The sequence below is a fragment of the Herbaspirillum aquaticum genome (assembly GCF_002213425.1).
GTDB lineage: Bacteria > Pseudomonadota > Gammaproteobacteria > Burkholderiales > Burkholderiaceae_D > Herbaspirillum > Herbaspirillum aquaticum.
Genome location: NZ_NJGV01000020.1, coordinates 1 through 56252, shown reverse-complemented (window position 1 = coordinate 56252; position 56252 = coordinate 1). Strand labels below are relative to the sequence as shown.

Annotated in this window: 54 protein-coding genes and 1 pseudogene (1 of these 55 running past the window's edge); 27 read left to right on the top strand and 28 right to left on the bottom strand. The window is 62.9% G+C overall.

Features of this window, described 5'->3' with window-relative positions:
- A protein-coding gene (locus CEJ45_RS18200) for a DUF1852 domain-containing protein (RefSeq protein ID WP_088756443.1) crosses the window boundary here: on the top strand, positions 1-774 show its 3' portion. The gene continues 210 nt to the left of window position 1, outside the view; only the last 774 of its 984 coding nucleotides appear in the window; the start codon falls outside the window, past its left edge; the stop codon is at positions 772-774.
- 25 nt (positions 775-799) lie between these two features.
- The gene (locus CEJ45_RS18195) at positions 800-1828 is read left to right on the top strand and encodes a methionine synthase (protein WP_088756515.1); all 1029 of its coding nucleotides are present in this window, start codon (positions 800-802) and stop codon (positions 1826-1828) included.
- Between the two features lie 139 nt (positions 1829-1967).
- Here the strand turns inward: CEJ45_RS18195 and CEJ45_RS18190 are convergent, their stop codons facing one another.
- The gene (locus tag CEJ45_RS18190) at positions 1968-2867 is read right to left on the bottom strand and encodes a formylglycine-generating enzyme family protein (RefSeq protein ID WP_420913309.1); all 900 of its coding nucleotides are present in this window, start codon (positions 2865-2867) and stop codon (positions 1968-1970) included.
- Positions 2868-3432: 565 nt separating this feature from the next.
- Here CEJ45_RS18190 and CEJ45_RS18185 point away from each other — a divergent pair.
- The 4 genes from CEJ45_RS18185 to tcuC all read left to right on the top strand — a co-directional run bounded on the left by CEJ45_RS18185 (position 3433) and on the right by tcuC (position 8399).
- Positions 3433-4359, top strand: coding sequence for a LysR family transcriptional regulator (locus CEJ45_RS18185; RefSeq protein WP_088756441.1), 927 nt, complete (start codon positions 3433-3435; stop codon positions 4357-4359).
- Positions 4360-4435: 76 nt separating this feature from the next.
- The gene (gene tcuA, locus CEJ45_RS18180; protein WP_088756440.1) at positions 4436-5839 is read left to right on the top strand and encodes an FAD-dependent tricarballylate dehydrogenase TcuA; all 1404 of its coding nucleotides are present in this window, start codon (positions 4436-4438) and stop codon (positions 5837-5839) included.
- On the top strand, positions 5826-6998 hold the full coding sequence (gene tcuB / locus CEJ45_RS18175; RefSeq protein WP_088756439.1) for a tricarballylate utilization 4Fe-4S protein TcuB: 1173 nt from the start codon (positions 5826-5828) through the stop codon (positions 6996-6998). The genes tcuA and tcuB overlap by 14 nt, the downstream gene beginning before the upstream one ends.
- A gap of 90 nt (positions 6999-7088) precedes the next feature.
- Positions 7089-8399, top strand: coding sequence for an MFS transporter (gene tcuC / locus CEJ45_RS18170; RefSeq protein WP_088756438.1), 1311 nt, complete (start codon positions 7089-7091; stop codon positions 8397-8399).
- A gap of 253 nt (positions 8400-8652) precedes the next feature.
- Here tcuC and CEJ45_RS18165 read toward each other — a convergent pair whose 3' ends face one another.
- Together CEJ45_RS18165 and CEJ45_RS18160 are read right to left on the bottom strand one after the other, a co-directional pair.
- Positions 8653-9855, bottom strand: a complete 1203-nt coding sequence (locus CEJ45_RS18165; RefSeq protein ID WP_088756514.1) for an ammonium transporter — start codon at positions 9853-9855, stop codon at positions 8653-8655.
- Between the two features lie 232 nt (positions 9856-10087).
- Entirely contained in the window at positions 10088-10882 is a 795-nt protein-coding gene (locus CEJ45_RS18160; protein WP_088756437.1) for an alpha/beta fold hydrolase, read from the bottom strand.
- Between the two features lie 111 nt (positions 10883-10993).
- On the opposite strand from CEJ45_RS18160, the gene CEJ45_RS18155 reads away from it, so the two are divergent.
- On the top strand, positions 10994-11899 hold the full coding sequence (locus CEJ45_RS18155) for a LysR family transcriptional regulator (RefSeq protein WP_088756436.1): 906 nt from the start codon (positions 10994-10996) through the stop codon (positions 11897-11899).
- Between the two features lie 302 nt (positions 11900-12201).
- Here CEJ45_RS18155 and CEJ45_RS18150 read toward each other — a convergent pair whose 3' ends face one another.
- Positions 12202-13104, bottom strand: a complete 903-nt coding sequence (locus CEJ45_RS18150) for an AraC family transcriptional regulator (RefSeq protein ID WP_088756435.1) — start codon at positions 13102-13104, stop codon at positions 12202-12204.
- 206 nt (positions 13105-13310) lie between these two features.
- Here CEJ45_RS18150 and CEJ45_RS18145 point away from each other — a divergent pair, with 206 nt between their 5' ends.
- Both CEJ45_RS18145 and CEJ45_RS18140 read left to right on the top strand, forming a co-directional pair.
- Positions 13311-14141 (top strand): oxidoreductase, encoded by an 831-nt coding sequence (locus tag CEJ45_RS18145; protein ID WP_088756434.1) that lies wholly within the window; start codon positions 13311-13313, stop codon positions 14139-14141.
- Positions 14142-14388: 247 nt separating this feature from the next.
- Positions 14389-16008: an alkaline phosphatase D family protein gene (locus CEJ45_RS18140; protein ID WP_088756433.1), complete on the top strand. Its 1620-nt coding sequence runs from the start codon at positions 14389-14391 to the stop codon at positions 16006-16008.
- A gap of 36 nt (positions 16009-16044) precedes the next feature.
- Here the strand turns inward: CEJ45_RS18140 and CEJ45_RS18135 are convergent, their stop codons facing one another.
- The 15 genes from CEJ45_RS18135 to leuS form a co-directional block, all read right to left on the bottom strand.
- The gene (locus CEJ45_RS18135) at positions 16045-16839 is read right to left on the bottom strand and encodes an IclR family transcriptional regulator (RefSeq protein ID WP_088756432.1); all 795 of its coding nucleotides are present in this window, start codon (positions 16837-16839) and stop codon (positions 16045-16047) included.
- A gap of 193 nt (positions 16840-17032) precedes the next feature.
- Positions 17033-17758 (bottom strand): SDR family NAD(P)-dependent oxidoreductase, encoded by a 726-nt coding sequence (locus CEJ45_RS18130; protein ID WP_088756431.1) that lies wholly within the window; start codon positions 17756-17758, stop codon positions 17033-17035.
- A 95-nt stretch (positions 17759-17853) separates the two neighbouring features.
- On the bottom strand, positions 17854-19143 hold the full coding sequence (locus tag CEJ45_RS18125; protein WP_088756430.1) for an MFS transporter: 1290 nt from the start codon (positions 19141-19143) through the stop codon (positions 17854-17856).
- A 239-nt stretch (positions 19144-19382) separates the two neighbouring features.
- Positions 19383-20117: an SDR family NAD(P)-dependent oxidoreductase gene (locus CEJ45_RS18120; protein ID WP_088756429.1), complete on the bottom strand. Its 735-nt coding sequence runs from the start codon at positions 20115-20117 to the stop codon at positions 19383-19385.
- An 11-nt stretch (positions 20118-20128) separates the two neighbouring features.
- Positions 20129-20665: a 2,4'-dihydroxyacetophenone dioxygenase family protein gene (locus tag CEJ45_RS18115; RefSeq protein ID WP_088756428.1), complete on the bottom strand. Its 537-nt coding sequence runs from the start codon at positions 20663-20665 to the stop codon at positions 20129-20131.
- 341 nt (positions 20666-21006) lie between these two features.
- Positions 21007-21918, bottom strand: coding sequence for a LysR family transcriptional regulator (locus tag CEJ45_RS18110; protein ID WP_088756427.1), 912 nt, complete (start codon positions 21916-21918; stop codon positions 21007-21009).
- Between the two features lie 53 nt (positions 21919-21971).
- On the bottom strand, positions 21972-22817 hold the full coding sequence (locus CEJ45_RS18105) for a dioxygenase family protein (protein ID WP_088756426.1): 846 nt from the start codon (positions 22815-22817) through the stop codon (positions 21972-21974).
- An 84-nt stretch (positions 22818-22901) separates the two neighbouring features.
- Positions 22902-23318, bottom strand: a complete 417-nt coding sequence (locus tag CEJ45_RS18100) for a DoxX family protein (RefSeq protein ID WP_088756425.1) — start codon at positions 23316-23318, stop codon at positions 22902-22904.
- A gap of 175 nt (positions 23319-23493) precedes the next feature.
- Positions 23494-24750 (bottom strand): THUMP domain-containing class I SAM-dependent RNA methyltransferase, encoded by a 1257-nt coding sequence (locus CEJ45_RS18095; RefSeq protein ID WP_088756424.1) that lies wholly within the window; start codon positions 24748-24750, stop codon positions 23494-23496.
- Positions 24751-24831: 81 nt separating this feature from the next.
- Positions 24832-25455, bottom strand: coding sequence for a 2-hydroxychromene-2-carboxylate isomerase (locus CEJ45_RS18090; protein ID WP_088756423.1), 624 nt, complete (start codon positions 25453-25455; stop codon positions 24832-24834).
- Positions 25456-25521: 66 nt separating this feature from the next.
- On the bottom strand, positions 25522-25947 hold the full coding sequence (locus CEJ45_RS18085) for a CopD family protein (RefSeq protein WP_088756422.1): 426 nt from the start codon (positions 25945-25947) through the stop codon (positions 25522-25524).
- 49 nt (positions 25948-25996) lie between these two features.
- Positions 25997-27265, bottom strand: a complete 1269-nt coding sequence (locus CEJ45_RS18080; RefSeq protein WP_088756421.1) for a glutamate-5-semialdehyde dehydrogenase — start codon at positions 27263-27265, stop codon at positions 25997-25999.
- An 86-nt stretch (positions 27266-27351) separates the two neighbouring features.
- Positions 27352-28371 carry a DNA polymerase III subunit delta gene (gene holA, locus CEJ45_RS18075; protein WP_088756420.1) on the bottom strand — a complete coding sequence of 340 codons (1020 nt, stop codon included), beginning with the start codon at positions 28369-28371 and terminating at the stop codon, positions 27352-27354.
- A 17-nt stretch (positions 28372-28388) separates the two neighbouring features.
- Positions 28389-28934 carry an LPS-assembly lipoprotein LptE gene (locus CEJ45_RS18070; RefSeq protein WP_088756419.1) on the bottom strand — a complete coding sequence of 182 codons (546 nt, stop codon included), beginning with the start codon at positions 28932-28934 and terminating at the stop codon, positions 28389-28391.
- Positions 28935-28962: 28 nt separating this feature from the next.
- Entirely contained in the window at positions 28963-31611 is a 2649-nt protein-coding gene (gene leuS, locus CEJ45_RS18065) for a leucine--tRNA ligase (protein WP_039789529.1), read from the bottom strand.
- 284 nt (positions 31612-31895) lie between these two features.
- Between leuS and CEJ45_RS24830 the strand changes: the two genes are divergently transcribed.
- The 7 genes from CEJ45_RS24830 to CEJ45_RS18035 all read left to right on the top strand — a co-directional run bounded on the left by CEJ45_RS24830 (position 31896) and on the right by CEJ45_RS18035 (position 37913).
- A complete protein-coding gene (locus CEJ45_RS24830; RefSeq protein ID WP_158214928.1) occupies positions 31896-32051 on the top strand; it encodes a hypothetical protein in 156 nt (51 codons plus the stop codon).
- Between the two features lie 93 nt (positions 32052-32144).
- Positions 32145-33230 (top strand): LacI family DNA-binding transcriptional regulator, encoded by a 1086-nt coding sequence (locus tag CEJ45_RS18060; protein ID WP_088756418.1) that lies wholly within the window; start codon positions 32145-32147, stop codon positions 33228-33230.
- 62 nt (positions 33231-33292) lie between these two features.
- Positions 33293-34300 carry an ABC transporter substrate-binding protein gene (locus CEJ45_RS18055; protein ID WP_088756417.1) on the top strand — a complete coding sequence of 336 codons (1008 nt, stop codon included), beginning with the start codon at positions 33293-33295 and terminating at the stop codon, positions 34298-34300.
- Positions 34301-34321: 21 nt separating this feature from the next.
- On the top strand, positions 34322-35191 hold the full coding sequence (locus CEJ45_RS18050) for an ABC transporter permease (RefSeq protein WP_088756416.1): 870 nt from the start codon (positions 34322-34324) through the stop codon (positions 35189-35191).
- Between the two features lie 9 nt (positions 35192-35200).
- Positions 35201-36004 (top strand): ABC transporter permease, encoded by an 804-nt coding sequence (locus CEJ45_RS18045; protein ID WP_088756415.1) that lies wholly within the window; start codon positions 35201-35203, stop codon positions 36002-36004.
- Entirely contained in the window at positions 36001-37095 is a 1095-nt protein-coding gene (locus CEJ45_RS18040) for an ABC transporter ATP-binding protein (RefSeq protein WP_088756414.1), read from the top strand. Before CEJ45_RS18045 ends, CEJ45_RS18040 begins: the two co-directional genes overlap by 4 nt.
- The gene (locus CEJ45_RS18035) at positions 37092-37913 is read left to right on the top strand and encodes a phosphodiesterase (RefSeq protein WP_088756413.1); all 822 of its coding nucleotides are present in this window, start codon (positions 37092-37094) and stop codon (positions 37911-37913) included. The genes CEJ45_RS18040 and CEJ45_RS18035 overlap by 4 nt, the downstream gene beginning before the upstream one ends.
- Before the next feature lie 106 nt (positions 37914-38019).
- On the opposite strand, the gene CEJ45_RS18030 is transcribed toward CEJ45_RS18035, so the two are convergent.
- The 5 genes from CEJ45_RS18030 to CEJ45_RS18010 form a co-directional block, all read right to left on the bottom strand.
- Positions 38020-38346 carry a barstar family protein gene (locus CEJ45_RS18030; RefSeq protein WP_088756412.1) on the bottom strand — a complete coding sequence of 109 codons (327 nt, stop codon included), beginning with the start codon at positions 38344-38346 and terminating at the stop codon, positions 38020-38022.
- Positions 38347-38358: 12 nt separating this feature from the next.
- On the bottom strand, positions 38359-38802 hold the full coding sequence (locus CEJ45_RS18025; protein ID WP_088756411.1) for an ExbD/TolR family protein: 444 nt from the start codon (positions 38800-38802) through the stop codon (positions 38359-38361).
- Positions 38803-38835: 33 nt separating this feature from the next.
- Positions 38836-39531 carry a MotA/TolQ/ExbB proton channel family protein gene (locus CEJ45_RS18020; RefSeq protein ID WP_034341031.1) on the bottom strand — a complete coding sequence of 232 codons (696 nt, stop codon included), beginning with the start codon at positions 39529-39531 and terminating at the stop codon, positions 38836-38838.
- A gap of 157 nt (positions 39532-39688) precedes the next feature.
- A complete protein-coding gene (gene dapB, locus CEJ45_RS18015) occupies positions 39689-40495 on the bottom strand; it encodes a 4-hydroxy-tetrahydrodipicolinate reductase (protein WP_088756410.1) in 807 nt (268 codons plus the stop codon).
- A gap of 45 nt (positions 40496-40540) precedes the next feature.
- Positions 40541-41089: an outer membrane protein assembly factor BamE gene (locus tag CEJ45_RS18010; RefSeq protein ID WP_088756409.1), complete on the bottom strand. Its 549-nt coding sequence runs from the start codon at positions 41087-41089 to the stop codon at positions 40541-40543.
- A 213-nt stretch (positions 41090-41302) separates the two neighbouring features.
- Here CEJ45_RS18010 and fur point away from each other — a divergent pair, with 213 nt between their 5' ends.
- Positions 41303-41728, top strand: a complete 426-nt coding sequence (fur, locus tag CEJ45_RS18005) for a ferric iron uptake transcriptional regulator (protein WP_034341048.1) — start codon at positions 41303-41305, stop codon at positions 41726-41728.
- A gap of 119 nt (positions 41729-41847) precedes the next feature.
- On the opposite strand, the gene hrcA is transcribed toward fur, so the two are convergent.
- Positions 41848-42876, bottom strand: a complete 1029-nt coding sequence (gene hrcA / locus CEJ45_RS18000) for a heat-inducible transcriptional repressor HrcA (protein WP_088756408.1) — start codon at positions 42874-42876, stop codon at positions 41848-41850.
- A gap of 71 nt (positions 42877-42947) precedes the next feature.
- Positions 42948-43676 (bottom strand): HAD family hydrolase, encoded by a 729-nt coding sequence (locus tag CEJ45_RS17995; protein ID WP_088756407.1) that lies wholly within the window; start codon positions 43674-43676, stop codon positions 42948-42950.
- A gap of 36 nt (positions 43677-43712) precedes the next feature.
- On the opposite strand from CEJ45_RS17995, the gene CEJ45_RS17990 reads away from it, so the two are divergent.
- The 6 genes from CEJ45_RS17990 to dnaJ all read left to right on the top strand — a co-directional run bounded on the left by CEJ45_RS17990 (position 43713) and on the right by dnaJ (position 52159).
- Positions 43713-44630 carry an NAD kinase gene (locus tag CEJ45_RS17990; RefSeq protein WP_039785185.1) on the top strand — a complete coding sequence of 306 codons (918 nt, stop codon included), beginning with the start codon at positions 43713-43715 and terminating at the stop codon, positions 44628-44630.
- Positions 44631-44709: 79 nt separating this feature from the next.
- On the top strand, positions 44710-46356 hold the full coding sequence (gene recN, locus CEJ45_RS17985) for a DNA repair protein RecN (RefSeq protein WP_088756406.1): 1647 nt from the start codon (positions 44710-44712) through the stop codon (positions 46354-46356).
- A gap of 44 nt (positions 46357-46400) precedes the next feature.
- A complete protein-coding gene (gene hemH, locus CEJ45_RS17980; protein ID WP_088756405.1) occupies positions 46401-47510 on the top strand; it encodes a ferrochelatase in 1110 nt (369 codons plus the stop codon).
- Positions 47511-48110: 600 nt separating this feature from the next.
- Positions 48111-48683, top strand: coding sequence for a nucleotide exchange factor GrpE (grpE, locus tag CEJ45_RS17975; protein WP_088756404.1), 573 nt, complete (start codon positions 48111-48113; stop codon positions 48681-48683).
- A gap of 155 nt (positions 48684-48838) precedes the next feature.
- Complete coding sequence (gene dnaK, locus CEJ45_RS17970) at positions 48839-50779, top strand: molecular chaperone DnaK (protein WP_088756403.1); 1941 nt, start codon at positions 48839-48841, stop codon at positions 50777-50779.
- Between the two features lie 252 nt (positions 50780-51031).
- Complete coding sequence (dnaJ, locus tag CEJ45_RS17965; RefSeq protein ID WP_088756402.1) at positions 51032-52159, top strand: molecular chaperone DnaJ; 1128 nt, start codon at positions 51032-51034, stop codon at positions 52157-52159.
- A 98-nt stretch (positions 52160-52257) separates the two neighbouring features.
- On the opposite strand, the gene panB is transcribed toward dnaJ, so the two are convergent.
- Both panB and CEJ45_RS17955 read right to left on the bottom strand, forming a co-directional pair.
- Positions 52258-53085: a 3-methyl-2-oxobutanoate hydroxymethyltransferase gene (panB, locus tag CEJ45_RS17960; RefSeq protein WP_088756401.1), complete on the bottom strand. Its 828-nt coding sequence runs from the start codon at positions 53083-53085 to the stop codon at positions 52258-52260.
- Positions 53086-53092: 7 nt separating this feature from the next.
- Positions 53093-53734, bottom strand: a complete 642-nt coding sequence (locus CEJ45_RS17955) for a deoxynucleoside kinase (RefSeq protein ID WP_088756400.1) — start codon at positions 53732-53734, stop codon at positions 53093-53095.
- A 405-nt stretch (positions 53735-54139) separates the two neighbouring features.
- On the opposite strand from CEJ45_RS17955, the gene CEJ45_RS17950 reads away from it, so the two are divergent.
- From CEJ45_RS17950 to CEJ45_RS17935, 4 genes and pseudogenes are all read left to right on the top strand, one after another.
- On the top strand, positions 54140-55246 hold the full coding sequence (locus CEJ45_RS17950) for a chemotaxis protein (RefSeq protein WP_088756399.1): 1107 nt from the start codon (positions 54140-54142) through the stop codon (positions 55244-55246).
- Between the two features lie 17 nt (positions 55247-55263).
- Positions 55264-55632, top strand: coding sequence for a response regulator (locus CEJ45_RS17945; protein WP_088756398.1), 369 nt, complete (start codon positions 55264-55266; stop codon positions 55630-55632).
- A gap of 39 nt (positions 55633-55671) precedes the next feature.
- The gene (locus tag CEJ45_RS17940; protein WP_088756397.1) at positions 55672-55986 is read left to right on the top strand and encodes an STAS domain-containing protein; all 315 of its coding nucleotides are present in this window, start codon (positions 55672-55674) and stop codon (positions 55984-55986) included.
- Positions 55983-56159, top strand: a pseudogene (locus CEJ45_RS17935) (Hpt domain-containing protein); the annotation flags it as partial. The gene CEJ45_RS17940 and the pseudogene CEJ45_RS17935, both read left to right, overlap by 4 nt.
- Positions 56160-56252 lie beyond the last annotated feature (93 nt).

Here is a 56252-nt window from a genome sequence, read left to right as displayed (position 1 = left end):
GAGCTGGACATCGTCTCTGTGGAAATGGGGATCGCCGGACAGGATACGGCTCATGCGCTGCCGCTCATCGAAGTGCTCAAGACCAACATCGTCGATCACCACACGGGTGAGCGCATCGAGGGTATCGTCGGCAACAATTTTTCGTCGTATGTGCGCGATTACGATTTCAGCGTGGTGCTGCTGGAACATACCAAGCAGCAGTCCGGCTTCAGCGTCCCCGATCATTTCGGCGAGCTGCATGGCAATCTGTTCAAGCGCTTCGTCGCCTCACCCGCCTACCGCGAGCACTTCAGCAAGCCGCCCGTGATCTGCCTGAGCGTGGCCAGCAGCAAGACCTATCACCGCACCGGCAATGTCCATCCGGTGCTGGGTGTGGAGTATCTCCAGAATGAAAGCTCGCTCACCGATGCCTACTTCGCCAAGATGGGGCTGGCGGTGCGCTACTTCATGCCGCCTGACAGCGCCGCGCCGCTGGCCTTCTATTTCAGTGGCGACCTCCTGCGCGACTACACGAACCTGGAGCTGATCAGCACCATCAGCACGATGGAGACCTTCCAGAAAATCTATCGTCCGGAGATCTACAACGCCAATTCCGCTGCCGGCAAGACTTACCAGCCCAGCCTGCAGAACGAAGACTATTCCATGACGCGCATCGTCTATGACCGCGAGGAGCGCAGCCGCCTGGCGGTCCAGCAGGGGCGCTTCGCCGAAGAACATTTCATCAAGCCGTACCGCGCCGTGCTCGAACAGTGGTCGGCTGCTTGTGCCCGTTGATTTTTCCTCCACCAGGTTCTCCATCGTGAAAAAACTTTTGCCCACCTCCACCGCCGGCAGCCTGCCGAAACCCGCCTGGCTGGCCGAGCCCGAAAAACTCTGGTCGCCCTGGAAGCTGCAAGGCGAAGAACTGCTCGATGCCAAGCGCGATGCGTTGCGCTTGTCGTTGCAGGAGCAGCAGCATGCCGGCATCGATATCGTCAGTGATGGCGAGCAGACGCGCCAGCATTTCGTGACCACATTCATCGAGCATCTCGACGGTGTGGATTTTGCCAAGCGCGAGACAGTGCGCATCCGCAATCGCTATGACGCCAGCGTACCCACGGTAGTGGGTGCGGTGTCGCGCCAGAAGCCGGTGTTCGTCGAGGATGCGCGCTTTTTGCGCAGCCAGACTGACCAGCCGATCAAGTGGGCGCTGCCCGGCCCCATGACCATGATCGACACGCTCTATGACAGCCACTACAAGAGCCGCGAGAAACTGGCCTGGGAGTTTGCCGTGATCCTCAACCAGGAGGCGCGCGAGCTGGAAGCGGCGGGCGTGGACATCATCCAGTTCGATGAGCCGGCCTTCAATGTCTTCTTCGATGAAGTCAACGACTGGGGTGTGGCCACGCTTGAGCGCGCCATCGAGGGACTCAAGTGCGAGACCGCCGTGCACATCTGCTATGGCTACGGCATCAAGGCCAACACCGACTGGAAGAAGACGCTGGGTTCCGAGTGGCGCCAGTATGAGGAGACGTTCCCGAAGCTGCAGGCATCCAATATCGACATCGTCTCCCTGGAATGCCACAACGCGCGCGTGCCCATGGACCTGATCGAACTCATTCGCGGCAAGAAGGTCATGGTCGGTGCCATCGACGTGGCCAATCACGCCATCGAGACGCCCGAGGAAGTGGCGGCGACCTTGCGCCGGGCCTTGCAGTTCGTGGCGGCGGACAAGCTCTATCCGAGTACCAATTGCGGGATGGCGCCGCTGCCGCGTGATGTGGCGCGGGGCAAGCTCCATGCCTTGAGTGCGGGGGCGGAGATGGTGCGGCGTGAGTTGCAGGTATAGTTGCAACGTGAACCTTACCTGATGAAAGGAAAATGACCACCGGAAACGGTGGTCATTTTTCTTTGGATCGCGTGTCTTGCTGCGCCGTGTTCTGCGCCGTATCAAGCGGAAAAGAGCCTGCAAGGAGCGTACGCGTCTTTCAGCGGGAGGGAGTCACATCCCGCACCAGCCTGATCCCGACCAAGGTATAGCGCGTAGTGGGGGTATTCCAGTTCCGGAATGCACACCGCGCATACAAGGCCCACGTATGCCACGAGCCCCCGCGCCGTACTTTGGTCTGACCGCTTGCCGGCCCCTGCGGGTCTGCCAATGGCGAGCGTGCGTAGGTGTCTTCTCCATACCAGTCTGCAGTCCACTCCCAGGCATTGCCGACCATATCATGCACCCCGAAGGCGTTCGGCGGGAAACTGTCGACCGGGGAGGTGAAGGCGAAACCATCATGGCCCTTGAGCGCATGGCCCGCCAGGCGCGGCCAGTAGGGTGCTGCATCGGCATCGAAGGTATTGGCAATGAAGCTGAGGCCCTCGGGATCATCGCCATTGGGATAGCGTGTGGTACTGCCTGCGCGGCAGGCGTATTCCCATTCGGCTTCCGTCGGCAGACGGTAGTGTGCCTTTTCCTTTTCACTCAGCCATGCGGCCAGGGCTTGTGCGTCGTTCCAGGTGACGTTGAGCACCGGATGATCGTCGCCCTGGGGAAAGCCTGGAGTCTTCCAGCTGTATTGCGGGTTGCGCCCTTCGAAGGCGTCCTTGCGCTCGGTCTTCTCAGGGTCATAGCCGGGGTTGTAGCCATAGCCTCCCGTCTGGTCGCGGATGGATTCGGGAACATAGCCGGACTGCGCCACGAATCTGGCAAACTGGCCAACGGTGACCAGGTGCTTGCCGAGATAAAACGGACGGGTGATGCGCACCTTGTGGCGCGGCCGCTCGTCGTCGAGATCGCGCAGGCGGCGCTCTTCATAATCCGGATAGGCTTGTTTGAGCGACGCGAGGGATTCATCGGTGCCCATCAGGAATTCTCCCGCCGGGATCAGGACCAGTTGCATGCCGATGGCGTTTTCCATCGTCGCGGGTAGTGGCGGTCTTTCCTCGGCGCACGCGCATTGCACGGTCGCGCTAAACAATATCGCCAGCAAGCTGATGGTGCCGTGTTTCAAGTCATCCCCCTGATGTCGGCTGCTGCTTCCCTGTTGACGTTGCAACGAGGAGTTCAATTCGTTGCCGCCTGCGCCAGATCCCCCTGGATGGCAATCGATTCTATCGCAAACGACAGAAGGGGCTTGCTGGCCTCGTGCAGCATGAGGACGGGCTTTGATATTGAATAATTACCTCTGCAATCATGGGAGGATGGCGGGCCGGGCTGTGAATGGTTCCGCGAATTGAAAAAATAGGTCAAAGTCTCCAGGTGTCAGTGACAAGCTTGTTGGATTGTATTCGCGGGTTCTCTAGCAGGAGGCATCAAGCGCTATTTCTTAAGCGTCCGGCGTGGCTATGCTCCTCGAGCAGAGATCGCGTACGGCCTTGGAATAGGAAACGCGCGATGCCTTGCATCGGGCGGCTGCGTTGCTGTAAAACCTGTCAACCTATTTCAGGACTGGATGCAACATGGAATTAAGACAACTCCGCTATTTCATACGGGTCGTTGAGTTGGGAAGCATGGGCCGAGCTGCAGCGGACCTGGGGGTAGTCACTTCTGCACTCAGTCAGCAAATCAGCCGGCTGGAGGGCGAACTCTCTACCCGTCTGTTGCGACGTACGACGACCGGCGTTGTCGCGACCGACGCAGGTTTGGCATTCTGGCACCAGGCACAACTGGCGCTGCGGCATGTCGACGAGGCAAGCCGGGCCGCGCAGAACGCGCGCATGTCCGGGCATGTCAGTGTCGGCTTTGCGCCAACCACGGCATCGGTGTTGGCGCTGGCCTTCATGAGCAGCTTGCGTGCCCGCTACCCTGACATCCGTTTGCACCTTGTCGAAAGCCTGTCGGGTAACTTGGCCGCCATGCTCAATGCGCGGCAACTGGATCTCGCCATTCTGTTCGAGACAAACGCAGGCAAGCGCCTGACTGCCACGCCTCTTTTGCACGAGCGCCTCTTTCTGGTCGGTTCCCATCAGCTCGCTGGCATGCCCAAGGTCAACAAGATCCATCTCAAGGATATCGGCACGTTGCCGCTGGTGATGCCTAGCGGGACCCATGGGTTGCGGGCGGTTGTGACAAAGGCCTTCACGCAGGCCAAGTGCGAGCCCAACATCGTCGCCGAGATTGATGGCTTGGCGACCCTCATGGACGTTGTCCGGACGGGGCTGGCAGCGACGATTCAGCCCGGCGCCGCGGCCTCACGTCTCCACGGATCCGAAGTTCGGCTCGTACAGGTGGCCGACAAGGGAGTGCGTCGGACCAATTTGCTGGCCAGCCTGCCAGAGGATGAATTGTCGCCGGCTGCATTGGCTACCCGCATCGTGCTGAGGGACGTCGTGCGCGAACTATTGACCGGGTCCCATTGGTTGGGAGCAAGTCTTCACGAATCATGAACGCGGCTTGTCGGGCTGACGACTACCGAAGCTGATACGGTCCACCTAGAATCGCCTCTTGAAACGGAGGCAAGCGATGGTAGACGTACTGGTTGTTGGAGGCGGCAATGCGGCACTGTGTGCGGCGCTCATGGCCCGGGAAGCAGGCGCATCCGTCTTGCTGCTTGAGGCATCGCCACGTGAATGGCGTGGTGGAAATTCTCAGCACACGCGCAACCTGCGCTGTATGCATGACGCGCCACAGGACGTGTTGGTCGACGCCTATCCCGAAGAGGAATACTGGCAGGATCTGCTCAAAGTCACCGGCGGAATCACCAATGAAAAATTGGCACGCATCGCCATCGTGGCATCGTCAAACTGCCGCGACTGGATGCGCCGGCATGGCGTGCATTTCCAGCCACCACTGTCTGGTGCGCTGCATGTAGCCCGTACCAACGCCTTTTTCATGGGCGGAGGCAAAGCCCTGGTGAATGCCTACTTCCGTAGCGCAGAAAGACTGGGCGTACAGATCCGCTACGATACACCGGTGGTGTCCGTCGAACTCGATGGCGACCGCTTTGCTGCCGTGCGCACTGCCAAGGGTGAACGAATCACCGCAAAAAGCTGCGTGCTGGCGGCAGGCGGCTTCGAATCCAATCGCGCATGGTTGCGCGAAGCCTGGGGCCAGAACGCCCGTGGCGAATGGCCCTCCGACAATTTCCTGATTCGCGGCACGCGCTTCAACGAAGGCGTGCTGCTCAAATACATGATCAATGCCGGAGCCGATGCGATCGGCGACCCGACACAAGCCCATATGGTGGCAATCGACGCACGCGCGCCGCTCTATGACGGCGGCATTTGCACGCGGATCGATTGCGTCTCGCTTGGCGTGGTCGTCAATCGTGACGGTGAACGCTTCTATGACGAAGGGGAGGACTTCTGGCCCAAGCGCTACGCCATTTGGGGGCGCCTGGTGGCGCAGCAGCCAGGTCAGATCAGCTACTCCATCATCGACCAGACAGCCATTGGCCGCTTCATGCCGCCGGTCTTTCCTGGCACCACAGCCAACACGCTTCCCGAATTGGCACAGAAGCTCGGACTGCCCGAGCAGGCCTTCATCAAGACAGTGGACGACTACAATGCCGCCTGCCGTCCTGGCCACTTTGACCACACTGCGCTCGATGACTGCCGCACTGAAGGTCTCACTCCCCCAAAAACGCACTGGGCGCGCCCCATCAGCACGGCGCCGTTTTATGGCTATGCCCTCAAACCTGGTGTCACCTTCACTTACCTGGGCTTGAAGGTCAATGAGCATGCCGCCGTGCATTTCGGCGGCCGACCCAGTCCCAATCTGTTCGTGGCCGGGGAAATGATGGCGGGCAATGTGCTTGGCAAGGGATACACCGCCGGCGTTGGCATGGCCATCGGTACGGCCTTCGGACGCATCGCTGGCACGCAGGCGGCCGCTGCCGCAAAGAGAGTTGAACATGCAACAGCTTGAAGCCCTGACCCGACAAGCCTGCGAGCAGGCCTCAGGGGGGTATGCCGTGATCCCGATCCTGAGCGCGAAGGAGGCCGAGGTCGAGCGCCAGATGAAGATCTGCAATTCCTGCCGCTACTGTGAAGGCTTCTGCGCGGTGTTCCCGGCAATGACGAGGCGGCTGGAATTTGGCAAGGCTGACATCAATTACCTTGCCAATCTCTGTCATAACTGTGGTGCCTGTTTGCATGCGTGTCAGTACGCACCGCCGCATGAATTCGCCGTCAATGTACCGCAGGCCATGGCCAAGGTGCGCGTTGAGACCTATGCCGATTATGCCTGGCCGCCTGCTCTTGGGGCGCTATACAAGCGTAACGGACTGTTCCTCGCGCTCGCGTTGGTCGCAGGGTTGACACTGTTCCTGATGCTTGCCGCCTGGTTGCAGGGCTCGCTGTTGCGCGCACCTTCCGGCGCCAATTTCTATTCCATTTTTCCGCACAAGCTGATGGCAGGTTTGTTCGCGCCAATCTTCTTGCTTGCACTACTGAGTCTGAGCCTGGGTGTGCGGCGTTTTTGGAAGGACATCTCACCGGGAGCCGCCACGGCGGAGGCTGTGGGAGACGCCGCAGACAAGGTGCTGAGACTGAAATTCCTGGACGGCGGACATGGGGAAGGGTGCAACAACGCCAATGACAGTTTTACGTTGGCGCGGCGCCGCTTTCACCATTTCACGTTTTACGGTTTCCTGCTGTGCCTGGCGGCTACCAGCGTGGCGACGTTGTACCACTATCTGTTCGGCTGGGAAGCACCCTACGGCTTCACCAGTTTGCCCAAGCTGTTGGGCATCTCAGGTGGCGTTTCTCTGCTGATCGGCACTACCGGTTTGTTTGCTTTGAATTTGCGCCGCCACCCGTTGCAGGGGGATACAGCGCAGCGCCCCATGGACCGTGGTTTCATCGCCTTGCTGTTCCTTACGGCAGCGAGCGGCCTGATGCTGATGCTCTCGCGCGGAACCCCCGCACTGCCGCTGACCTTGTGTGTGCACCTGGGCGCTGTCATGGCGCTGTTCGTCACCTTGCCCTATGGGAAGTTCGCCCATGGCATTTTCAGAAGCGCTGCTCTTCTCAAGTGGGCAATCGAGAAGCGCCAACCGAATTCATTAAAACTAAGCGACGACTAAATGCCTGACACGGCCAGTTTGCGTGATGCGTCAGCTCTGCTCATGAAAAGACCCGTGACATAACTTATAAAATATTTGGAGGCAAATACAATGACAATAAAAGACACCAATAGGGATGGCGCAGGTTCTCGACCCTCGTCAAAAATCGGCGCCGTACTGCGTGTCACCAGTGGAAACTTTCTGGAGCAATTCGACTTCTTCCTTTTTGGCTTCTACGCAAACTATATCTCCAGGATTTTCTTCCCAAGCGATAACGAATTCGCGTCCCTGATGCTGACTTTCGCGGTGTTCGGTGCCGGTTTCTTGATGCGGCCGCTGGGTGCGATCATATTGGGTGCTTACATCGACAAGGTAGGCCGCCGCAAAGGCTTGATTGTCACGCTCTCGATCATGGCGAGCGGTACGGTGCTCATTGCGCTGGTGCCGGGATACGCATCAATCGGTTTGTTCGCACCGTTGCTGGTGCTGATCGGCCGCTTGCTTCAAGGCTTCTCGGCCGGGGCGGAACTGGGTGGCGTATCGGTCTACCTGGCGGAGATTGCCACCCCTGGCCGCAAGGGCTTCTATACTGCCTGGCAATCGGCTAGCCAACAGGTCGCCATCGTGATGGCGGCTGCGCTGGGATTCGGCTTGAACCACTGGCTGTCTCCAGGGGAGGTGACGGCATGGGGGTGGCGTATCCCGTTCCTGATCGGCTGCGCGATCATTCCCGTTATCTTCATGTTGCGCAACACCCTGGAGGAGACCGGCGAGTTCCAGGCGCGTCGTCACCATCCTGATATCCAGGAGGTGTTTCATTCGATGGTCAAGAATTGGCGTACGGTGCTCACAGGGATGCTCTTTGTCGCGATGACGACCACCACTTTCTACCTGATCACCGTCTACACACCAACCTTTGGTCGCAGCGTGCTGCACTTGGGCGCGGGCGACAGTTTGTTGGTGACGCTTCTCGTGGGATTGTCCAATTTCGTCTGGCTGCCGATTGGCGGTGCACTATCCGACCGCATTGGCCGCAAACCTATTCTGGTCGGCATTTCCTTGCTTGCGCTGCTGACAGCTTATCCCGCGATGTCGTGGTTGGTGGCCAACCCCAGCTTTGGACACCTGCTTGCGGTGTTGCTGCTGTTCTCTTTCTATTTCGGGATGTATAACGGTGCCATGGTCGTAGCGCTGACGGAGGTCATGCCTGTGAACGTCAGAGTGGTAGGCTTCTCACTCGCCTTCAGCCTGGCAACCGCCGTCTTTGGGGGATTTACACCCGCCATTTCCACGTATCTGATCGATGTGACGTCCAATAAAGCGTCGCCCGGACTTTGGATGAGTTTCGCTGCGCTATGTGGGCTCACCGCTACTTTGATCTTCTGTCGACGCGGTGGAGCAGTGAGTCGCGTTGTGCAGTGAAACTCAGGCGCGACGCTTGGCCTCAATGGAAAAGATGTCCGCAATGCGCTGGCGGTGAGCGCTTCTGCCGCCGATTGCGGACATCGCTACGATTACTGTTCGATATTGAGAAGGCCACCGCAATGGTGGCCTTTTCATTGGCGCTGACGCTGTTGCCACTGTGCTTTTGATACGCCATCGATGAGTCCGACTGGCTTTCATCGGGTCGACAGGCCTTATTTCGGAAATGCAGACTCCATTCTTGTTGATCGGCTCACCAGCTGGTCTCCCTCTCCGCCGTAGAGGAAATCTTGTGAATGGCCAGGTCGGCCCCTTCAAACTCCTGCTCCGGATCCAGCCGTATCCCCACCGCCTTCTTCAGCAAGCCATAGATGATCCATCCGCCCGCTGCTGCAATGGCGATCCCCATGAGGCTGCCGATGAGCTGCGACATGAACGACACGCCACCGCGTCCGCCCAGCGCCTGCAAGCCAAAGATACCCGCCGCCAGTCCGCCCCACAGGCCGCACAGGCCGTGCAGCGGCCACACGCCCAGCACATCGTCGATCTTCCACTTGTTCTGGGTGCGGGTGAACATCCACACGAAGATCGCCCCCGCAATGCCGCCGGTGACCAGCGCGCCCAGCGGATGCATCAGGTCCGAGCCCGCGCACACCGCCACCAGGCCGGCCAGCGGGCCGTTGTAGGCGAAGCCGGGATCGTTGCGGCCCATCAGCAGCGCCACCAGCGTGCCGCCGGCCATGGCCATGAGCGAATTCATGGCGACCAGGCCATTCATCTTGTCCAGGGTCTGCGCGCTCATCACATTGAAGCCGAACCAGCCCACCGTCAGGATCCACGCGCCCAAGGCCAGGAAAGGAATGTTGGACGGCGGATGCGCCGCCACCGCGCCTTCCTTGCTGTAGCGGCCACGGCGTGCACCCAGCAGCAGGACCGCCGGCAGCGCAATCCAGCCACCCACGGCGTGGACCACGATGGAACCGGCGAAATCATGGAACTCTGCACCGAAGGTGGTCGCCAGCCAGGCCTGCACGCCCAGGTGCTGGTTCCACGCGATGCCCTCGAAGAAGGGATAGACCAGGCCCACCAGCACGGCCGTGGCGATCAACTGCGGATTGAATTTGGAACGCTCGGCGATGCCGCCGGAGATGATGGCCGGGATGGCTGCCGCAAAGGTCAGCAGGAAGAAGAACTTCACCAGCTCGAAACCGCTGCGCTCGGCCAGCGTCTCGGCGCCGGCAAAGAAGCTCACCCCATAGGCCACGTAATAGCCGATGAAGAAGTAGACGATGGTCGATACCGCAAAGTCAGCCAGGATCTTCACCAGGGCATTGACCTGGTTCTTCTTGCGCACCGTCCCCAGTTCCAGGAAGGCAAAGCCGGCATGCATGGCCAGGATCATGATCGCCCCCAGCAGGATGAAGAGGGCGTCTGCGCCGTTTTTGTGATCGTCCACCAGAAAATCTCCCAAAAAGTGTGCAAGGAAATGCGTGAAAGCCACGACTAAAGCAATTTCCGTTCCATTTTGGTGAGAAATGCGCAGTGCATTGATTTGAAAAGACTTTTTCGGTGCGTCAGCTATGCGTCAGGCACCGACACGCACGAACTCCGTGCATGTCGGTGCCGGTCGGTTGTAGTCGGCTGCATTTTGGTGCGTGGGCAGTAAAGCCTTGCCTGCCCAGCGTCGCTTATTGCCGAGTCGCCTTGGGCAGTGCGTCAATGAAACCCTCAATGAGCTGCGCCACCGCCTCCGGATCTTCCAGCGGTGACAAGTGGCCCACGCCAGGAAGGACGCGGAGGGCGGCCTGGGGAATGCGCGGCAAAAGCTCTGCCTGCAGCGTCGCGATCCTGTCGACCTGATCCTGCTCGCCCGAGATGACCAGCGTGGGGACTTCGATGGCAGCGACATCGGCCGTGATGTCCTCCGCCATCGCCACGTTGGGCCAGGCGAGCTTGGCCTGGGGTGCAGCCTGCAGGCTGTCCTCGATGACCTGTGCGCGGCGCGCGGCCGTGAGGGGCTTTGCGGTCAATACATGGTCGAGCACGAACTCCACCGATTCGCGCGACTGGTAGGCGCCTGCCAGCATGGCCCGCTGTTCCGCCGAAAGCAGCATGGGCGAGGGCGGAGATGGTGCCACCAGGATCAGCCCTTCAAGCCCGTGCGGCCGGCGCGAAGCCATCAGCTGTGCCACCTTGCCACCCATGGAGTGGCCCACCAGAACATAGCGCTGCAGTCCCAAGGCGGCAATGACGCCCTCGGCATCGGCGGCCAGGTCGGCAATCCGGTAGCCCTCGGCGGGCGCTGCAGAGCGGCCCCAGCCGCGATGGTCGGTGGCGACGATGCGGCAGCGCTGCGCCACTTGTGCGGCTACCGCATCCCAGGTGCGGGACGAACCGCCGTAGTAGTGCAGGAACACCAGCGCCAGTTCGCCGCTGCCCTGCTGGGCAACGTGGATGCGTGTTCCGTTGGTTTCGATATGCATGTGTCTGCTCCTTTGTGATGGGGGAGAGTCAATGGTAGATTCCATGCGAAAAATTTATAATTGGCAAATTGTTAGTCACAGTCGACACTCTGATGATCGAATAGGGGGCGCATGGACAAACTGATGAGCCTCAATGTCTTTGTGGCCGCAGTGGAGGAAGGCAGCTTTGCCGGGGCGGCCCGGCGCTTCGCGCTGTCGCCGGCGATGGCGGGCAAGCACGTCAGTCAGATCGAGGCGGAGCTGGGTGCCCGCCTGTTTCAACGTACCACGCGCCGCCTGAGCCTCACCGAGGTAGGCCGGACGTATTACGTGCGTTGCCGCCAGATCCTCGCGGCATTCGAAGAGGCGAACCGCGAAGCGACTGCGGCGCAAGGGACCGCACGGGGCGTTCTGCGCGTGGCCGTGCCGGTGACCTTCGGCGCCATGCATCTGGGCCCGGTCATTGCGCGCTATCTTGCGGATCACCCGGAGGTCAACGTCGAGGTCGTGCTCGGCGACCGCTATGTCGACCTGATCGATGCGGGCGTGGATGTGGCCATCCGCATCGGGAAGCTCGACGATCCCGAACTGGTCACGCGCCGTCTGGCACCCTGCAGCATGATCGCCTGTGCCTCTCCCGAACTGATCGCGCAGCATGGCCTGCCTGGCACGCCGCAAGCCTTGTCGCGCCTGCCGCGCCTGGCCTTCAGTGACGCAGTCTCTGAAGGCGACTGGACTTTCATCGATGCCGCGGGACAGGCGCATCGCATCGATGGTCCCTGCCGGCTGACGGCCAACAACATGCAGATGCTGCTGGCTTGCGTGCTGGCGGGCGCGGGTGTGGCCTTCGGGCCTTCCTTCGTCTTCGGTGAACATATCAGGCAAGGGCGCTTGATTGCCCTGCTTCCGGAGTATCGCGCCAATGCATTGGCCATCCAGGCCGTCTATCCGAGCGCGCGAGGAATCCCGCTCAAGGTCCGCCGCTTCGTCGATTATCTTGCCGAAGACTTCGGCGCTCATCCGCCGTGGGAAGTTTAGGGCCTGTTCACATTCAATCTGTGAGTGCGAGAGGTCGCCAAGCGTTGACTGCCTAGGCGCGGCGACGCGCCGTGGTGGTGCCACGGCAAGGAGCTGCAACAACGGCAGGCGACGCTTGGCGGCCTCTCCCGGAGGGTTGCCCCCAGAAGGCGCGCTGGCCGCGTTGCACGTCAGGGCTGGTGGCACCACCACCAGCCCTGACGCGCGCCTTGCCACCACGCCTTCTGGGGGCAACGCATCTCACAGATTGAATGTGAACAGGCCCTAGAACCCCGCAACGTTGGCAAGGCGTTCCACCCCGCCTAATGCGATGACACGAACATCGCCGACGGTTCCGGATCGGGCAGCGCATAGGCCTCTTTCATCCGCGCCACCTCTTGCGTCGGCGGCAGGCCAAAGAGTCGTTTGAATTCCCGGCTGAACTGGGAGGCGCTTTCATAGCCGACGCGCGCGCTGGCTTCGGCTACCGTCAGGCCGTTGCGCAGCATCAGCAGGCGTGCCTGATGCAGGCGGGTCGATTTCAGGTATTGCATCGGCGAAGTGGCGGTGACCGCCTTGAAATGCGCATGAAAGGAGGGCGGACTCATGGCCGCCTCCTGCGCGAGCTGTTCCACATCCAGTTTGTCCGCATAGGCGGCGTGAATTTTCCGGATGGCCTTGGCCACTTTTCCATATTGCCCGTCATTGCGCAGCGCGGCGCGCATGGAGGCACCTTGCCTGCCCGTGAGTACCCGCAGGTAGATCTCCTTCACCAGCGACCGGCCCAAGATCCTGGCTTCCATCGGCACCCGCATGGCCTCCAGGAAACGCAATACCGAGGCCGACATCCGCGCATCCATCCTGGTGGCGAACATGGTCTGCGGATGGGCGGAGAGATCGGCATCATCCATCTGCAAGAGGATTTCAGCCAGCAGTTGGAAATCCAGCCGGAAATAGATCGCCAGCAAGGGCGCCTTCGCACTGGCGTCGGTTTCCATCGTGAAGGGCACGGGCACCGACACAGCCAGGTAGTGCCGCGCATCATAGAGATAGGTTTGCCCGCCCAGGAATCCGCGCTTGCGTCCCTGCACGACCACGACGATGCCCGGCTCGTAGAGGACCGGCGTTTCACTCAGTGCACGGTTGGATCTGAGGAAACGCACATCCGGAAGCGGCGACAGGTTGTAGCCTTCGTCAGGGGCGAGCTCAGTGAGCAGTTTCACCATGCGTTGATGGGCATTCGAATTTTTCTGCCCGGATTTCTTCGTACTTCCTGACATGAGCGATCTCATAGTTTTAGGCAAACACCACATGCTAATCGACATGGTGGATCGACGGGAGCCTGCCTATGATGGCAGCCATCGTCCTCTCCGTCGGGAAGCTGCTCCGGCCTCCCCGGAGAGGCTTCCATCAAGGAGCTACAGAGGTCGCCATGAAAACTTCCAAGACATTGCATATCCTGATCACGGGCGTGAGCTCGGGATTTGGCCGGGCCCTGGCGGACGCCGCCCTGCAGGCCGGCCATTCAGTAACAGGCACGGTGCGCAGCCAGGCCGCCAAAGAGCAGTTCGAGCAGATGGCTCCCGGACGCGCGGCGGCCATCGTCCTCGATGTGACCGATTTTCCCGCCATTGCTGCGGTGGCCGGGCACCTGGCCCCGGTGGATGTGCTGGTCAACAACGCCGGCTACGGACATGAAGGCGCGCTCGAAGAATCCTCGCTTGAGGAGATGCGGCACCAGTTCGATGTCAACGTGTTCGGTGCCGTAGCCATGATGAAGGCCGTGCTGCCCTCCATGCGGGCGCGGCGCACCGGCCATATCATCAACATCACCTCCATGGGCGGATTCATCACCATGCCGGGCATTGCCTATTACTGCGGCAGCAAGTTCGCCCTGGAAGGCATTTCCGAGACCCTGGCCAAGGAAGTGGCAGCGTTCGGCATCAAGGTCACGGCTGTGGCACCCGGTTCCTTCCGTACCGACTGGGCGGGACGCTCCATGGTGCGTTCGCCCCGAAGCCTGGCGGATTACGATGCAGTGATCGACCCGATCCGCGCGGCACGCCAGGCCAAGAGCGGGCACCAGCTCGGCGACCCGGCCAGGGCGGCGCAGGTGATCCTCGACATGGCCGGCGATGCCGACGCACCGGTGCATCTCCTGCTGGGCAGCGACGCCGTCAAGCTGGTGCGCGAAAAGCTGGCGCTGATGCTTGAGGAAATCGATGCATGGGAAAAGATCTCGGCATCCACGGATTTCCGGTGAACGATCTTGCAGCAGGGTCCGAGGTCGTTGAGAGGGTGTGATGCAGGGGGGGCCCGATACCGTCCACCGGAAAGAGGCAAAACCATGCGGCCCGAGGGCCGCATTTTTTACGAGAAGCGGGCCGCATTTCCTTTGCGGTCAGGACTGGTCAGCAGGGTTTCATCGGACGGTCATATTCGGTTGCTAGATTGCAAGCCCCCGTCTCTTCGTCACCGTTTCCCTCACCCTCATCCTCACAGGAGTCGCCATGCCAGACCGCAACCCGCCAGCCGACCACAGCCGCCGCCGCTTCCTGCGCGACAGCGCCCTCACGACAGTGGCCGCCACCACCAGCCTGGCCGCACCGGCCGCCTTTTCTGCCGCCCCGGCCATCGTCACCTCGGAGCGCCTGCGTCCGCAATTCCCCGGCGGCATCATGAGCGGTGACGTCACCCGCGACAGCGCCATGGTCTGGGCGCGCGCCGACCGCAATGCGCGCATGCTGGTCGAGTATTCCACCCGCGAGGATTTCAGCAACCCCGTGCGTATCGCCGGTCCCACCGCACTGGCGCGCGAAGACTACACCGCCCGCGTCGACCTGCGCGGCCTGCCGGCAGGCCAGCGTATCTACTACCGTGTGCGCTTCCAGGACCTGGTGCATGAATCGGCCCTGAGCGAGCCGCTGACCGGCAGCCTCATGGTGCCCGCCGCCACGCATGCCCAGGCGCGCGACATCACCTTCGCCTTCTCGGGCGATGAAGCCGGCCAGGGCTGGGGCATCAATGAACAGTGGGGCGGTTACCGGGTGTATGAAAGCATGCGCCGCTTCCGCCCGGATTTCTTCATCCACTCGGGCGACCAGATCTATGCCGATGGTCCTATCCAGGCCGAAGTGAAGCTGGATGACGGAACGCTGTGGCGCAACGTGGTCACCGAGGCCAAGTCCAAGGTCGCGCAGACGCTGGATGACTATCGCGGCAACTTCGCCTACAACATGCTCGACGCCAACAAGCGCCGCTTCGCCGCCGAGGTGCCCTTCCTGGTGCAGTGGGATGACCACGAAGTGCGCAACAACTGGTATCCCGGCCAGCTGATCGGTGCGGCCGAAAAGCGCTACGACGAACGCAACATCGACGTGCTGGCGGCCCGCGCGCGCCAGGCCATGTTCGAACACAATCCCTTCCGCATCGACAGCGCGGATCCCTTCCGCATCTATCGCGCCTTCAACCACGGTCCGCTGCTGGAGGTGTTCATGCTGGACGAGCGCAGCTATCGCGGCCGCAATTCTCCCAACCGCCAGAAGGGTGGCCACGACGCCGACTTCCTCGGCCCCGAGCAGATGCGCTGGATCAAGCAGGCGCTGCTGCGTTCGCGCTCGACCTGGAAGCTCATTGCCAGCGATATGCCACTGTCGATCGTGGTGCCGGACCTGAACCCGGATGTGCCCAAGGGAACCTTCGAGGCCTGGGCCAATGCCGACAACGGCAAGCCCTCCGGGCGCGAGCTGGAGGTGGTCGAACTGCTGCGCTTCATCAAGCAGCACGACATCAAGAACGTGGTGTGGGTGACGGCCGACGTGCACTACGCCTCGGCTACGCACTATGCGCCCGAGCGTGCGCAGTTCACCGACTTCAAGCCCTTCTGGGAATTCGTCGGTGGCCCGATCAATGCCGGTACCTTCGGGCCGGGCGAGATCGATCGTACCTTCGGTCCGGACGTGCGCTTCGTCAGCATCCCGGCGGACATGAAGCAGAACCGCTCGCCGGCCGAGCTGCTGCAGTTCTTCGGCATCGGCAAGATCGATGCGAAGAGCAAGACCCTCACCGTCACCCTGCACAACACCGACGGCAAGGAAATCTACAAGGTGGAATTGCCCCCCGAGGCCTGATCGCCTGCGGGCAGTGCGGCAAGAATCGGACCGGACTCAGCCCGGTCCGGCAAGCTTGCGCGAGATGTGCGCGCAGGCTTGCAGCAGCGGCATCACATAGGCCTGCTGCGCATCGGCCAGGCGGCGATACAGCGGAATGCTCACGCTCACGCAGGCCACCGGTACGCCATCCGCACCGATGATGGCGGCGCCGTAGCAAAAGATCTGGGCTTCGTTCTCTTCGCGGTCTTCGGCGTAGCCGCGCGTGCGGGTCTCTTCGACATCGGCGCGCAGGGCCTCCAGCGTGGTGTGCGTGTTGGCCGTGAAGGCTTGCAGATGCAGCGCGCGCATCAGGCGTTCGCGCTGCGCTTGTTCCAGTGCGGCCAGGTAGGCTTTGCCCACTGAACTCGAATACAAGGTCACGCGGGTCCCGATGCGCGAATCCATGCGCACGGCTTGCGGACTTTCCAGTTTCTCGATGTAGACCATGCTGTGGTCGCTGGGCACGGCCAGGTGCACGGTCTCGCGCGTGATGTCGCGCAGCTGGCGCAACGGCTCGATGGCCGTGGTACGGATGTCGCTGCGGTCCCAGGCGCGGCTGGCCAGATGGATCAGGCGCGGTCCGACTTCATATTGCCTGCTGCGCGGGTTCTCCACCACCATGCCCTCGGCCATGAGCGCGCCGAGGATGCGATAGACCGTGGGGCGCGGATAGCCCGACAGCGCCGCCAGCTGCGCAATGGAGAGGGGCGCTTCCTGATCGGCGATCAGCTGCAGCACCGCCATGAACTTGGAGAAGGCGGCCGTGCCCGCGATCTTGTTGTCGTCAGCTTGTTTGTCGTGGTCGGGCATGAGCGCGGGATCGTGGGGCAGGAGTGGATCAAGGACAGGGGCAGGATTGCGTACAAGATTCAGTACGAAAATCCGTACAGAATTCCGTACCGATTTCGGGCCAGATTATAGCCGAGCCCACCTGCAAAAAATCCCGCGCCGTCTGGAGCCGGCGCGGGCAAATGGCATTGCACGTGAAAGCGTTGCGGTGGCGTCAGGCCACCAGATAGCCGCCATCGACCGGCACGATGGCACCGGTCATGAAGGAGGCCGCCGGTGAACACAGGAAAGCGACCACCTGGCCGATGTCTTCCGGCTTGCCCCAGCGGCCCAGCGGTGTGCGCGCCAGGATCGGTCCGGCGCGTACGGGATCGTCCTGCAGGGCTTGCGTGAGCGGGGTGGCGATCCAGCCCGGCGCCACCGCATTGACGCGGATGCCGTCGGCCGCATAGGCGATGGCCAGCGACTTGGTCAGCTGCGCCACGCCGCCCTTGCTGGCGCTGTAGCCCGGCACCAGTCCGCCACCGAAGAAGCTGAGCATGGAGGCGGTATTGACGATGCAGCCCCCGGATTGCTTGAGCAGTTCGCGGCTGGCAGCGCACACCCGCATGGTGCCGGTGAGGTTGACCGCGATGACCTGCTCGAAGACCTCGGTCTCCAGCTCTTCCCCGCGCTTGATGATGCCGGCGCAGTTGACCACGATATCGAGTTGCGTGATGTTGGCCAGCACCGCGCGCACGCTGTCTTCGCTGGCCACGTTCATCTCGGCCAGGGTGATGCCGCTGCCCTCGAATGACTCATGCGCAAAGGGCGGCAGGCCGGCGGCGATGACGTGTGCGCCCAGTGCGGCGAGCTGGCGTGCAACGGCCGCGCCTATGCCTTGGGTGCCGCCGGTAACGAGGGCGGTCTTGCCCCGGAGCAGGTCGGGAATGAAGCTCATGAAAATTCCTTCTGGTGAGTGGCAGGAGACTGGCTGGATGCCGCTACCCACGGGCGGCGGCATCGGGTCAGGCTACTGACGGGTGAAGGTTTGCCTCAGGCGGCGTGTGCCTCGATAGGCTTGTCCACCACGAACATGTAGACCAGCGCGGCGGCGAAGGCCACGGCGGCACTGATCAGGAGGGCATTGACGAAGGAGTGGGTCTGGTCCACCACCACGCCCGTGATGACCGGTGCCAGCGATCCGCCGAGATAGCCGCCGAAGTTCTGCATGCTGCCCAGCGATGCCACCAGGCGCCGCGGAATGGCCACCGAGACCAGCGCCCAGGCGCCACCGGAAGCCATGTTCACGAAGGCCATGGCCAGCGAGATGTAGACGATGGCCATGGTGGTGCTGGGCGTATAGGCGGCCGGAATGGTGAAGGCACCGGCACCGATCAAGCCCGCGCAGATCGGCCACTTGCGGCTGCGGATGGCAGGCATGCCGCGCTTCATCAGGCCATCGGCGATGTAGCCCGAGGAGAGCATGCCGAGCGTGCCGAAGATGTAGGGAATCACCACCACCCAGCCGGTGCGCGCGATGGAGAGATGGCGCTCATGTTCCAGGTAGGCGGGCAGCCAGGTGAGGTACAGCCACACCATGTAGATCACGCCCATGAAGCCGAACAGCATGCCCCAGGTGGTGCGATAGGTGAAGAGGCTCTTCCATTCGGACCAGCTCAGTTTGGCATTGGCGTTGGGGTCGTTGTCATGGTCATCGGCCAGGTACAGCACCTCGGAGGGAGTGAGCTGGACTTCGTTGCGATTCCGGTAAAACAGGTACCAGCCCACCGACACGGCGATGCCCAGTACGCCCATGATGACGAACATCATGCGCCAGCCGAAGGAGAGCATCAGGATCGTGAGGATGGGCGGCGCCAGCGCCGGTCCGATGGTGGAGGAGGCCACGAAGATGCCGGTCGGCCCGCCGCGCTCGCGCATGGCAAACCATTCCGAGACCACCTTGGCGCCGGCCGGGAACTGTGGCGCCTCACCCAGGCCGAGGAACACCCGTGCCACCAGGAACTGCTGCAGGCTGCTCACGAAGCCCCCCGCCAGCTGTGCCACCGACCAGATGAACATGCCCGCGCCCAGCATCACGCGCGCGCCGAACTTGTCGAGCATGGCGCCGATGGGCAATTGCGAGAAGGCATAGGCCAGCGAGAAGGCCGACAGCAACAGGCCCATCTGCGAGGCCGAGAGGTTGAGCTCCTGGCTCACCGAGTGGTTGGCGATGGACAGCGTGCTGCGGTCGAGGTAGTTGACGATGCCTGCCAGCATCAGGAAGCTCAGTGCCACGAGCTGTATGCGTTTGAGCCGGGGGCTCTTTTCCTTTTGGACTTCCATGGGTTACGTCTCCAGTGTGAATGAGTCAATGCCATTGGCGTGCTTCGTGCCGGCTCCGTCTATTGCGGAGCTCGCTGTCGATGACATGGCCGAAGCGTCATGCAAGGATGCGGTCTTGAGGACGGTGTGGAGTCCGTCCCTGCGTGTTGCTCTTCCGGCGCTGCCTGGGCGGCTTCTGCCTGCCCCGGCATGCGATCCTTGTTTGCCCGGATGATTCGTGTGGTCGAGCGGCAAGCCGCTCAGTACGTTGCGCGCCCGCCCGAAAGATCGAATACGGCGCCGGTGTTGAAGCTGCAGGACCCGGAGCACAGCCATGCGCACATGTCGGCGACCTCATCGACCGTGCCCAGGCGATGCATGGGGCTCTTGGCGATCATGGTCTGCACATGGGCTGGCGACATCTGCTCCAGCAGCGCGGTCTTGACGGCCGCCGGGGCAATGGCGTTGACCAGCACGCCGGTCTCGGCCAGCTCCTTGCCCAGGGACTTGGTCAGCGCCAGGACGCCTGCCTTGGCAGCGCTGTAGGCCGAGGCATTGGGTGTGCCTTCCTTGCCGGCCAGCGAGGCGATGTTGACGATGCGTCCGCGTCCGGCTGCGCGCATGGCCGGCGTCACACTGCGGCAGGCATGGAAGACGCCCATCAGGTTGACCTGCACGATGCAGTGCCATTGGGCGACGTCGTACTCGTCCAGCGGCACGGTAGGGCCGGCGTAACCGGCGTTGTTGATGAGGAAATCGATGCGTCCGGTCTCGGCCAGCAGTTGCTGTGCGGCCTGCATGACCGCAGCGGCATCGGTGATGTCGAGGCTTTCTTGCCGATAGGGCGAGGCAGCATCATGCTGCTGGTCCCAGACGACCACCTGCGCGCCGCCCGCGGCCAGGCGTGCGCTGATGGCCGCACCGATGCCGCCATGGCCGCCGGTGACCACGGCCACGCAGTCGGCAAAGTCATGGGAGGCGCGAGGATAAGTCATTTCATGCATCCTCAGCGTACGAAGCGATTGACGTAATCGCTGCCCAGTCCAACCGCTTCATAGTGCTTGCGGCACATGTCGAGCTTGGTGAAGACATCCTCGTAGCCTTCGAACTTGCCCCAGGGATCGCAATAGAACATCACGCCGGTGATGTGGAAGTAGGTGATCATCTCTTCCACGTCTTCAGGGACGTAGAGGGTGTGAGTCTCGCCAGGCGGCTCGAAGACGTAGCTGCCCTGTTCGGCGATCCAGTCGTGTTCCAGGTAGCGCCAGCGGCCTTTGAGCACCATGCCATGCACCGGTGCGGGATGACGGTGGCGCGAGAGCACGCCGGACTTGCGCACGCGCAGCAGGTTGGTCCAGTAGCCCTGCGAGACATTCAGGCACAGCGGACGGAACCACACGTTCTCCGCCTGCGGCACCCAGATGCGTTCGTCCTCCGGCACGGCCGGATTGACCACGATTTCCAGCGGCGCTTCCTTGGGGTTGGGGAGCTGGTAGGGCTTCATCTTCTGGTCGGCGGGCATGGGGGTGCCGTTGGCAGTCATGTGGGGTCTCCTGAGGTTCTTCTATTGAATCGGGACTTTGTTCAATATATGGACAAAGCGTTCGCCATATGGTCAATGTCGACGATAGAAGACGGTGTGTCAATGGCATTTCGGCCCGGACAGGCCCGCCGGAAAGCGAGCCGCAATCGCATGCGCCGGTCTGCTCCACTGCAATTGCGCGCCAGTGCAGCGTCCGCAAGACGAGCCTGCAAGCTGGTGTGAGGATGCATGAAAATTATGCATGGCTGCCGTTCAAGCCAGCCTGCGGGAGAGCGTGGGCGCCCTGCGAGAACCTCTGCGTTGCTATCGCCGAGGGATCGGGCAATCAGGCGATCAGGCGATCAGGCCTCGGTCGGTCCGGACCAGTGCACCTGCGCGAAGGCTTCGGACAGAAAATCCAGCATCGCCCTGACCTTGGCCGGGAGATGCGCGCGGCTGGGGTAGACCGCATAGATGCCGAGGTCCGGCGCGGTGTAATCGGAGAGGATGGGAACCAGCTGCCCGCTGCGCAGGTACTGGTCGATCATGAAGGTCGGCTGGCGCGTGATGCCGATGCCGCCCAGCGCCGCCTGCACGCAGCTGTCGCCATTGTTGACGTGCATGCGTGCATTGACGCGCACGCTCACCGGACCTTCCGGTCCGCTGAATTGCCACTCGTCCTTGCCGTGGTTGTAGCTGTAGCTGATGACCTGGTGTTGTGCCAGCTCGTGTGGATGGCGCGGCGTGCCGTGCGCTTCGAGGTAGGCCGGCGAAGCGCAGATGGGCAGGCTGGTGCTGGTGAGCTTGCGGTGGATCAGCGTGGAATCGGCCAGCCGGGCGATGCGGATCGCCAGGTCATAGCCTTCATCGATGATGTCGACGATGCGGTCCGACAGGGTGATGTCCAGTTCCACTTCCGGATGGCGTTCCAGGAAGATCGGCCACAGCGGTGCGAGATGCAGGATACCGAAGGTCACCGGGGCGTTGATGCGCAGCAGGCCAGCGGGTTTGGCGCTGCCGGCCAGGAGCAGGTCATCGGCTTCTTCCAATGCTGCAACTATCTGCTTGCAGCGTTCCAGATAGAGGCTGCCGGCTTCGGTCAGCGAGAGCCGGCGCGTGGTCCGTTGCATCAGGCGCGAACCCAGGCGCGCTTCCAGTTCCAGTACCGTGCGCGAGACGGCGGCCTTGGAAATGCCCAGCGCATCGGCCGCCTTGACGAAGCTGCCGAGGTCGGCCACGGCGATGAAGCATTCGATTTCGCGCAGTTTGTTCAACTTGTCTTTTCCCCAGATGGCGCCGCGCTGGCGCCGTCCGGAAAGACGGCCGCTCAGGCAGCTGCCGGAAGTTGTGCCAGCAGGCGGGAGCCGGTGCCGAAGGCGAAGGCGTCCATGCGCAGGCTATGATACGTCGAACCGCTGTCGAGGTGAACCAGCTGGGTCCAGTCATCGGCTGCGCCCATGGCGAAGAACAGGCTCAGCAGGTGTTCGTCGCTGGGATGCGTGCGCACCGCATGCGGGGCCGTGGTCCGGTAGCCGAACAGGGCCTGCAGGTCACCGGCCTGCATGCGTTCCAGGAACCAGCGCAGGAATTCCAGCGTATGCGGCGCATCGCCGCCCTCGATCTCGTTGCGGCGCAGTTCGCGCAGGTTGTGCGTGAAGCTGCCCGAGCCGACCAGCAGGATGCCTTCCTTGGCCAGGGGCGCCAGCAGGCGGCCGACCTGATAGTGATATTCGGGGGGCTGCTGCGATTGCAGCGAGAGCTGGATCACCGGCACATCGGCGTGCGGGTAGAGATAGCGCAGCGGCACCCAGGCCCCGTGATCGAGTCCCCAGCCGCCATCGGTATTGGCCGGCAGGCCGCCGTCACGCAGGCGCTGCGCCACATGCTCGGCCAGCGCCGGTGCCCCGGGGGCGGGATAGTCCAGTTCATACAGCGCCTGCGGGAAGCCGCCGAAATCATGGATCACGCGCGGCTTGGCCTGGTTGCCCACGCGCGGCGTGAAGGTCTCCCAGTGCGGCGACACCATCACGATGCCACGCGGACGCGGCAGCGTCGCGCCGATGCCCGCCAGCAGCGGGCCGGTGCGGCCCGGTTCCACGGCCAGCATGGGCGAGCCGTGCGAGACGAACAGTGAAGGCAGGGTGAAGCTGTCGGTGAGGTTGCTGGTGGACATGATGGAACTCCTTGGCTGATGCGCTGAATGATATAAAACATTGACGCCGGGCGCGCGGCCCGGCGACGTCGGAGGCGGGCGCCGTTATGGGCGCGGCGCTTCACGCTTGAGGGCAAAGGCGCCATCGCCGAGCAGGAATACGGCAATCAGGCCGACGATCCACAGCGCCAGGTATTCCCAGCCGCCCTTGGGGTTGGTGAAGAAGAAGCCGGCCTTGCCATGCACCAGCACGATCGCGCCCAGCAGGTCGGCGGCCAGCGGCAGGGCCAACCAGCGGCCATAGATACCCAGCACCAGCGCGATGCCCCCGATGACTTCCAATGCGATGACCGGATAGGCGAACCAGCCTGGTACGCCCAGCGAGGCAAAGAAGCCGACGGTCCCGGCGGGCGTGAAGACGAACAGTTTCAGGCCGGCGTGGACCAGGAAGAAAATGCCCATGGTAACGCGCAGCAGGAAGGCGGCGTAGTCGGCGCGGGTGTTGACGGTAACGGTGGTCATGGAGATCCCGGAAAAGTGTGGAGTGGATGAAGGATGGCCAGCGTTGCGCTTTATCTTGCGTGCGCAACGGCATTGTCCAAGTCCACACTGTAGGGAAGAACGCAGGCCGGATAAACCGGCTGCGGCGGGATGGATTGTCTTGGGGAGGTTGACAATCCACCCGCGCCGGAGAGGATCAGTCTTCGCTGTCGCGCGGGACCGGCTTGGCTTCCTCGCGGCGGTTGTAGCCGGCCACCATGTCGAAGCGGAACAGGCGGCATTCCAGGGCACCGTTGAAGAACGGCGTCTTGCGGGCTTCCTTCAGGCGCATCAGCTTGGGCAGGCCGAGGTCGGCCGAGAACAGGAATACGCTCCAGCCCGCAAAGCGCTGCTTCAAGGTGCTGGAGAAGGCGCTGAAGAACTGCGCGAACAATTCCTCGGTCGGCAAGGCGCGGTCGCCGCGCACGCCGATACGCTCACCGTAAGGCGGATTGGAGAGGATGATGCCGACCAGCGGCTTGCCCTCGGCATCGACCGGCGGCTTGATTTCCTGTGCTTCGATCTGCTTCAGCGGTACCTCGAAGTGCACCCCGGCGCGCACCAGGTTCTTGCGGGTCAGTTCCACCATGTCGCCGGAGATGTCGCTGCCGAAGAGCGTAGGCGTGGTCGGAATCGGATTGGGTTTGAAATCGCCCTTGATGGCGAACCAGGCATCGGCATCGAAGTTGCTGAACTTCTCGAAGGCGAAGCGGCGGCGTGCGCCCGGCGGCACGCCGGCGATGATCTGCGCGGCTTCGGCCAGGATGGTGCCGGAACCGCACATGGGATCGAACAGCGGCACGCCCGGCTTCCAGCCTGCGGTGCGCAAGAGGCCCGCCGCCAGGTTTTCGCGCAGTGGCGCGTCACCGGTTTCTTCGCGCCAGCCGCGCTTGAAGAGCGCCTCGCCGGAGGTATCGAGATAGACCGTGAAATTGTGGGCATCGACGAAACCGGCGATGCGCATGTCAGGCGTGCGCGTGTTCACCGAAGGACGCAGCTTGAACTGGTCCAGGAAGCGGTCGCAGATCGCATCCTTGATCTTGAGGGTGCTGAACTCCAGGCTGCGCAGCGGCGACTTCACGGCGGTCAGGTCCACGCGGATGGTGTGGGAGACCTTGAACCAGTCTTCCCAGGCTTGCGCCAGGGTGAGGTCGTAGATGTCGTTCTCGTTCTTGTAGGAACCATGTCCCATGCGCAGCAGCACGCGGCTGGCGATGCGCGAGTGCAGGTTCATCTGGTAGGCCGCCAGCAGGGTGCCGGAGCAGTGCACGCCACCGGGCACCTGGTTGTGCACCTTGAGGTTGGCGGCGGGACCGGCGTGCTGGGCGATCTCGTTGAGTTCGTCGGCCAGGGCCGCTTCCAGGCCGCGCGGGCAGGGACAGAAGTAAGAGTAGTTGGTGTCGGGAGATTGCATGGGAGTACCTTTTATCCGTTGGAAAACAAAGTAACAAAAATGAAAAAAGCCGGACTGCGCGGCTCGCTGCGCAGTCCGGCGTCATTGTACGCTGGCCGCTGAGCCTTTCGCGAAGGCGCGCTCGACGAAGTCCAGTCGGTCCTGGCCCCAGTAGCCTTCGCCGTCGTAGACGTACCACGGTGCACCGAAGATGCTGGCGGCATTGGCCTCATCGGTGAAGCGGTCGAATTCGGCCTGCACGCTGGCCGTTTCGGCCGACTTCAGCAGGGCTGCGCCGTCGTGTTCATTGGCATTGGCGATGGCCACCAGGGTGTCGTGGTCGGCGATGTTGCGTTGTTCTTCCCACACGGCGCGCATGATGGCACCGGTCAGGCGCAAGGACGCGGCGGTGCCGTGGGCCAGCTGGGTGGCGATGATCAGGCGCGCCGCATTGTCGCTGTTGACCGGGAAATAGGTCGGCTGCAGCACCATGGGCTTGCCCAGGAATTCGCTCCAGCGTGCCAGTTCCTTCAAGCGGTAAGCCTGGCGCTGCGGTGCGCGCTTGGCCAGCGGCAGGCCGCCGGAGACACCGAAGATCTTGGACAGGTCGAAAGGCTTGGGCAGGATCTGTACCTGGTATTTTTCGGCGAGGGCGACGAAACGATCGTGGCCCAGGTAGGCGAACGGTGAATGCGGCGCGAAGAAGTACTCACAGACTTTGCTCATGACCGGCTCCGGAAGGATGAGTGTGGAATGCAGCGGACGAAGACTGCTGGGTTAGTTGCAGAATGATCAGAAGGGCTTGACCACGACCAGGATCACGATGGCCAGCATCAGCAGCACCGGCACTTCGTTGAACCAGCGATACCAGACGTGGCTGCGCACGTTCTTGCCGTGTTCGAATTTCTTGAGCAGCGAGCCGCAGGCGTGCTGGTAGCCGATCACCAGCACCACCAGGAACAGCTTGGCATGCAGCCAGCCATTGCCCGGGCCTTTCCAGAACGACCAGGTGAGGGCCAGCAGCCACACGCCCAGCACCAGCGCCACCAGCGAGATCATGCCGGTGAAACGGTAGAGGCGGCGCGCCATGCCCAGCAGGCGTTCGCGCGCGACCAGGTCGGTCTCCTGCGCCAGGTTCACGAAGATGCGCGGCAGGTAGAACAGGCCGGCGAACCAGGAGGCGATGAAGACGATGTGCAGGGCTTTGATCCAGAGCATGGCTATCCTTGTCGTGCGTGATGGCTTGGGGGTGTGGCGTGCGTGTGTCTTACTGGCGGACCTGTCCCTGGCCCAGCACCACGTACTTCAGCGAGGTCAGTCCTTCCAGTCCCACCGGGCCGCGTGCATGCAGCTTGTCGTTGGAGATGCCGATCTCCGCACCCAGGCCGTATTCGAAGCCATCGGCAAAGCGCGTCGAGGCATTGACCATGACCGAGGCCGAATCCACCTCGCGCAGGAAACGCATGGCGCGCGTGTAGTCCTCGGTGATGATGCTGTCAGTGTGCTGCGAAGAATGGCGGTTGATGTGCTCGATGGCCTCATCCATGTCGGCCACCACTTTCACGGCCAGGATGGGGGCCAGGTATTCGGTGTCCCAATCCTCTTCGGTGGCGGCCTTGAGCAGCGGATAGCCGGCCAGGATCTCGGCGGCTTCCGGGTCGCAGCGCAGTTCCACTTCCTTGACGCGATACAGTTCGGACAGCGGCGGCAGGATCGCGGCGGCGATGTTGCGCGATACCAGCAGGGTTTCCATGGTGTTGCAGGTGCCGTAGCGATGGCACTTGGCATTGAAGGCCACGTCCAGCGCCTTGCGGGTGTCAGCCTTGTCGTCGATGTAGACGTGGCAGATGCCGTCGAGGTGCTTGATCATCGGCACCTTGGCTTCCTTCATGAGGCGCTCGATCAGGCCCTTGCCGCCGCGCGGGACGATCACGTCCACGTATTCCTGCATGGTGATGAGCGCACCCACGGCAGCACGGTCGGTGGTCTCGACGACCTGCACGGCCTGTTCCGGCAGGCCGGCACCGGCCAGGCCTTCCTTGACCAGCTTGGCCAGGGCCTGGTTGCAATGGATGGCTTCGGAACCGCCGCGCAGGATGGTGGCGTTGCCGCTCTTGATGCACAGGCCTGCGGCGTCGACCGTCACGTTGGGACGGGCCTCGTAGATGATGCCGATCACGCCCAGCGGCACGCGCATCTGGCCGACCTGGATGCCGGTGGGGCGGTACTTCATGTTGCTGATCTCACCGATGGGATCGGGCAGGGAGGCGATCTGTTCGAGGCCTTCGGCCATGGTGGCGATGGCCTTGTCGGACAAGGTCAGGCGGTCCAGCATGGCCTCGGCCAGGCCATTGGCGCGGGCCGCGTCCAGGTCCAGCGCATTGGCTGCGCGCAGGACATCGGCCTCGCGGCGGATGGCGGCAGCGATCAGCAGCAGCGCCTGGTTCTTGGCAGCGGTATCGGCACGCGCCATGGCGCGCGAGGCGGCACGGGCCTGCTGGCCGATGCGGTTCATGTAGAGGTCGATGTTTTCCATGCTGTTTTCTCCGGGGCGCGATGCACGCGGCGGGTTCGATGTCGGGTATTCGGTATTCGTTGTTCGATGCACGGTGTGCGGCCGGATCAGCGTCCGCGTGCCAGCTTCAGGCCCAGTTGCAGCAAGGCGTCCCATGGGTCGCCGGCAAAGCTGCGGGCACGCAGGCCCTTGACCATGCGGTCCACCAGGGCCGCTTCCTGCAACGCCTGTTCCAGCGTGGCCAGGCTGATGCGGCGCAGGGCCGGTTCCATCAGGCGTTCGCGCGGGCCCCAGATGCGGTATTCCTTCAGCAGCGCGCCCACGGGCTTGCCCTGCGCCATGCCGGATTTGAGCTTGAGCAGGGTGCGGATTTCTTCGGTGACCGCCCACAGCACCAGTGGCAGCGCCTCGCCTTCGCCTTTCAAGCCGTCCATCATGCGCGTCAGGCGCGCGATGTCGCCCGAGAGCATGGCTTCGTTGAGCTTGAAGACGTCATAACGCGCCACATTCAGGACCGCATCCTGCACCTGTTCGAAACTGAGCTTGCCCGGCGGATGCAGCAGGGCCAGCTTCTGGATCTCCTGGTGCGCGGCCAGGAGGTTGCCCTCCACGCGGTCGGCGATGAAATCCAGGCAGGGCCGGTCGGCGCTCTGCTGCTGCGCCGCCAGGCGGTTGCCGATCCAGGCTGGCAACTGTGCGCGTTCCACCAGCGGGATGTCGATGTAGACCGCCGCCTGCTGCAGGGCACCGACCCAGGCCGCCTTCTGGGTGGCCCAGTCCAGCTTGGGCAGGCTGATGATGGTCAGGTTGTCGGGGGAGAGATTGGCGGCGTAATCCTGCAGGGCCTGGCCGCCATCCTTGCCGGGCTTGCCGGTGGGGATGCGCAGTTCGATGAGCTTCTTGTCGCCGAACAGCGATTGCGACTGGTTGGCCGCCAGCAGTTCGCCCCACTTGAAGCTGCGCTCCACCACCAGCACCTCGCGTTCGGTATAGCCATTGGCGCGGGCACTGCGGCGGATCTTGTCGGCGGCTTCCAGCGCCAGCAGGTGCTCGTCGCTGGCGATCACGTAGAGCGACGCCAGCGATTTGCCGAGATGGGCGTCCAGGGAGTCGTGGCGCAGTTGCATGGCGATTGCGGAGCCGGTCAGGAATCCGACTCGGCCGCCTCCTTCTCGTTCTTGATGGCCGTCCTGGAGGCCGCCAGGCGACGCAGGATCTGCTGCACCAGGTCGGACTGCATGTCGCGGTAGAGCAGCACTTCTTCAGCCTGCTTGGCCAGTTCCTGGTTCTCGTCATAGGTGATGACGCGGCGCAGGGTAATGGCCGTCGGCGGAATCACGGTGACGCCCTTGGCATCGGTGACCGAGAAGGTAAAGCGCTGGAACAGTGCGAATTCACGCACGCGGCCGTTGGTGTTCAAGGTCAGCACCTGGCGGTCGCGGGAATCGGCCAGCACCTTCAGGTTGGCTTCGGCGTCCTTGGGATCGGCCACCACCTTGGCACCGCTGGCCTCGATGTTGCGCTTGAGTTCGACCCCGACCGCCGAGTTGGCTCCAAAGCCCAGGTAGATGGTCTTGAAGGGCAGGTCAGCCGCACCGCGCAGGTGGAAGCCGCAGGCCGTGAGCATCACGGCTGCAGCCACCAGCAGCAGCCATTGCGAGAAACGCTTGAGTTGGACTTGAGCGTGCATGGAGTTCCGTCGTTAAGGTTGGGCCGTATCAGGCAACGATGTTGACCAGCTTGCCTGGCACCACGATCACCTTCTTCGGTGCGCCGGTCAGGAATTTCTTGACGTCTTCGTTGGCCAGCGCGGCGGCTTCGATGGCGGCCTTGTCGGCATCCTTCGGCACGGTCACTTCACCGCGCAGCTTGCCGTTGACCTGCACCACCAGTTTGAGCTCGCTCTGTTCCAGCGCGGCCGCATCGACCTGCGGCCAGGCCGCATCAAGGATGTCGCCCTGCGCCTGGGCATAGCCCAGCTGCTGCCACAGCACATGGGTGATGTGCGGGGCGACCGGATTCAAGACGCGCAGGAAGATCGAGAAGCACTCGGCGATCACCGCATCACCGGCTGCGCCGGCAGCAGGCTTGGCGGCTTCGAGCGTGTTGAGCATCTTCATGCAGGCCGAAACCACGGTGTTGTACTGGATGCGCTTGAAGTCGTTGTCGGCTTGCTGCAGGACCTTGTGCACTTCGCGGCGCAGGGTCTTCAGGCCATCGTCGAGCTGGGCTGCATCGAGCGCACCGGCTGCGGTAATGCGTGCGGCGTTGTTGTAGCCGAAGGCCCAGACGCGGCGCAGGAAGCGGTTGGCGCCTTCCACGCCGGCACCGGACCATTCTAGGGTCTGTTCCGGGGGCGAGGCGAACATGGTGAACAGGCGCGCCGTGTCGGCACCATACTGGTCGATCTGCGCTTGCGGGTCGATGCCGTTGTTCTTGGACTTGGACATCTTCTCGGTGCCGCCGATCATCACCGGCTGGCCGTCTTCCTTCAAGACGGCCGAGACCGGACGGCCCTTGTCATCGAAGGACAGGTCGACGTCGGCGGGGTTGTACCAGGTCTTCTTGCCGGCGGCGTCTTCACGATAGTAGGTCTCGTTCAAGACCATGCCCTGCGTCAACAGGTTGGTGAAGGGCTCGTCGAACTTGACCAGGCCGAAGTCGCGCATGACCTTGGTCCAGAAGCGCGCGTACAGCAGGTGCAGCACGGCGTGTTCGATGCCGCCGATGTACTGGTCCATGGGCATCCAGTAATCGTTGCGGGAGTCCACCATCGCCTCGTTGCTGCCCGGCGAGGTATAGCGCATGTAGTACCAGGACGAATCCACGAAGGTGTCCATGGTGTCGGTTTCGCGGCGCGCCGGCTTGCCGCAGCAAGGGCAGTCGACCTTGAGGAATTGCTCATGCTTGTTCAGCGGGTTGCCGCTGCCGTCCGGTACGCAGTCTTCCGGCAGCACCACCGGCAGGTCCTTCTCGGGCACGGGCACGTCGCCGCAATCCGGGCAGTGGATGATGGGGATGGGGGTACCCCAGTAGCGCTGGCGCGAGATGCCCCAGTCGCGCAGGCGGAAGGTCACCTTCTTCTCGCCCAGGCCCTGTGCGGCCAGGTCGGCGGCGACCGCATCGACGGCGGCCTGGTAGCCCAGGCCATCGTACTTGCCGGACGCGATGGTCTTGCCGGCTTCCTTGTCGCCGTACCATTCTTCCCAGGCTTCGGTGGAGTAGGTCTTGCCTTCCACGGCGATGACCTGCTTGATCGGCAGATTGTATTTGCGGGCGAAGGCGAAGTCGCGCTCGTCATGCGCCGGCACGCCCATCACGGCGCCGTCGCCGTAGGTGATGAGCACATAGTTGCCGACCCAGACTTCGACCTGCTCACCGGTCAGCGGATGGGTGACGAACAGGCCCGTGGGCATGCCCTTCTTTTCCATGGTCGCCATGTCGGCTTCGATCACGCTGCCTTGCTTGCATTCGGCGATGAAGGCTTGCAGGGCCGGATTGTTTTCTGCGGCGAGCGTGGCCAGCGGGTGTTCCGGGGCCACGGCGCAGAAGGTCACGCCCATGATGGTGTCGGCGCGGGTGGTGAAGACGAACAGCTTGCCATCGTTGATGAGCTGGCCGTCCGCGCCCTTGATCTGGTGCGGGAAGGCAAAGCGCACGCCGGTGGACTTGCCGATCCAGTTGGCCTGCATCAGGCGCACGCGCTCGGGCCAGCCGGGCAGCTTGGTCTCGACGTGTTCCAGCAGTTCGTCGGCGTAGTCGGTGATCTTGGCGTAGTACATCGGGATCTCGCGCTTTTCGATCACGGCACCCGAGCGCCAGCCACGGCCGTCGATGACCTGCTCGTTGGCCAGCACGGTCTGGTCGATCGGATCCCAGTTCACGGTCCCGGTCTTCTTGTAGATGATGCCCTTCTCCAGCATCTTCAGGAACATCCACTGGTTCCACTTGTAGTACTCGGGACGGCAGGCCGTCATTTCGCGCGACCAGTCGATGGCCAGGCCCATCGACTGCATCTGCGACTTCATATATTCAATATTGGAATAAGTCCACTGCGCCGGCGGCACGCCATTGGCCATGGCGGCGTTTTCGGCGGGCATGCCGAAGGCGTCCCAGCCCATGGGCATCAGGACGTTGTAACCGTTCATGCGCAGGTAGCGGTACATCACATCGTTGATGGTGTAGTTGCGCACGTGGCCCATGTGCAGCTTGCCGGAGGGATAGGGCAGCATCGAGCAGGCGTAGAACTTCTTCTTGTCGCGGCCTTCCTTGTCACGGGCGTTTTCGACGGTCTTGTAGGCGTCGATGGCGTTCCAGTGCTGCTGTGCGGACTGTTCGACTTCGGCTGGGCTGTATTTATCTTGCATGACGGGCTGATACGGATGGAATTCGGTTGGGAAGGGATCGCAATTCGGATTGCAATTCGAAACCCTGCATTATACCGGCTCACTGCCCCGGCGCGGCATTGCGGCCCGTACCCTGCGCCCCGGCTAGCCGGCAGGCGTAAAAAAAGCCCGCCTCCGTAAAGAGGCGGGCCAAGACCCCTGTGCCTGAGCAGGCGGCAGCAGGGATAGCAGCTACACGGTTCCCGCCTGCGAGGGGGCGACGGACTGGAATGGTGTGCCGGCCAGCATGGGGGCTGGCGTGACGTATGAAACCACCGGCAGAGGCGGCGCGGCGTGTTCTCGAAAGACTTCTTGTTAAATCTCGAAAAATTGTGAAAAAGCAATTTTTTATCGATATTGGCTTGAATTTGACCGCTTCGTTCCATGGGGGATGGAATGTCGCCAAGATCCAGCGTGGTTGAGGTTTTCGTTCACATTCCTCATGGTTTGATGGTCATGAGGGCGTAACAATCGGGCGTCATCATGAAATCGTTTTCATTTGCCCCGGAAACCCCGTGCGTCCGTCCATCAAACAAGTTGCCCATCTGGCTGGCGTCTCCATTGCCACCGTGTCCCGGCTGCTCAACAAGCCCGGCTCGGTCAGTGCGGAGACCGCCGAGAAGATCCACCGCAGCATTGCCGAGCTGGGCTTCCGTCCCAATTTCACCGGCCGCAACTTGCGCGCCGGCAATTCGCGCACGGTCGGGGTGGTCGTGCCGACCCTGTCCAACACGGTCTTCGCCCAATGCCTGCAAGGCATCGAGCTGGCGGCACGCGCGCTGGACTACTCGGTCATGTTCACCACCACCGAATACCTGCCCGAAGACGAATCGGCGGCGGTGGAGCTGCTGCTGGGCCATCGCGTCGATGGGGTGATCCTGACGGTGGCTGATGCCGGTGCCAATGCCACTCTGGACTTGCTGGAGCGCGAGCGCATTCCCTTCGTGCTGGCCTACAACCAGCTGGCGGCGGCCGATGCCGGGACCGCCATCCAGCGCGCCTCGGTGTCGGTGGACAACCGCGCCGCCGCCTGCGATGCCGTCACCCACCTGATCGGACTGGGGCATCGCCGCATCCAGATGCTCTCGGGACGCTTCAATGCCTCCGACCGCGCCATGCAGCGCTACTGCGGCTATCTCGATGCCATGCAAGCCGCCGGCCTGGCGCCGCTGCCGGCCATCGAGGTCGAGCGCCACACGCTCACTGCCGCCACCGATTACCAGCAGATGATGGCCGACCCGCGGCATCGCCCTACGGCCCTGTTCTGTTCCAACGACCTGCTGGCCCTGAGTGCCATGCGCGACCTGCGCGCACTGGGCTTGCAGGTGCCGGGCGATATCTCGGTGATGGGCTTCGACGGCATCCCTGTCGGGGCGCTGATGCAGCCGGTGCTGGCCAGCGTGGTGCAGCCTTCCGAGCAGATCGGCGATGTCGCCTTGCGTACCCTGGTCGATGCCATCGAGCGCGCGCTGCCTGCTGCTGTTGCTGCCTCCCTGCCTGTGGAGACGCCGGTGCCGGTCATCGCCGGGGTGCGCCACATCCTCCCGCATGCCTTGCGCGAGGGGGGATCGGTGGCGCCGCCCGCGCCGGCCTCTTGCTGATGCAGATGTCGTTGAAGAATTTGTTGTGCCCTCGTTGTTCAACCCTTAGGAAAGGATCAGACATGTTCCTGAAACGTGTTATTCAAACCGCTGCCGGCGCGCTGTTGCTGTCGGCTTCCCTGGCCGCTTCGGCCCAGACCGCGATCTGCTACAACTGTCCGCCCGAGTGGGCGGACTGGGCCGCGCAGATCAAGGCCATCAAGGACAAGACCGGCATCACCGTGCCGCCTGACAACAAGAACAGCGGCCAGGCCCTGGCCCAGCTGACGGCCGAGAAGGCCAGCCCGGTGGCCGATTTCACCTACCTGGGCGTGTCCTTCGGCATCGAAGCGAAGAACAAGGACCTGGTGGCCGCCTACAAGCCGGCCCACTGGAACGACATCCCCAACGGACTGAAGGATCCTGACGGCTACTGGGTCACCATCCACTCCGGCACCATGGGCATCATGGTCAACGTCGATGCCTTGAAGGGCAAGCCCGTGCCCAAGTCCTGGGCCGACCTGCAAAAGCCCGAATACAAGGGCCTGATCGGCTACCTCGACCCGGCCTCGGCCTTCGTCGGCTATGTCGGCGCGGTGGCGATCAACCAGGCCATGGGCGGCACCCTCGATGATTTCTCGCCGGCCATCACCTACTTCAAGAACCTGCAGAAGAACCAGCCCATCGTCCCCAAGCAGACCTCCTATGCGCGCCTGATCTCGGGTGAAATCCCCATCCTGCTGGGCTATGACTTCGACGCCTACCGCGCCAAGTACAAGGACCACGCCAACGTGGCCTTCGTGATTCCCTCGGAAGGTACCGTCACCGTGCCCTACGTGGTCTCGCTGGTGAAGAACGGACCGCACCAGGCCGAAGCGAAGAAGGTGTTGGACTTCCTGCTGTCCGACCAGGGCCAGGCCATCTGGGCCAACGCCTACCTGCGTCCGGTACGTGCCTCGGCCATGTCCAAGGAAGCGGAAGCGCGTTTCCTGCCGGCTGCCGAATATGCCCGCGCCAAGTCGGTGGACTACGGCAAGATGGCCGAAGCCCAGCGCAAGTTCGGCGAGCGCTACCTGGCTGAAGTGCGTTAAATGCAGATCGCAGGAGCAAGCATGAAGAGCATGATCCCCTCCGTCCCCGTCAGGCCAGCGGCTGCGCGTGCGCGCTCGGCGGGCAATGGCGTGTGGCTGTGGTTCGCCGTTCCCGGCCTGACGATCTTCTGCGCCTTCTGGCTGCTGCCCATGGTGCGGCTGGTCGGCGTGGGTGCCTCCGGGCCGGACGGTGCCATGGCCTACCTGTCGGTGCTGACCAACCGCCATTACTTCATCAGCCTGGTGTCCACGCTGGTGCTGTCGGCTGTGGTCACGGTGGTGACGCTGGCCATCTCGGTGTTCGTCGGCTTGTTCCTGCAACGTAATCGTTTTCCCGGCCAGTCGGCATTGCTGGCCATGCTGACGTTCCCGCTGGCGTTTCCCGGCGTGGTGGTCGGCTTCATGGTCATCATGCTGGCGGGGCGCCAGGGTCTCATCGGCGCCTTCACCACCTGGCTCTTCGGCGAGTCACTGGTGTTTGCGTATTCGCTGGCGGGGCTGTTCCTGGGTTACCTGTATTTCTCGATTCCGCGCGTGATCCTCACCGTCGTGGCTGCCGCCGAAAAACTCGATCCCTCGCTGGAAGAAGCCGCGCGTTCGCTCGGTGCCAAGCCCTGGCAGGTGCTGCTGCACGTGGTGCTGCCTGCACTGCTGCCGGCGCTCATTTCCTCGGGTGCGATCTGCTTTGCCACCAGCGTCGGCGCCTTCGGGACCGCCTTTACGCTGGCGGCCAATATCGATGTTCTGCCCATGACCATCTACAACGAATTTACCGGCTATGCCAACTTTGCTACGGCGGCCTCGCTGTCCATCGTGCTGGGCGTGATCACCTGGGCGGTGCTGGCGCTGGCGCGTTCGCTCACCGGCAGCGGCGTGGCCGCAGCGGCTTGAGGAGTGGCCATGCAGAATCGTTTGCGTTTTTACGTTCAATTGGGATTCACGCTGCTGGTGTGCGCCTTCCTGGTGGTACCGGTGGTGCTGTCGATGCTGGCCGGCGTGACCGAGAATTTCTTCGTCGGCTTGTCCAGCGGGCTCACGCTGCGCTGGGTGGCGCAGGTGTGGGAGATGTACCAGCCCACCATCTGGCGTTCGCTCATCATTGCGCTGGCCTGCCTGGCGGTGACGCTGGTGGCCGGTGTGCCGCTGGCCTACATGCTGGCGCGCTATCGCGGCGGACACAGCCGCCTGGCGCGCGTGATCGAGGAGCTGCTCATGATGCCGGTGGCCGTGCCGGGCCTGGCCACCGCACTGGCGCTCATCATGGCTTACGGCCAGTTGCGCGAGTTCCGCGCCAGCATCCTCTTCATCCTGGTCGGCCACGTGATCTTCACGCTGCCCTTCATGGTGCGCCCGGTGCTGGCGGTGATGCAGTCCTCGCAGCTGGCCCAGCTGGAAGAAGCCGCTGCCAGCCTGGGGGCGGGGCGGATGCGCCGCTTCTTCGGCATCGTCATTCCCAATGCCGCCTCGGGCATCCTGGCCGGGGCGCTGATGGTGGTTACGCTGTCCATCGGCGAATTCAACATCACCTGGATGCTGCACACGCCGCTGACCCAGACCCTGCCGGTGGGCCTGGCCGATGCCTATGCATCGATGCGGCTGGAGGTGGGATCGGCCTATACGCTGATCTTCTTTTTCATGATCATTCCGCTCCTGATCGGCATGCAGTGGGCGACCCAGGCAACACGCAAGAAAGTCAGTCTATGAAGCCCAAGCAAGAAGCCGTTTCCATCCGCCTGCAGCAATGCGCCAAGTCCTTTGCCAATGGCACCCGCGCGCTGCAGCCGCTGGACCTCGATATCCATCCCGGTGAAACCCTGGTCCTGCTGGGCCCCTCGGGCTGCGGCAAGACCACCACGCTGCGCATGATCGCCGGGCTGGAGTTTCCCGATGAAGGCGGGCGCGTGTTCTTCGGCGATGAAGACGTGACCGCACTGCCCATTGAAAAACGTGGCGTGGGCATGGTGTTCCAGAACTACGCGCTGTTCCCCAACATGAGCGTGGGCGAGAACATCGCCTACGGCATGAAGATCCGCAAGATCCCGGCCGGCGAACGTGCCGAGCGGGTCGAACGACTGCTGGAGATGGTGCACCTGCAAGGCCTCTCGCACCGTCGCGTGGACCAGCTTTCGGGCGGCCAGAAGCAGCGCGTGGCACTGGCCCGCGCACTGGCGATGGAGCCGCGCGTATTGCTGCTGGACGAACCGCTCACGGCACTGGACGCCAAGCTGCGCGAAGCCGTGCGCAGCGACCTCAACAAGCTGCTGCGCAGCCTGGGCATCACCGCCATCTATGTCACGCACGACCAGGGCGAGGCCATGGCGCTGGGCGACCGCATCGTGGTCATGGAGCGCGGCAAGATCTCGCAGATCGGTACCCCCCAGGAAATCTACTATCATCCCGCCAATGACTTCGTGGCCGATTTCATCGGCGCGATGAATCGCGTGCAAGGTATCGTTTCGGGAGATAGGTTGTTGTTGCCCACCGGTAGCCTGCCGCTGCTCGACAAGCTCGATGCCGCCAGCCAGGGCCAGGAGGCTTGCGCCATGTTCCGTCCCGAGGATGTGCAGGTGGTGGACATCACCGAAGCCGACGGCCAGTGCGTGCGCGGCAAGCTGCTCAACACGTTTTTCCTGGGTGACCGCACCCGCTTTGAAATCGAGATCGGCACGGAGCGGCCGATCATCGCCGAGACCAGCCGCCGTGGCTGGTGGGAAGCCGGGCAGCAGATCGCCATCCGCGTGCCGGCCGAGGCACTGGTAAAACTGGCGCCGCGCGCCGAGAAGGAGACCGCATGATCCTGGGACAGATTTCCGACCTGCACATCAAGACCGATGGCAAGAAATCCTATCGCGTGGTGGATACCGCCGAAGCACTGCGCCGCTGCGTGCGGCAAGTCAATGCACTGAAGCAGAAGCCGGACGTGCTGGTCATCACCGGCGACCTGGTGGACTTCGGCAAGCCCTCCGAATATGCCTGCCTGCGTGAGTTGCTGGCACCGCTGGCCATGCCCTATTACCTGTTGCCGGGCAACCATGACGAGCGCAATGCGCTGCGCGCGGCTTTCCCGGAGCACGCCTATCTGCAGCAGGGCGGTGAGCGCATCGAGTATGTGATCGAAGACCATCCGGTGCGCATCATCGCGCTCGATACCGTGATCCCGCGCGCCAGTGGTGGCGAGCTGGCCGCCTCCAGCCTGCTGTGGCTGGACGACGTGCTGGCACAGCAGCCGGAGCGTCCGACCGTCATTGCCATGCATCACCCGCCTTTCACCACCGGCATCGGCCACATGGATGACATGGGCCTGGCCAATCCACAGGCGCTGGAAGCGGTGGTGCGCAAGCACCCGCAGGTCGAGCGCATCCTGTGCGGGCACCTGCATCGTTCGATCCAGCGACGCTTTGGCGGGACGCTGGCTACGACCTGTCCGGGCGTGTCACACCAGGTGCAGCTGGACCTGGATCCGCAAGCGCCTTCCTGCTTCGTGATGGAGCCGCCGGGATTCCAGTTGCACTGGTGGGATGCGGCTGCAGGGAGCCTGGTCAGCCATACGGCCTTCATCGGGGAATTCGATGGGCCGTATCCGTTTTATGATGGGGATGAATTGATCGACTGATCGACTGATCGACTGATCGTTGATCAACGGGGCGAGTGATTGATCTCTTTGGGAGATCAATCAGGGCCGCCGCAGCGATGGAGTAGATGAATGGAAAACGGCAATATCACTTCCACACCAGCGCAATGACCGGCGGCTCGTCGTAATCCTCGCAGCGGTCATTGATGGCCGTGCAGCAGAATTCCACGTCTTCCACCAGGTCCGGCAGGCGCTTGTGCAGGTCGACGCTGTGGCTGATCTCGATGGTCAGCACTTCCTTGGGTTTGAGCCTGAACTTGCACATGCCATCTTCATCGCGCAGGTAGGACAGGCAATCGACCCAGGCATCCATGTTGCGGCCATAGAAATCCGGGAAGCCGAAGGCGGCTGCGCTCTCGGTATGGAAACTGTCCCAGTCGGTGATGCGGTCGCCCGCCAGTTGTACGGTGGCCATGCCTGCTCTCTTTCAGTTTGCTTGTCTGTTGCTCTTGCCGCCGCCCTTGGGATCGGTGACGAAACCCAGCTTGGTCAGCCCCGCACCCTGCGCGGCTGACATTACTTCGGCGATCATTTCATAGCGGGTCGACTTGTCGGCCCGCAATTGCAGCTCGGGCTGCGGTTTCCTGGCTGCAGCCGTGGCCAGCCGCGCATCCATGTCCGCTTCGCTGACCGGCTGGTCGTTCCAGTACAGCTTGCCGGCCGCATCGATGCCCAGGGTGATGGTCTCCGGTTTTTCCGGGGCCGGGTTGGACTGCGCGGTGGGCAGGTCCAGCTTCAGGGCGTGGGTGAACATGGGCGCGGTGATGATGAAGATCACCAGCAGGACCAGCATCACGTCCACCATCGGGGTGACATTGATGTCGGCCATCGGGGCCGAGTTCTGGTTGTCGTTGAATCCGCCGAAACTCATGTGGGACTCCTCTCGGATCGGGTGTCGGAAAAATTATTTGCGCATGCCGCCGACGCGCTCGCCGGTGGTCAGGTACGCATGCAGGTCGTGCGCGAAGCCATCCAGTTCGGCCAGCACCACGCGGTTGATGCGGGTGAAGGCGTTGTAGGCCAGCACCGCCGGGATCGCGACCAGCAGGCCCAGCGCGGTCATGATCAGCGCCTCGCCCACGGGACCGGCAACCTTGTCGATCTGCACCGTGCCGCTGGCCGAGACCGCCACCAGCGCGTGGTAGATGCCCCACACGGTACCGAAGAGGCCCACGAAGGGCGCGGTCGAGCCGACCGAGGCCAGCAGCGTCAGGCCGCGTTCCAGGCGCGCAGAGACGCGGTTGATTTCGCGGCGCAGGGTGCGCGTGATCAGTTCGCCCGGATCGGTGGCGGCGTTGAGCGAGGGCGTGCCCTGCTGGCGCGTGCCGATGTCGGCCGCTTCAGCGGCGCGTTCGGCCATGGGGGTGTAGATCTGTTCGCTGTCCAGGCGCTGCATGGCGGCGGTGGCGTCGGCCAGGGTCGGGGCCTGCCAGAATTGTTCCAGGGCATTGCTGCCACGGCGGATGCGCCAGGCGGCCCAGGCCTTGGAGAGGATGTAGAACCAGCTGGCGATCGACATCAGCAACAGCAGGTAGGCCACCGAGTGCGAAACGGCATCGCCTTGGGCCCAATAGTGGGCAAATCCAACGTTCTGTTCCATGGTAGGTGCTTTCGGGAAAGACGCCGCGCTGGCGGCAGGGAGTCAATGAAAGTTGGCTGGGGGAGAGTCGCTTGGAGCGGCGGCCCCCAAAAAAATTCGCTGCCGGACCTGGTGGGGCGCGGCAGCGTCGGGCATTTCCTGTGGTGGCGGGCTCGGCTTACTTGAAGCCCAGCACATCCTGCATGTCATACAGGCCGGTGTCCTTCTCGGCCAGGAAGCGTGCGGCACGCAGGCTGCCCATGGCGTACGAGACGCGGCTGGACGACTTGTGCGAAATCTCGATGCGCTCGCCGATACCGGCAAAGAGCACCGTGTGGTCGCCGATGATGTCGCCGCCGCGCACGGTGGCAAAGCCGATGGAGGACGGATCGCGTTCACCGGTGACGCCTTCGCGTGCATAAACCGCGACGTCGTCGAGCTTCTTGCCCAGCGCATCGGCGATGACTTCACCCATCTTCAGGGCGGTGCCGGAGGGGGCGTCGACCTTGTGGCGGTGATGGGCTTCGATGATCTCGATGTCGTAGCCGTGCGAGAAATTCTTGGCGGCCAGTTCCAGCAGCTTCAGCGTGACGTTGACGCCCACGCTCATGTTGGGTGCGGCCATGATGGCGGTACGCTTGGCGAATTCGGTGATGGCCGCTTTGCCTTCGGCTTCGAAGCCGGTGGTGCCGATGACCACCTTCACGCCATGGGCGGCGCAGTATTCCAGGTGTTTGAGCGTGCCTTCCGGGCGGGTGAAGTCGATCAGTACATCTGCGCCAGCCAGGCCGCGCGCCAGGTCGGACTCGATGACCACGCCGGTGGTCTTGCCCAGGAACAGGCCGGCATCGGTCCCGATGGCGGGCGAGGCGGGCGTATCCAGGGCGCCGGAGAGCTTCAGGCCCTCGGCGTTGAGGATGGCTTCGATCAGCATGCGGCCCATGCGCCCGGAGGCGCCGGCCACGGCGATATTCAATGCAGTCATGTGAAACTTGGAAGGAAGAAGTGCGAAGGACAGGTCTGGCCCGGCTTACTTGTTGGTGGCCGAGGAAGGCGCCACCGGCGAGGCCGGTTTGATCTCGCTGTCGTCCTTGGGTTTGTCGCTGAAGCTGGCCTTGGCGCCGACCTTGGCGTCGGTGATCAGGGTCAGGTATTCGCTTTCGGTGGGCAGGTTCTGGCCGCCTTCGACGTGATCCAGCAGGTCATCCTTGAAGAATACCGACACGCGGCTGGTCATGATCTCGCCGTTGCCCTTGGCCAGGCGGAAATCGTAGTCCCAGCGATTGGCGTGGAACATGTCGGTCAGCAGCGGCGTGCCCAGCACGAAGCGCACCTGGTCGCGCGTGAGGCCGGGGCGCAGTTGCGCCACCATTTCCTTGGAGACGAAGTTGCCTTGCTGGATGTCGATGCGGTAGGGCTTCAGGAAGCCGAACAGGCTGTTGCTCTTGCCGGTCACCTTCACGCCCGAGGTATCGGTGGGTGCAGCCTGTTCCGGTGCCTTGGTCGAGGAGCAGCCGGCCAGCGAGACGGCCAGTGCAGCCAGGACGCCGACGGCGGTGGTGTGATGACGGGACTTCATTCGGGAAAGCATGCGCATAAAGATTTCAACCGGGTTGAGCCATGAGCCTAAAGCACTATATGATAAGCTAGAACTTACTTCTTAAATAGGCATGAGTGCGTTCCGGGTGTAAAAGGGTGTTCCCCACCGCCCCGCCGGAATGGTCCGCCAGGTCTTCCCAGTGGACCGTCGCGCCTGTTCGAGACCAGTAAAACCCCGGGAACCCACTCTACCATGCCGAACAATCCATCCGAACTGAAGGCCAGCGGCCTGAAGGCGACCCTGCCGCGCCTGAAGATCCTCGAAATCTTCCAGAACACCTCCGTGCGCCACCTCAGCGCCGAAGACGTCTACAAACAATTGCTGTCCGACAACCTCGACGTCGGCCTGGCCACCGTCTACCGCGTGCTGACCCAGTTTGAACAGGCCGGCCTGCTCCAGCGCAATCACTTCGAGACCGGCAAGGCCGTCTTCGAACTCAACGAAGGCTCGCACCACGATCACCTGGTCTGCCTGGATTGCGGCAAGGTCGAGGAATTCTTCGACGCCGAAATCGAAAAGCGCCAGTTGAAGATTGCCCAGGAGCACGGTTTCGAGATCGCCGACCATGCCTTGGCCCTCTACGGTCATTGCAAAAACTGCAAGAAAGTGAAGAAATAAGCCAGCCATCGCTTCCTGGCCGGATTTGAGCAAGGCAGCGTGAAGCAACATGCAAAAAAGCCACGTGCGGTCGCGCGTGGCTTTTTTGCGTTCTGGCGGGATGGTTGTGCTGGCCGGGCTCAGTGCTGGCTCAGCGCGCTGGAGAGCAGTTTGGCGGTGATGTCGACGATGGGAATGACCCGTTCGTAGGCCATGCGGGTCGGCCCGATCACGCCCAGGGTGCCGACGATGCGGCCGTTGACCTCGTAGGGGGCGGTGACGATGCTCATGTCGTCCATCGGCACCAGCTGGGATTCGCCGCCGATGAAGATCTGTACGCCGGTGGCCTTGCTGGACACATCGAGCAGCTGCAAGAGCCCGGTCTTCTGCTCGAACATGTCGAACAGGCGCCGCAAGGAATTCATGTTGGAAGACAGGTCGGTCACCGACAGCAGGTTGCGCTCGCCGGAGATGACCACGTTGTTGTCGGCCTCTTCGTTCATGGCGTCGCTGCCGGCTTCGACGGCGGCCTGCATGAGCGCGGTCATGTCGTCGCGCAGCTGGCGCAGTTCGCCTTGCAGGTGGATGCGCACCTGGTCGAAGGACTGGCCGGCGTAATGCTGGTTGATGTAGTTGGCGGCCTGGGTCAGCTGGCTCGGGGTGTAGTCCACCTCGGTCAGCAGCATGCGGTTCTGCACGTCGCCGCCCTGGTCGACGATGACCAGCAGGATGCGTTTTTCGGATAGCCGCAGGAATTCGATCTGCTGGAACATCGATTCGCGCTTGGGCGTCATCACCACACCGGCGAACTGCGACAGCGAGGACAGCACCTGGGCTGCATTGGTGATGATCTTCTGGGGCGAACCGCTGTGCTGCAGCCGCGCCTGCAGGCGGCCTTCGAGGGCGCTCTCGTCGATGGCCTCGACGGTGAGCAGGGTATCGACGAACATGCGATAGCCGCGCGGCGTGGGCACGCGGCCTGCCGAGGTGTGCGGGCTTGCGACGAAGCCCATCTCTTCGAGATCGGCCATGATGTTGCGGATGGTCGCCGGCGACAGTTCCAGGCCCGACAGTTTCGACAGGGCGCGCGACCCTACCGGCTGGCCGTCGGCGATGTACCGTTCGACCAGGGCCTTCAGGAGTGTGCGGGCGCGGTTATCGAGTTGCATGGGGCATATTCTAGCGGCATATCCGGCAAATGTGACGGCCGCGTCAGTTCTTCCAAAAATTGAACAAAGGTTCAGGCTTGCGCCTGCAGCCAGTCGTGCAGCTCATGCAGGTCGCGGCAGATGGCGTCGGGGGTGATGCCTTCGGGCAGGGTGCGCTCGAAACGGTTCATCCACACTGCCCGCAAACCGGCCCGCTGCGCGCCTTGTACGTCCAGCAGCGGATCGTCGCCCACATACACCGTGGCCGCCGGAGCGACCTGCAGTGCCTCGCAGGCGGCGTGGAAGATGGCCGGATCAGGTTTGGCGCGGCCGAAGCGATGGGCGGCGATCGAGACCCCGAAGTGCCCGGCCAGGCCGATGCGCTCCAGGTCGGCAAAGCCGTTGGAGACCGAGCCCAGCGTGAGCCGGTCTTTCATGCGCAGCAGTGCCGGCTCCACGTCATCGAACAGCGCCACCGTGCTGCGCGCCTCGGAGAACAGGGCCATGGCCGGGTCGACCAGCGCCAGGTCCACGTCATGCTCGCGGAAGACATCGGAAAGCGCCGTATGGCGCAGCTTCCAGAGGTCGATACGATACATGGGATCGGTCTTCATCAGGGCCATGCGGCGTTCGCGCAGGCTGGCAATCGTATGGGCCGCTACCACGGCGGGCGCATGCTCGCGCAGCCAGTCGTAGAGCAGGCCTTCGGCGCGCACCAGCACCGGCTCGATGGCCCACAGGGTATCGTCGAGATCGAACAGCACCGCCTCGATGGGGGAGGGGGCGGGCGAGGAGGGCAGGGGGGAAGCGCTTGGTTTCATTACAATGTCATCTCAAATTATGGTCTAATCCGCAGCATGTGGCCCATCAAATTACCCGTTCAGGCAGCCGTACCCAAAACCGTCGCCATCGTCGGCAAGTTCCAGGCCGTCGGCATCGCGCAGATCTTGTCGGACATCGCGGTGTTCCTGGAATCGCACGGCCACACCGTGGTCTTCGAGTCCGAGACCGCCGAGAACATCGCCCTGCAAGGCTATGACAGCATGACGCCTGAGCAGATCGGACATCACGCGGACGTGGCCATCGTGGTCGGCGGCGACGGCACCATGCTCGGCATTGCACGCCAGCTGGCGCCCTACAACGTGCCGCTGATCGGCATCAACCAGGGCCGCCTGGGCTTCATCACCGATATCGCCCAAGACCGCATGATACCGGCTCTGGCCGACATGCTGGAAGGCAAGGTCGAAGCCGAGTCGCGTTCGCTGCTGGAGGCGCGGGTCTACCGCGAAGGCAGCGAGATCTTCCGCGCGCTGGCCTTGAACGATGTGGTGGTGGCGCGTGGCTCCACCTCCGGCATGGTCGAGCTGCGGGTAGAGGTCGATGGCCGCTTCATGTACAACCAGCGTTCCGATGGCCTCATCGTGGCTACGCCCACCGGTTCCACCGCCTATGCCTTGTCGGCCGGCGGCCCTATCCTGCATCCCAGCCTGCACGGCATCGTCATGGTGCCGATTTCTCCGCATTCGCTGTCGAACCGCCCCATCACGCTGTCGGATTCCTGTGAGATCGTGATCCAGGTGGTGGCCGGGCGCGAGGTCAGCGCCAACTTCGACATGCAGTCCTTGACCAGCGTGCTGCATGGCGACCGCATCGTGATCCGCCGTTCGGCGCACAAGATCACCTTCCTGCATCCCGAGGGCTGGAGTTATTTCGATACCCTGCGCGAGAAGCTGCACTGGAATGAATACCCCTCCATAGAAGGCCGATTACAATAAGCGCGCATCGAGCCCGGCCATTGCGTGCCGGCTCGCTTGAGCATACTGGCCTGTCCGTCCAACCCGCTGCGAGACCACCATGCTGCGTACCTTAACGATTCGCGACTTCGTGATTGTCGATGCCATCGAGCTCGAATTCGCGCGCGGATTTTCCGTCTTCACCGGCGAAACCGGCGCCGGCAAATCCATCCTCATCGACGCCCTGGCACTGGCCATGGGCGGGCGGGGCGATCCCAGCGTGGTGCGCGAGGGCGCGGCCAAGGCAGACGTGAGCGCCGACTTCACCGCCACGCCGGAAGTGATGGCCTGGCTGGACGAACACGAATTCACCGGCGAGCACGACGGCGTGCTGCTACGCCGGGTGATCGACAATGCCGGCCGCAGCAAGGCCTACATCAACGGCAGCGCCGCCACCGCCGCGCAATTGCGCGAAGTCGGCGAGATGCTGGTGGACATCCACGGCCAGCATGCGCACCAGTCGCTGATGAAGGCCGATGCCCAGCGCCAGTTGCTGGACAGCCAGGCCGGTCTGCTGGAGCCGGCGCGCGAAGTGGCTGCGGCCTACAAGACCTGGCGTGCCCTGGCCCGCCAGCGCGAACAGTTCGAGCAGGATGCGCGCAATGTGCTGCTGGAGCGCGAGCGCCTGGAGTGGCAAGTGGCCGAACTGCACAAGCTGGCCGTCAAGCCCGGTGAATGGGCCGACATCAGCACCGAGCACAGCCGCCTGTCGCATGCCGCGGCGCTCATCGGTGGCGCGCAGGAGGCGCTGGGCGTGATCTCGGAATCGGAGTCGCCGATCCTCTCGCAACTCTCCTCGATCACGCAGAAGCTGACCAAGCTGGTCGATGTTGATACGGCCTTGAAGCCGGTGCTCGACGCGCTGGAACCGGCGCAGATCCAGCTGCAGGAAGCGGTCTATGCCTTGAATGATTATCTCGGCCGCGTCGAACTCGATCCCGCGCGATTGCAGGAAGTGGAAGAGCGCCTGGAAGCTATCCATTCGACCGCCCGCAAATTCCACGTGCAGCCCGATGAGCTGCCCGAGGAGCATCGCAAGCTCTCCGAAGAATTGAAGCAACTGGCCGACGCCAGCGACCTCGATGCCCTGCGCGCGCAGGAAGACAAGCTCAAGGAAGCCTATCTGGCCCAGGCGCAGAAACTCTCCAAGGCGCGCGCCAAGGCCGCTGCCGCCTTGGGCGAGGCGGTCACCGCCGCCATGCAGGACCTGTCGATGGCCGGTGGACGCTTCGAGATCGCGCTCAATGCAGTGGAGCCGGCGGCATACGGCCTGGAGCAGGTGGAATTCCTGGTGGCCGGCCACGCCGGCGTGGCGCCGCGCGCCCTGGCCAAGGTGGCCTCGGGCGGTGAGCTGGCGCGCATCTCGCTGGCCATCTCGGTGATCGCCTCGGCCGCCACCACGGTGCCGACCCTGATCTTCGATGAAGTCGACAGCGGCATCGGCGGTGCCGTGGCTGAAGTGGTCGGGCGATTGTTGAAGCGCCTCGGCCAGGAACGCCAGGTGCTGTGCGTGACCCACTTGCCGCAGGTGGCCAGCCAGGCCAACCAGCACTACCAGGTCAAGAAGCGTAGCGAGGGCGGCAAGACCCTCTCCGACATCGACGGGCTGGACCCCAAGGCGCGCGTGGAAGAAATCGCCCGCATGCTGGGCGGACTGGAAATCACGGCCACCACGCGCAAGCATGCGCGCGAGCTGCTGGCGTCCTGACCGCCTTCACACCAAGAACATCAAGAAACCCAAGCGCAACGACCATGCCCTTCCGCAAAGAACCTCCCTACACCCATGGCAGCCCGGCCTCCACCGCCGTGGTGCTGGTCAATCTTGGCACGCCCGATGCGCCCAACGCGGGCGCGCTGCGGCGCTACCTCAAGCAATTCCTGTCGGATCCGCGCGTGGTGGAAATCCCGCGCGCGGTGTGGTGGTTCATTCTCAACGGCATCATCCTGCCTTTCCGTTCCTCCAAGTCGGCCGAGAAATACGCCAGCATCTGGACCGAGGAAGGCTCGCCACTGCGCGTGCACACCCAGCGCCAGGCTGCCGCGCTGGCGGTGCAGCTGGCCGGGCGCGGTCATCATCAATTGCAGGTGGTGTATGCCATGCGTTACGGCACGCCTTCGCTGCCCGAAGTGCTGGTTCAGCTGAAGCAACAGGGCTGCACGCGCATCCTGGTGTTGCCGGCCTATCCGCAGTATTCGGGTACGACCACCGCTTCCATCTTCGATGCCGTCTTCGATCATTACCGGCAGGTGCGCAACATCCCCGAGCTGCGCCTGATCCGCAACTATCACGACCAGGATGCCTACATCCAGGCGCTGCGCCAGTCGGTGCTGGACCATTGGGACCTGCACGGCCGGCCGGACAAGTTGCTGATGAGCTTCCACGGCGTGCCCAAGCGCACGCTGATGCTGGGCGATCCTTACCATTGCGAGTGCTACAAGACGGCGCGCCTGCTGGCGAAATCGCTGGGGCTGACCGATGAGCAGTACCAGGTCACCTTCCAGTCGCGCTTCGGCAAGGCCGAATGGCTGCAGCCCTATACCGCGCCCACCGCCCAGGAACTGGGCCGGCAGGGCGTGCGCCGCATCGACGTGATGTGCCCCGGCTTCACCAGCGACTGCCTGGAAACCCTGGAAGAAATCGCCATGGAAGTGAAGGAAGACTTCCTGCATGCGGGCGGCAAGGAGTTTCACTTCATCCCTTGCCTGAATGAATCACCGGCCTGGATCAACGGCATGGTGGAGATCGTCGAGCAGCACTTGGCCGGCTGGCCGACCATGAGCAATGCGGCCGCCCGTGAAGAGATGGCGCGCCAGCAGGCGATCGCCGCAGAGCGGGCGAAGGCACTGGGCGCGGATCGCTGATTTTTCAGGAAGCTTCATATCGGCCGCCGACCTCGGGCGGCCAACCGACGTCAGCCTGCTAAAATGGCAGGCTGAACGCCTTTACTGTCGCCGATGTTGTCTGTCCGGCAACGATCTTGCCTGGTGCAGGGCGACCAGATTGTTCATACAAGAAAAAACCGGGGGGTAGCGTCGCTCAGAGCGTGTATTCGCTCACCAGATGCGTATAGCTGATCCAGGCGGTCGCCAGCAGGCTGTACAGGGCAACGAAGATAATGGCCGCAATCAGTGGCAGTTTCATGATGACACCTTGTTGGCGCGACAAGCGATGAGGGGAAGTGGGAATGCCGTCAAACGAGCCTGCCCCAAAGGGCGAGAACTCGAATTCAGTTTAGGTCGGGCTCGAATTAACTTGAAGTCAGACCCCGTAATTTCTGTAAGCGCGCGTAACATTTTTCTTCTTGAAATCGCAGAAATAGGCAAAAAGTCGCCGGAAAGTGCCAAAAAGCCCTTGAAAAAGCAGGGACATGCCCTACTTGTGCCGCATCCCTTGGCGGACGGCGCTTCACATCAGGCTGCCGCACGCACGTAAATCATTGATTTGTTGGAGGTAATTCAGGAATGCAAGACATGGAAAAACAGGAAAACCCATCCGTCCAGCAAGACAACCAGGCTGCTGACGCCGCTGCTGCTGCCACTGCCGCCGAGCAGGCCGCTGCGGCTGCCGCTGCCGAGCCCACGCTGGAAGACAAGCTGGCCGCAGCCGAAGCCCGTGCTGCCGAGATGCAGGACGCTTTCCTGCGTGCCCGTGCCGAAGGCGAGAACATCCGCCGCCGTGCTCAGGAAGACATCGCCAAGGCCCACAAGTTCGCCATCGAGGGCTTCGCCGAGTCGCTGCTGGCGGTCAAGGACAGCCTGGAAATGGCCCTGAAGATCGAAAACGCCTCGCTGGAATCGCTCAAGGAAGGCGTGGACATGACCTTGAAGCAACTCTCCTCGGCCTTCGAGAAGAACAAGCTGCAGGAAGTCAGCCCGCAAGCCGGCGAGAAGCTCGACCCGATGAAGCACCAGGCCGTCTCGGCCGTGCCGGCCGAGCAGGAAGCCAACACGGTCGTTGCCGTGCTGCAAAAAGGCTATATGATTTCCGACCGTCTGCTGCGTCCTGCGCTGGTGACGGTGGCCCAGGGAAAGTAAGCGGACCGGCGCCGGAAGGGGAAAGAGGCAAAAGGCATCATTTTTGCTTGTTCCGGTGGTTTCGGCGCTTGAAAGTCCATCTTTCCTCCACATATTCAAACCATTCAAAACACCTGTAGCCCGACATCCAGGGCTGAAAGAACGAAGGAAAAATCATGGGAAAAATCATTGGTATTGACCTGGGCACCACCAACTCTTGCGTTTCCGTCATGGAAGGCAACCAGCCCAAGGTGATCGAGAACTCCGAAGGCGCGCGTACCACGCCTTCCATCATTGCTTATCAGGAAGACGGCGAAATCCTGGTGGGTGCACCCGCCAAGCGCCAGGCCGTCACCAACCCGAAGAACACCATCTATGCCGCCAAGCGCCTGATCGGCCGCAAGTTCACCGAGAAGGAAGTGCAGAAGGACATCAACCTGATGCCCTACCAGATCGTGGCCGCCGACAATGGCGATGCCTGGATCGGCGTGCGCGACAAGAAGCTGGCCCCGCCGCAGATTTCCGCTGAAGTCCTGCGCAAGATGAAGAAGACCGCCGAAGACTACCTGGGCGAAGAAGTCACCGAAGCCGTCATCACGGTCCCGGCCTACTTCAACGACGCCCAGCGCCAGGCCACCAAGGATGCCGGCCGCATCGCCGGCCTGGACGTCAAGCGCATCATCAACGAGCCGACCGCAGCCGCGCTGGCCTTCGGCCTGGACAAGGCTGAAAAGGGTGACCGCAAGATCGCCGTGTATGACCTGGGCGGCGGTACTTTCGACGTGTCCATCATCGAAATCGCTGACGTCGATGGCGAAAAGCAGTTCGAAGTGCTGTCCACCAACGGTGACACCTTCCTGGGTGGCGAAGACTTCGACCAGCGCCTGATCGACTACATCATCGAGGAATTCAAGAAGATCAACGGCCTGGACCTGTCCAAGGACGCCATTGCCCTGCAGCGCATCAAGGCTTCGGCCGAACGCGCCAAGATCGAGCTGTCGTCCTCGCAACAGACCGAGATCAACGAGCCCTATATCGCCATGGCCAATGGCGCACCGGTCCACCTGAACCTGAAGATTACCCGTGCCAAGCTGGAGTCCCTGGTTGAGGAACTGATCTCCAAGACCATCGAACCCTGCCGTACCGCCATCAAGGATGCCGGTGTGAAGGTGTCTGACATCGACGACGTGATCCTGGTCGGCGGCATGACCCGCATGCCCAAGGTCATCGAGAAGGTGAAGGAATTCTTCGGCAAGGATCCGCGCCGTGACGTGAACCCCGACGAAGCCGTGGCCGTCGGTGCCGCGATCCAGGGTTCGGTCCTCTCGGGCGACCGCAAGGACGTGCTGCTGCTGGACGTGACCCCGCTGTCGCTGGGTATCGAAACCATGGGCGGCGTCATGACCAAGATGATCAAGAAGAACACCACCATCCCGACCAAGTTCAGCCAGGTGTTCTCCACTGCCGACGACAACCAGCCGGCCGTGACCATCAAGGTCTACCAGGGCGAGCGTGAAATGGCCGTGGGCAACAAGGCCTTGGGCGAATTCAACCTGGAAGGCATCCCGCCGGCACCGCGCGGCACCCCGCAGATCGAAGTGACCTTCGACATCGACGCCAACGGCATCCTGCACGTGGGCGCCAAGGACAAGGCCACCGGCAAGGAAAACAAGATCACCATCAAGGCCAACTCGGGCTTGAATGAAGAAGAGATCGAAAAGATGGTGCGCGACGCCGAGGCCAACGCCGAGGAAGACAAGCGCCTGAAGGAATTGGCCGAGACCCGCAACCAGGGCGATGCGCTGGTGCACTCGACCAAGAAGGCCCTGGGCGAATACGGCGACAAGCTGGAAGCCGGCGAGAAGGAAGTCATCGAAGCTGCCATCAAGAACTTGGAAGAAGCCCTCAAGGGTGACGACAAGGCCACCATCGATGCCAAGACCGAAGCCCTGTCGACCGCGGCGCAGAAGCTGGGCGAGAAGATGTACGCCGACCAGCAGGCGCAAGCCGCTGCGGCCGGTGGCGCTGCGGGTGCCGCAGGTGCCCAGGCGGGTGCCGCCGGTGCCGCACCGAAGGACGACAACGTGGTCGACGCCGACTTCAAGGAAGTGAAGTAATCCGGGACTGATGCCTCGATTTACCTGAGGTCAGCGCTCGCGCCCGGGTGCGGTTTTTCCGCAGCCCGGGCGGATTTTTGAGAAGCATCCACCCGGCCGGGTTGTTTTTTCGGCCAGGCCGGTACGCCGAGTCCGCAGTCAAAAGCTGAACTCGGCTTTTTCACATTGTTGGTTTCCGGTCGTGCTTGCGCGGCCGCAGATGCAGGCCATCGCAGCAGCGACGGAACACAATAACAAGGTGGGTTATACAACATGGCAAAACGCGATTTTTACGAAGTGCTCGGACTGGCGAAGAACGCCAGCGACGACGAAATCAAGAAGGCTTATCGCAAGCTGGCGATGAAGTACCATCCTGACCGTAACCCGGACAGCAAGGGTGCGGAAGACAAGTTCAAGGAGGTCAAGGAAGCCTACGAGATGCTGTCGGACCCGCAGAAGCGCGAGGCCTACGACCGCTACGGCCATGCCGGCGTCGATCCCAACATGGGTGGCGGCGGCGGTGCCGGCGCGGGCGGCTTTGCCGATGCCTTCGGCGACATCTTCGGTGACATCTTCGGCGGCGGCGGTGGTCGTGGCCGCAATTCCGGTCCGCAGGTCTATCGCGGCGCCGACCTGCGCTACAACCTGGAAATCACGCTGGAGCAGGCTGCCCACGGTTTCGACACCACCATCCGCGTGCCCTCCTGGGACCAGTGCGATACCTGCCACGGCAGCGGCGCCAAGCCCGGCACCTCGCCGGTCACTTGCACCACCTGCGGCGGTCACGGCCAGGTGCGCATGCAGCAGGGCTTCTTCAGCATCCAGCAGACCTGCCCCAAGTGCCACGGCAGCGGCAAGATCATTCCGGAACCCTGCACCACCTGCGCCGGCGCCGGCCGCATCAAGCGCAACAAGACGCTGGAAGTGAAGATCCCCGAAGGCATCGACGACGGCATGCGTATCCGCTCCTCCGGCAACGGTGAACCGGGCGTCAACGGCGGCCCTCCAGGCGACCTGTATGTGGAAATCCACATCAAGCCGCACGACGTGTTCCAGCGCGATGGCGACGACCTGCATTGCGAAATGCCGATCTCCTTCGCCAAGGCGGCACTGGGTGGCGAGATCGAAGCCCCGACCTTGAATGGCAAGGCGTCCTTCTCCATTCCCGAGGGCACCCAGAGCGGCAAGACCTTCCGCCTGCGTGGCAAGGGCATCAAGGGTGTGCGTTCCGGTTACGCGGGTGACCTGTTCTGCCACGTCGTGGTGGAAACCCCGGTCAAGCTGACCGATCGCCAGAAGGAACTGCTGCGCGAGTTCGAGCAGCTCACCACCGAAGGCGGCGCCAAACACAGCCCGCAGACCAAGACCTGGAAGGACAAGGTCAAGGAATTCTTCGAGTAAGCCGCCGCTGCGACAGCAGCATCTTGCGCGACCAGCCGCAAAGCAAAAGGCCAGCGACATCGCTGGCCTTTTGCTTGTCCACAGGCTTCATCAAGCCATCAGAAGCAATGCTCCTGCGCCGGGAAGCTGCCGTCCTTGACGGCCGCCACATAGTGCCGCATTGCCTCCTCGATGCCGTTGGCCCCGTCCATGAAGTTGCGCACGAAGCGGCTCTTGTGGCCCGGGAACACGCCCAGCATGTCATGCATCACCAGCACCTGGCCCGAGCAATCAGGGCCGGCACCAATGCCGATGGTGGGGATGGCCAGGCGGTCGGTCACTTCCTTGCCCAGCGTGGCCGGTACCGCTTCGATGACCACCAGCGAAGCGCCCGCCTGCTGCACCGCCAGCGCATCCGAATGCAGTTGCGTGGCGCCATCGCTGGTCTTGCCCTGCACCTTGAAGCCGCCCAGCTGGTGCACCGACTGCGGCGTGAGGCCAATGTGCGCGCACACGGGAATGCCGCGCTCGGTGAGGAACTTGATGGTATCGGCCAGCCACACGCCGCCTTCGAGCTTGACCATCTGCGCGCCCGCCTGCATGAGCAGCGCGGCGTTGCGGAAGGCTTCCTCGCGGGTCGGGTAGGTGCCGAAGGGCAGGTCGGCGATGATGAGCATGGTGCGGGTGCCGCGAGCGACTGCCGCCGTGTGATAGGCCACATCCTGGATCGTCACCGGCAGGGTCGAATCATGGCCCTGGCAGACCATGCCCAGGGAGTCGCCGATCAACACCGTTTCCAGCCCGGCGCGCTCCATGAGCGTGGCGAAGCTGGCGTCATAACAGGTCAGCATGCTGATCTTGTCGCCCTTGGCGCGCATCGCCTGCAGGGTGTGGGTGGTCACCGGCTTGGCGCGTGCCGCGCCCGATTCCTGAAGATAGCCTGCCATGAAAGATTCAACCTCCGTGATTGAGAAAGGCGCGCGGCCCGTGCATCTCCTGGATGTGCTGCAGCAGGATGGCCAGATCGGCGTCGCTGCGGGCCGGATCCAGGTGCTCGGTGTTGACGGTCAGTACCGGCGCGTCTTGGTAATGATAGAAAAATTGACTGTAGCACTCCGACAGCCGTTGCAGGTAATCCAGGGAGATGGCTTCCTCCATGGCGATCCCGCGTGCGGCGATGCGGGTCTGCAAGACATCCGGGGGCGCCTGCAGGTGGATCACCAGGTCCGGTACGCGCGCCCGTGGCTGCAACTGGCGATACAGGGCGTCATAGAGCGCCAGTTCATCCCCGGCCAGGGTCAGCTGGGCGAACAGGATGTTCTTTTCCAGCATGAAGTCGGCCACGAAGCGCCCCTCCAACTGCGCCGGATCCAGCGGTGCCTGCAACTGCCCCATGCGCTGCAGGAGGAAAAATACCTGGGTCTGGAAGGCATGCCGTGCGGCATCCCGGTAGAACTCGGCCAGGAAGGGATTGCCCTCCGGCTGTTCCAGCAAGGCCTGCGCGCCCCACAGCGTGGACAGGCGCGTGGCCAGCGAAGTCTTGCCAGCCCCGATGGGGCCGTCGATTGCGATGTAGCGGTAGCTTTCCAGTTCCATGGCTTCTTTCCCCCGGCGCGCCGGGTGCGGCATTGTAGTTGATTTCACCCCGGGCGACGCTGGTCGCCGGATGCGATTGTTGTTAATTCTTTGTCAATATCTGACCGATTGTCAGGTAGTGCAGACAACTCAGGCGGAATTTGGCCCTTATTCCACGCAAGGCAAGACAGCGCCAAGCAGCACAATAGGCTGTGGCTTGGTGCGCGCAGGGTAGACCGGCGGGGCGGCGAATTAGTGCCAGAAGCGGCGCTTGAAGCGGCTTTGCCTCGTCCTGCCCGGCATGAAGTCGCCCGAACTGCCCAAGAAGCGCCAGTTCCTGCCGTAAACATCGATGGGGCAGGGTGCGTCATCCTTGGTCCTGCCGTTTTTGATCCGAGCTGAAACAACCAACAGGAAAACGTGGCTGTGAAATCGCTTCGCAATATCTTGCCGGTGCTGTGCCTGGTGAATCTGCTGCTGTTCATGATGCTGGCCCAGCACTGGTGGCTGGGTCTGCTGGTGGGCCTGCTGATCGGCGGCGCCTTCTACCTGACATGCCTGCCTGTCCCAGCCGTGGCGGCACAGCCGGTGCTGGCGCAACCGATGCCGATGCCTGTGCCGGTCTCCGCCGAGCCGGTGCTGGCCGCTCAGGCGCCGGCGTCGGTGGTTGCCGCCAGCGCGCCGCTGGCCGATTTGTTGCGCGAAGTGCTGCCGGTGTGGCAGGGCAATGTCCAGCTGGCCCGGGCGCAGACCCAATCGGCCATCGACAGCCTGACCGCCCGTTTTGTCGGCATCCACGAGCGCCTGGGCGGCGCACTGGACCCGGCCAGGCATGGCACGAATGGCGAAATCCTGCAGACCGTACAGCACGCTGCCGAACAATTGGGTGCCATTGCGACGGCACTGGAAGGCATGCTGGCCTCGCGCCAGGTGCTGGTGACCAAGTTCGACAGCCTCATGGCCGCCAATGACGAGATTCGCCGCCTGGCGCAACAGAACGAGCAACTGGCGGGCCAGACCGGCGTGACCGACCTGCTCAGCGACGAACAGAGCTGGCAGGAACTGGCCGAGCGTTCGGCCGAGAACAGCCGCCAGATTGCCGCCCGCGCCAAAAGCGCGCGCCAGCAGATCATGGCGGCCATCGGTGCTACCGGGGACGCCACCGCCAGTACCGAAGGTATCGCCGAGAATTCGCGCGCCGTGATCGACCAGATCATCGCCGACTTCCGCCACTCCGCCATGAAGCTCACCACGACCATGGAAGCGCTGGAAGACGAGGGGCGCGAAGTGGACCGCGAGGTCTGCGACATCCTGGTCCACCTGCAATTCCAGGACCGCATCAGCCAGATCCTCGACCACGTGCAGCAGGACATCCTGCGCCTGCGCAGCGCGGCCGCAGAGGCCCAGGCGCTGCCCTCGCCGCAGCAGTGGCTGGCCGATCTCGAAAAGACCTACACCACCCAGGAACAACGCCAGATGCACGCAGGCCAGCAGGGTCATCCCGCGCCACCGTCGCAGGTGGATTTTTTCTGAGACCCCGAGGAACCGAGATGGAAAAATGCATATTGATCGTCGACGATTCCTTCAGCCTGCGGCAGACCATCACGGCCGCCTTGAAGAGCGCCGGCTACCAGGTCGAAGAGGCTGCCGACGGCCGCGAAGCCCTGAAGAAACTCGATGGCCGCAAGTTCAACCTGGTCATCTCCGACCTCAACATGCCCAACCTGGACGGCCTGTCCTTCGTACGCGAGATGAAGCAGTTGCCGGCCTACAAATTTACCCCCGTGATCATGCTGACCACCGAAAGCAGTGAAGCGCGCAAGCAGGAGGGCAAGGCTGCCGGCATCCGCGCCTGGGTGCACAAGCCTTTCCTGCCGCCGGTGCTGCTCGATGCCGTGGCCAAGCTGGTGCAGCCATGAGACACAGGGACCGTTGAAGAGAATGCCGAGACCCCAAAGATGCCACTGACGTATTCCGTGCAAGAGGACAGCCTGCTGCTCACCGTGAGCGGCGGCCTGACCATTTTCCAGGCGGCCGAGCGCAAGCCGGAATTGCTGCACGCCCTGAGCTTGCCGCAGACGGAGGTGGTGCTGGACCTGGCCGGGGTCGACGAACTCGACACCGCCGGCATCCAGTTGCTGCTGCTGTTGCGGCGCGAACTGGTCAACGCCGGCCGCCGGCTGGAGATCGGCGCCTGCAGCCCGGCCGTACTGGCCGTGTTGGACCTGCTGCAATTGCATGAGCGATTCAGCCCCGCCGTGGAGCCCGCATGAAAAAGGACTCCGCCCGCGACGCCGTCGTGCAGGAAGCCCGCGAGCTGCTGGTGGCCATGGAAGCGGCCTTGCTGCAGATCGAGATGGAAGGTCCTTCGCGCGACAGCATCAACGCCATTTTCCGCGCCGCCCACACCATCAAGGGTTCAGCGGGCCTGTTCGCCTTCGACAGCTAAAGTGGACCCATCCGTCAAGACAGCGTTTGCCAGAATTTAAGCTGCATCCATGACTTCACTTGCAGCAGAACAGCGCTGCCCTGATCCTGC

Bases quoted from the DNA above. Each gene is read 5' to 3' on its own strand.
- CEJ45_RS18185 (WP_088756441.1), top strand. From the start codon at position 3,433: ATGGAATTAAGACAACTCCGCTATTTCATACGGGTCGTTGAGTTGGGA.
- tcuA (WP_088756440.1), top strand. From the start codon at position 4,436: ATGGTAGACGTACTGGTTGTTGGAGGCGGCAATGCGGCACTGTGTGCG.
- tcuB (WP_088756439.1), top strand. From the start codon at position 5,826: ATGCAACAGCTTGAAGCCCTGACCCGACAAGCCTGCGAGCAGGCCTCA.
- tcuC (WP_088756438.1), top strand. From the start codon at position 7,089: ATGACAATAAAAGACACCAATAGGGATGGCGCAGGTTCTCGACCCTCG.
- CEJ45_RS18160 (WP_088756437.1), bottom strand. From the start codon at position 10,882: ATGCATATCGAAACCAACGGAACACGCATCCACGTTGCCCAGCAGGGC.
- CEJ45_RS18155 (WP_088756436.1), top strand. From the start codon at position 10,994: ATGGACAAACTGATGAGCCTCAATGTCTTTGTGGCCGCAGTGGAGGAA.
- CEJ45_RS18150 (WP_088756435.1), bottom strand. From the start codon at position 13,104: ATGGTGAAACTGCTCACTGAGCTCGCCCCTGACGAAGGCTACAACCTG.
- CEJ45_RS18145 (WP_088756434.1), top strand. From the start codon at position 13,311: ATGAAAACTTCCAAGACATTGCATATCCTGATCACGGGCGTGAGCTCG.
- CEJ45_RS18140 (WP_088756433.1), top strand. From the start codon at position 14,389: ATGCCAGACCGCAACCCGCCAGCCGACCACAGCCGCCGCCGCTTCCTG.
- CEJ45_RS18135 (WP_088756432.1), bottom strand. From the start codon at position 16,839: ATGCCCGACCACGACAAACAAGCTGACGACAACAAGATCGCGGGCACG.
- CEJ45_RS18130 (WP_088756431.1), bottom strand. From the start codon at position 17,758: ATGAGCTTCATTCCCGACCTGCTCCGGGGCAAGACCGCCCTCGTTACC.
- CEJ45_RS18125 (WP_088756430.1), bottom strand. From the start codon at position 19,143: ATGGAAGTCCAAAAGGAAAAGAGCCCCCGGCTCAAACGCATACAGCTC.
- CEJ45_RS18120 (WP_088756429.1), bottom strand. From the start codon at position 20,117: ATGACTTATCCTCGCGCCTCCCATGACTTTGCCGACTGCGTGGCCGTG.
- CEJ45_RS18115 (WP_088756428.1), bottom strand. From the start codon at position 20,665: ATGACTGCCAACGGCACCCCCATGCCCGCCGACCAGAAGATGAAGCCC.
- CEJ45_RS18105 (WP_088756426.1), bottom strand. From the start codon at position 22,817: ATGTCCACCAGCAACCTCACCGACAGCTTCACCCTGCCTTCACTGTTC.
- CEJ45_RS18100 (WP_088756425.1), bottom strand. From the start codon at position 23,318: ATGACCACCGTTACCGTCAACACCCGCGCCGACTACGCCGCCTTCCTG.
- CEJ45_RS18095 (WP_088756424.1), bottom strand. From the start codon at position 24,750: ATGCAATCTCCCGACACCAACTACTCTTACTTCTGTCCCTGCCCGCGC.
- CEJ45_RS18090 (WP_088756423.1), bottom strand. From the start codon at position 25,455: ATGAGCAAAGTCTGTGAGTACTTCTTCGCGCCGCATTCACCGTTCGCC.
- CEJ45_RS18085 (WP_088756422.1), bottom strand. From the start codon at position 25,947: ATGCTCTGGATCAAAGCCCTGCACATCGTCTTCATCGCCTCCTGGTTC.
- CEJ45_RS18080 (WP_088756421.1), bottom strand. From the start codon at position 27,265: ATGGAAAACATCGACCTCTACATGAACCGCATCGGCCAGCAGGCCCGT.
- holA (WP_088756420.1), bottom strand. From the start codon at position 28,371: ATGCAACTGCGCCACGACTCCCTGGACGCCCATCTCGGCAAATCGCTG.
- CEJ45_RS18070 (WP_088756419.1), bottom strand. From the start codon at position 28,934: ATGCACGCTCAAGTCCAACTCAAGCGTTTCTCGCAATGGCTGCTGCTG.
- leuS (WP_039789529.1), bottom strand. From the start codon at position 31,611: ATGCAAGATAAATACAGCCCAGCCGAAGTCGAACAGTCCGCACAGCAG.
- CEJ45_RS24830 (WP_158214928.1), top strand. From the start codon at position 31,896: ATGAAACCACCGGCAGAGGCGGCGCGGCGTGTTCTCGAAAGACTTCTT.
- CEJ45_RS18055 (WP_088756417.1), top strand. From the start codon at position 33,293: ATGTTCCTGAAACGTGTTATTCAAACCGCTGCCGGCGCGCTGTTGCTG.
- CEJ45_RS18050 (WP_088756416.1), top strand. From the start codon at position 34,322: ATGAAGAGCATGATCCCCTCCGTCCCCGTCAGGCCAGCGGCTGCGCGT.
- CEJ45_RS18045 (WP_088756415.1), top strand. From the start codon at position 35,201: ATGCAGAATCGTTTGCGTTTTTACGTTCAATTGGGATTCACGCTGCTG.
- CEJ45_RS18040 (WP_088756414.1), top strand. From the start codon at position 36,001: ATGAAGCCCAAGCAAGAAGCCGTTTCCATCCGCCTGCAGCAATGCGCC.
- CEJ45_RS18035 (WP_088756413.1), top strand. From the start codon at position 37,092: ATGATCCTGGGACAGATTTCCGACCTGCACATCAAGACCGATGGCAAG.
- CEJ45_RS18030 (WP_088756412.1), bottom strand. From the start codon at position 38,346: ATGGCCACCGTACAACTGGCGGGCGACCGCATCACCGACTGGGACAGT.
- CEJ45_RS18025 (WP_088756411.1), bottom strand. From the start codon at position 38,802: ATGAGTTTCGGCGGATTCAACGACAACCAGAACTCGGCCCCGATGGCC.
- CEJ45_RS18020 (WP_034341031.1), bottom strand. From the start codon at position 39,531: ATGGAACAGAACGTTGGATTTGCCCACTATTGGGCCCAAGGCGATGCC.
- dapB (WP_088756410.1), bottom strand. From the start codon at position 40,495: ATGACTGCATTGAATATCGCCGTGGCCGGCGCCTCCGGGCGCATGGGC.
- CEJ45_RS18010 (WP_088756409.1), bottom strand. From the start codon at position 41,089: ATGAAGTCCCGTCATCACACCACCGCCGTCGGCGTCCTGGCTGCACTG.
- fur (WP_034341048.1), top strand. From the start codon at position 41,303: ATGCCGAACAATCCATCCGAACTGAAGGCCAGCGGCCTGAAGGCGACC.
- hrcA (WP_088756408.1), bottom strand. From the start codon at position 42,876: ATGCAACTCGATAACCGCGCCCGCACACTCCTGAAGGCCCTGGTCGAA.
- CEJ45_RS17995 (WP_088756407.1), bottom strand. From the start codon at position 43,676: ATGAAACCAAGCGCTTCCCCCCTGCCCTCCTCGCCCGCCCCCTCCCCC.
- CEJ45_RS17990 (WP_039785185.1), top strand. From the start codon at position 43,713: ATGTGGCCCATCAAATTACCCGTTCAGGCAGCCGTACCCAAAACCGTC.
- recN (WP_088756406.1), top strand. From the start codon at position 44,710: ATGCTGCGTACCTTAACGATTCGCGACTTCGTGATTGTCGATGCCATC.
- hemH (WP_088756405.1), top strand. From the start codon at position 46,401: ATGCCCTTCCGCAAAGAACCTCCCTACACCCATGGCAGCCCGGCCTCC.
- grpE (WP_088756404.1), top strand. From the start codon at position 48,111: ATGCAAGACATGGAAAAACAGGAAAACCCATCCGTCCAGCAAGACAAC.
- dnaK (WP_088756403.1), top strand. From the start codon at position 48,839: ATGGGAAAAATCATTGGTATTGACCTGGGCACCACCAACTCTTGCGTT.
- dnaJ (WP_088756402.1), top strand. From the start codon at position 51,032: ATGGCAAAACGCGATTTTTACGAAGTGCTCGGACTGGCGAAGAACGCC.
- panB (WP_088756401.1), bottom strand. From the start codon at position 53,085: ATGGCAGGCTATCTTCAGGAATCGGGCGCGGCACGCGCCAAGCCGGTG.
- CEJ45_RS17955 (WP_088756400.1), bottom strand. From the start codon at position 53,734: ATGGAACTGGAAAGCTACCGCTACATCGCAATCGACGGCCCCATCGGG.
- CEJ45_RS17945 (WP_088756398.1), top strand. From the start codon at position 55,264: ATGGAAAAATGCATATTGATCGTCGACGATTCCTTCAGCCTGCGGCAG.
- CEJ45_RS17940 (WP_088756397.1), top strand. From the start codon at position 55,672: ATGCCACTGACGTATTCCGTGCAAGAGGACAGCCTGCTGCTCACCGTG.